Origin of the sequence: Erythrobacter sp. (genome assembly GCF_011765465.1) — a bacterium.
Lineage (GTDB): Bacteria > Pseudomonadota > Alphaproteobacteria > Sphingomonadales > Sphingomonadaceae > Erythrobacter.
The window spans coordinates 2360162-2415521 of sequence record NZ_CP050265.1; the positions used below are offsets into that span (position 1 = coordinate 2360162).

Sequence of the window (55360 nt, forward strand, 5' to 3'; positions counted from 1 at the left end):
ACGGGATAGTCCGAGCTCACCTGCGCGGGATCGATCACGCCGCAGAAATAGCGCCCGCGCCCGCCATAGAGCGAGCCGTTGTCGAACAGGCAGTTGTTCTGGTTCGCGTCCTGGTGGAAGATCGCGGGCTGGCCGTCGTCGGTGCGGTTGTAATAGCCGCGCAGCGCCGCGGTGAACGGCCCGCCATTGTCCCACGCGAGCACGCCGGAGGCCGACCAGGAGGACTGCTGGCCGATCTTCGTTCCGTCGAACTGGTTGGTGAACTCGCCGCCGAAATCGTAGAAGCGCCCGTTGACGCCGAAGGACAGGCCTTCGCTGATCGGCCCGCGAATGCCCGCGGTCAGTTCGTAGCGGTCGTGTTCGGCGATGTCGGCGGTGACTCGGCCTTCCCAGGTGTCGCCGGGCATCTTCGAGATGATGTTGATCGCGCCCGAATAGGTGTTGCGTCCATAGAGCGCGCTCTGCGGCCCCTTGACCACCTCGATCCGCTCGATCGTGTCGACGTCGTAGTCGGCGAGGGAGCCGGTGTAATAGATGCCGTCGATGAAGAAGGCGACGCCGCTTTCGCCGAGGATGTTGGCCTGGCCGCGGATCACCGGGCGGTTGCCGTTGCGCCCGAAGCTTTCATCGAAGATGAGGCCCGGCGTCGTGTTGGCGATGTCGGTGAGGTTGTTGAGGTTGAGGCGCTGGATCGTCTCGGAGGTGGCGACCGCGACGCTGGTCGGAACCGTCTGGAGCGATTCCTCGCGCTTGCGCGCCGTGACGATGATGGTCTGGCCGGCGCCTGCCAGTTCCTGCATTTCCTCTTCGCTCTCGTCGATCTCCTGCGCTGCGAGCGCGCTCGGCGTGAGCATGGTCGCGGCCAGCAGAGCCGAGGTGACAAGCTTCTTCATGGTTACCCTCCCGTAACGGCGCCGGACCCCTCCGGCGCGAAAATCAACCGTCCCTGCCGTCAATCCTGCCGAGCGGCGAAAATTTGTCCAGACAAATTTGCCCAGCGCGGCGGAATGAGGCCGGGGTGAGGAATCACGGCAACGGTTTGACGTTGCCGAGAAAGGCCGTGACGAGCAGCAGGAGATAGACCGTCCAGACCCAGATCCGGGTGCGATCCATCGTCCGGCGCAGCGGGATTTCGGTCGCATCGCTCGACCCTTCCTGCAGCACCGCGGCAAGCTGCGCGCCGACCGGCTTGAACGTCACGTCGATCATGATCGCGGCAACGAAGATGAGCCCGAACATCAGCGCCTTCCACGCCAGCCAGTCGGGGCCGAGCGGCGCGTCCAGCCACAGGCTCTGCCCGCCGAGCCAGAGGTAGAAGCCGCCGATCAGCCAGCGCAGCCAGCCTTCGATCCGGCGATTGCGCGCCGCGCGCGGGGTCTGGTCGTGGAAATGCGAATCCCACACCAGCGCGAGCCAGAAAAGGCCGACCAGCCACGCGCCGACCAGCAGCCATGTCGGCACGTCCCACCAGCCGCCCGTGTCCACCACGGAAAGCGACAGCGGGACCATCAGCGCCCAGGCGCTGCGCGGGACCATGTCGATCTCGACCAGCAGGGTGAGCAGCGCGATCCTCTGGTCGAGCGACCACTTCTCGCGCTTCCTGAAATGCTGGCCGAGCACGAACACCCCGACATCCGCACCGAGCCACAGCACGAACAGCAGCAGGTGGACATAGACCAGCACCGGATAGGCGTATTCGGACATTCGGACCCCCTCGAAACCCGTGGCAAAGCAAAACTGTTGCCCAAACGGCACGGACGTTGACAGATTCGGACAATTTGTCCGGACAATTTGCACTTCCGCGCTTGACAAGCAAGAGTTTGTCCGGACAACTTTCGCCCGCAGGATGGGAACGACAGACCGGCGGGAGGCCGGCATCACCCTTTGCAGACGGAGGACCAACTCCCATGACTTCGCTTTACGCCAAAAGACTGGCGCTGCTCGGCATGACCTCGGGTCTTGCCCTGGCCGCGTTCCCGACCATCGCCCACGCCCAGGACGCCGAACAGGATGTCGCCGAGGAGGAAACCCAGCGCGGCGTGTCCTCGATCATCGTCACAGCCCAGCGCCGCGAGGAAAGCGTGCAGGACGTGCCGATCGCGATCTCGGCCTTCGACCAGCAGGAACTGCAGACCCGCGGCGCCTTCACCGCGCTCGACGTGGCGCAGTTCGTTCCGAACCTCGTCGGCCTCAACAACACCGGGCTGGGCACCGCGAACTCCTATTATCTGCGCGGCATCGGCAACTCGGAAAGCATCGCGACCTTCGACCCGCCGATCGGCACCTATGTCGACGACATCTATCTCTCGCGCCAGAATGCCAACAACCTGTCGCTGTTCGACGTCGAGCGGATCGAGGTCCTGCGCGGGCCGCAGGGCACGCTGTTCGGGCGCAACACGACCGGCGGCGCGATCAACGTCTTCCTGTCCGAACCGGGCGACGAGATCGCGGGCTATGCCGAGATCGGCTACGGCTCCTACGACATGAAGATGGGGCGGGCCTCGATCGACCTGCCGCTCGCCGACACCTTCGCGGTCAAGGTGTCGGGCTACTGGCAGGACGACGACGGCTGGGCGATCAACAACCTCACAGGCGAGCGCACCAATGAAAGCGACAGCTGGGGCGTGCGCCTCGGTATGCGCGGCGAACTTTCGGACAGCGTGCGCTGGACGGGTTCGTACATCCACACCGAGTCCGAGGCGGTGAACCTGCTCAATTTCGACTGCGATCCGACCAATCCGACCAATTGCGACGGGCGCTTCACCGCGACCGGGCTGACCCGGGACGGCAATTTCATCAGCCCCGCCTTCGGCCCGCTCGTGGCCGGGGACAAGGTCAACCAGGGCCTCGGCAACAAGGCGGTGATGGATTTCATCTCGTCCAATCTCGAAGTCGAACTCTCGCCCGACTGGACAGTCAATTTCATCACCGGCTTCGTCGACCTCTCGCAGCAGTTCGCGCTCGACTTCGCCGATGGTCGCGCCTTGCCGACCGCAGCCAATCCCGTCCCGCCGGTGGTGGGCTGGACCTATGGCGGCTTCAGCATCGTCAATGACGGCTCGCACACCCAGTTCACGCAGGAAGTGAAATTCACCGGCTCGATCGCCGACGGCCTGCTCGATGTCGTGGGCGGCGTGTTCTACTTCCACGAGGAAAACACGACCGATTTCGCCGACATCTTCACGCTGCCTTTCGCCCCGCCGCCGGACGGGTTCCCGTTCCTGCTGGCGGACCGCACGCTGGACAACACGGCCGAGGCATGGGCGGGCTACCTGCAGGCCGACCTCAACATCACCGACCAGCTCACGCTGACGGCGGGGGTCCGCTACACCGACGAGACCAAGACCTTCTCGATCCGCGACAACCGTCCGCGGGTGGGGGGCACGAACCTGTGCCTTGCGGCGAACCAGTTCGGCCCGACGCCCTGCATCGAGGACGCAAACCTCGTCGCGGCCAACGGCACGCCGATCCCGACCGAGCAGTCGGTCGACCTGTGGACCCCGCGCTTTGCGATCAATTACGCGCCGAGCGACGAGATCCTCCTCTTCGCCAGCGCCACGCGCGGCTTCAAGTCGGGCGGCTGGAACGCGCGCGGGACCAATCCGAACCTACTTTTCCCGTTCGGCCCGGAAACCGCGTGGAGCTATGAAGCGGGCGCGAAGACCGAATTGTTCGACCGCCTGATCCGGTTCAACGTGACCGGCTTCTGGCTCGACGTGTCGGACCTGCAGACCCCGTCGGCCTTCGTCGCGCCGGACGGTTCGCTGACCTTCATCACCCGCAACTTCGCCGATTACGAAAACAAGGGCGTCGAGGTCGAGATCACCACGGTCCCGGTCGAAGGGCTCAACCTGTTCGCCGCGATCGGGTACCAGGACGATGAATACAACATCGATCCCAACGCCCCCGCGCTCGACGAATTCGGGATCCAGTCGGTCGCCGCGCAGCAGCAGGACTGCCTTGCCCAGCTCGCGGCCGGGCTCCTGCCCAATGTCGGCGGCGGAGCGGACGAAGCGCCCGCCTGCGGGGTCGGCATCGTCGCGCCCGACGGCTCGATCGCGACGCCCGTGCGAACCCCCGACTGGACGGTGTCGATCGGCGGCAGCTACGAGATCGGCCTCGGCACCGATTTCACGCTGACCCCGGCGATCAACGCCAACTGGCGCAGCGACAGCGAAGTGGGCACCAGCGAAGTGACCCTGTTCGAACAGGACGTCACCGGGCTTTCCGGCACGGTCTACCCGACCAACACCCTGCGGCTCGGCGATCCGATCGACCCGGCGACGGGTTCGTTCAGCCCGGCGCGCTGGATCGTCAACGGCACGCTGACGCTGCGCAGCGTGGACGGATGGTCGCTGGTGGCGGAATGCCGCAACTGCTTCGATGAGGAAGCGGTCGAAAGCTCGCTTGCCAACTTCGCCTATCTCAACCCGCCGCGCACCTGGATGGTCAGGGCCAGGTACGATTTCTGATGCTTGATCGATTGGCGGCGGCGGCGGTTCTGGCCGTCGCCGCCGCATTTCCTCTTGCCGCCCAAAGCGCCGCCGATGACGGCGTCGAACCGTGGACCGAGGCCGTCGTCAGCGTCACCGACCTCGAAGAGAGCGCGGGCTGGCTGGTCGATCACGGCGGCTGGCGCGAAGTCGCGAGCGGCGCGCTCGACCCTTCCGAAATCGCCTACTGGAACCTGCCGGAGAGCGTCACCGGCGCCTTCCTGAAAATCTGCGCGCCAGAGGTCGACGCAGGCTGCGTCCGCTATGTCCGTTTCGACGGGGCGGAGCAGCGAGTAATCCGCCTCGCCGCGCGGCCATGGGACACGGGCGGGATCTTCTCTATCATGCTGCGCACCGAAGACGCGCGCGCCGCCTTCGACGCGGCGATCGCGCGCGGGTGGTGGGCGGAAAGCCAGCCCTACGCCTTCACTTTCGGCGGCTCCGACCTCGTCAACGTCGTCATCCGCGGCCCCCACGGCGTCAATTACGCACTCTACGAGCGCAAGGCCCCGCCCTTCGACGCCTTCCCGGTCGGAGCGCTCAGCCGCGCGTTCAACGCGATGCGAATGGTGAAGGACCAGCCGAAAGCGCTCGCCTTCTACCGCGACACACTGGGCTTCGGCGTATTGTTCGACGCGCCGTTTACCGATCCCGAGCCGCGCTCGAACAATTTCTCGGTTCCCGCCAATCTCGCCACCAGCCTCGTGCGCCGCGCGGCGGTGGCGCAGCCGGTCCTTCCGGGCGAGACGGGCCGGGTCGAGGTTATGGAATTCGAGGGCTTCGAGGGCCGCGATTTTTCCGAACACGCCTCGCCGCCCAATCTCGGCATAATCTCGCTGCGCTACCCGGTGCGCGATTTGGGCGCCTATCTCGAAAGCCTCGCCGCGCGCGGGCTGGAGCCGACCTACGAAAGCGACGCGGTGACGATACCCGGCATCGGCACGGTCGCCATCGCCGCTGTCCGCGATCCCGACGGCAACCTCACCGAGTTCTACGATGCGCCCTAGCCTTGCCCTCCTGTCGCTGGCGATCATCGCCGCCCCGCTCGCCGCGCAGGACGACCCGCTGTTCGAGCGGCGCTGGGAAAGCCTGCTGGCGGGCGGCTATGAGCCGCTCACCATTCCGGTCGACTGGTACGATCCCGTCGCTGAGGTCGAAGGCGCACCCACGCCGGTCGTCGCCACCACGCCCGCCGTAGCCGGCATCGCCCCGACCGCGCTCGAAGCAGCGGCAAGCTGGGCCGAGGCGCAGAATTCGACCGCGCTGCTGGTCGCCCGCGACGGGAAACTGGTGTTCGAGCGCTACTGGCAGGGCACGGGCCGCGACACGCGCTTCAATCCGCAGTCCATGTCGAAGACCGTGCTCGCGCTGCTCATGGGGATCGCGATCGAGCGCGGCGAGGTGGGCTCGGTTGGCGATCCGGTTTCGGATTACGTGAGCGAATGGAAGGGCGAGCCGCGCGGCGCGATCACGCTGCGCCAGATGCTGCACATGGCCTCGGGGCTCGAACAGGGCGATGCTGGCTACGGCTACAAGGTCACGCCCGACAACCCGGTGGTGCGCCACAGCCTCGGCAGCGACTACACGAAGCTGCCGCTTTCGCTCGAGCCGGTCGGCGCGCCGGGCGAGAGCTTCGACTACAACAACAACGTCAACCAGCTGCTCGGCATCGTGCTCGAACGCGCGAGCGGGCGGGACTACGAGGCGCTGCTTTCGGAGCGGTTGTGGCAGCCGCTTGGCCTTGCCGATGCCGCCATGCCGCTGGACCGCGAAGGCGGGATGGTCATCACCAGCTGCTGCATCCTGTCGCGCCCGGTGGACTGGCTGCGCATCGGCCAGCTGTTCGTCGACGGCGGACGCTACGAAGGCGCGCAGGTCGTGCCGGAAGACTGGATCGAGGCAATGCTCGAACCCTCCCCGGCCTATCGCGGCTACGGCTACCAGGTGTGGGTGGGCAACCAGCAGGTCGGCGGCGAACGCCCGCCGCGCGTCCCGCTCGTCCCGTGGCAGAGCGAGGCGTTCGCGCCCCCGCGCGTCGTCCTCCTCCACGGCCACGGAGGGCAGCGCGTCTATGCCATGCCGGACAAGGGGCTGGTCATTGTGCGAGCAGCGCGCGATTGGCCGCAAGGCTGGGACGACGCCCTGCTGCCGAACGTGATATGGCGGGGAACCGCCGAGGAGAAACCCGAGTGAATTCCAGCCCCCTGCCCGATACGCGCGAAAGCGGCGAATTCTCGAAAGGCTGGACGGTCCTTCTCGCCGGCGTGATCGGGGTGATGTGCGGCGCTTCGCCCATTCCCTACAACGTGATCGGCTTCACCGCCGAGCCGCTGCAGGCCGAATTTGGATGGAGCCAGACCGAGGTTCTCGTCCCCATCACCCTGTTCGGCGTGATCGCGAGCTTCCTTGCGCCCGTCTTCGGCTGGATGGCCGACCGTTTCGGCGTGCGCCCCGTGGCGCTGTGGTCGCTCGCCGCTTTCGGGCTCGCCTTTGCCGCGATCTCGCTTACGCCCACCGCGAACGAGCCGGAAACGCTCTACATCTATTATGGCTTCTGGGTCGTCGTCGGCCTCGTCGGGATCGGTTCGACCCCGGTGACGTGGAGCCGCGCGATCAACCTGTGGTTCTTCAAACATCGCGGCCTCGCGCTCGGCATCCTGCTCATGGGAACCAGCATCGCGGCGATGATCGTGCCGAAATTCGCGGTCTTCGTGATCGAGAACTACGGCTGGCGCGCGATGTTCGCTGCCGTCGCTCTGTTTCCCGCCGCCGCGCTCGTCATCGCCTTCTTCCTGTTCCGCGAGCCGCGCCCCGAGGAACGCCCGCGCGCGATCGAGAGCGCGACCGGCAGGCTCACCGGCGTGACGCTGGGCTCGGCGCTGACCGATTACCGCTTCTGGGTGATCTGGGTGTCGATCGGGCTGATCGCGGCGGCCTTCGGCGGGGCCTTCATCAATATGCCGACCATGCTGCGCCTGCGCGGGGTCGAGGCGCAGACCGCCGCCACGGTCATGGGCATTCTCGGCATCGGAATCCTCGTCGGCAGGCTTGCGACCGGCGCTTTGCTCGACCGGTTCTGGCAGGGCTTCGTCGCCTTCCCGCTTTTGTGCCTGCCCGCGATTTCGGCCTGGCTGCTGCTCGGCGACAGCCTCGCCTTCCCCGCTGCGGCGATGGCGGGCTTCCTGCTCGGCTTTGCGGCCGGGGCGGAAAGCGACCTCATCGCCTATCTCACGGGCCGCTATTTCGGCATGGCGAATTACGGCAAGATCTACGGGATGCTCTATATGCCCTTCGGCCTGTTCAGCGCAGCCTCGCCGGTGATCTACGCGCAGGTCTATGACCGCACGGGCAGCTACGACCCGATCCTCGAGATCTCGATCGGGATGTTCATCGCGGGCGGCGCGCTCCTCCTGCTGCTCGGGCGCTATCCGCAGGACTTTCCCGAAGCCGACGAACCCGTAGAAGCCGCAATGGAGCCCGCCTGATGGCCACCCTCGCCCCGAAATCACTTGGCGACAACCCGCTCGCGCCCGTCCGCAAGGCGGTCGGCGATGCGCCGCTGCTGACCGACGCGGACAGCCTCGCGCTCTACAGCCATGACGTGCTCTCGAAGGGCGCCGAGCCGCTTGCCGTGTTCCGCCCCGACAGCGTCGAACAGCTCGCTGCCGGGATCGGCGCGGCGACGGCGGCGGGCATCGCGATCGTCCCGCGCGGGGGCGGCATGAGCTACACGGGCGGCTATCTCTATACCGGGGGTCCGTTCCTGCTGGTCGATACCGCCGCGCTCGACCGGGTGATCGAGATCAACGAGACCGACATGACCGTGACGGTCGAGGCCGGGATCAGCTGGGACAAGCTCCACCGCACGCTCGCGCCGAAGGGCCTCAGGGTCATGGCGTGGGGCACGCTGTCGGGCATCCGCGCGAGCGTCGGCGGGGGGATGAGCCAGAACGGCGTCTTCTGGGGCGCGGCGCGGGGCACGGCGGTGGACAGCGCGGTAAGCTTCGACGTGGTGCTGGCCGACGGGACGGTGCTTTCGACCGGCTCCGATTTCTTCCGCCCCTACGGCCCCGATTTGACCAGCCTCTTCGCCGCCGATTGCGGGGCCTTCGGGGTGAAGGCTCGGGTGACGCTGAAACTGGTGCGCGAGGCGCGCGCGTTCGCCTACGGCTCGTTCAGTTTCGCCGCGCATGACGGCCTGCTCGGCGCGATGAGCGACATCGCGCGCGCCGAACTCGCATCCGAAAGCTTCGCCTTCGACCCCTTCCTGCAGGCCCAGCGGATGAAGCGCGACACGCTCACCAAGGACGCCAAGCAGCTCGGCAACATGATGAGGTCGCAGGCGAAATCGGGCGGGGTCTTCAAGGCGCTGAAGGAAGGCGCGAAGGTCGCGCTCGCGGGGCGCTCCTTCCTCGACGGCGTCCCCTTCAGCCTCCACTGCATCGCCGAAGGCCGCCATCAGGCGGGCGTCGATGCCGACATGAAGCGCATCGGCGAAATCGTGCGCGAACACGGCGGCGAGGCGGTCGAGAACTCGATCCCCAAGATCCTGCGCGCCAATCCCTTCCCGCCGCCCAATTCGATGCTCGGACCCGAGGGCGAGCGCTGGGTCCCGGTGCACGGCTTCCTGCCGCACTCGAAACTGGTCGAGGCATGGGAGCGCCTGCAGGCCCTCTGGGCCGAAAACGCGGGCGAGATGGAGCGCTTGAAGGTCGAAACCGGCGCGCTGATCGCGGCGACCGGGCGCGGATCGTGCCTGATCGAACCGGTGTTCTTCTGGCCGGGGGAGCACAACCCGCTCCACCACCACGCGATCGAGCCGGACCACATGGCGAAGCTCTCGCCCGCCCCGGATAACCCGGAGGCGAACGCGCTGGTGGACAAGCTCAAGGCCGACGTCATCGCGATCTTCCGCGATCTGGGCGCAATCCACCTGCAGGTCGCGCGCACCTATCCGCTGAAGGCAAGTCATTCGCCCGAAGGCTGGGCGATCCTCGAGGCGCTCAAGGCCAAGGTGGACCCGAAGGGCCTGATGAATCCGGGCTCGCTCGGGCTATAGATGGCATTCGACCTCGACCGCAGGCGGGCCCTTGCCGCAGGGCTTTGCGCAGGGGTCGCGGCAAGCCTGCCGTTCGGAGCAGCAGAAGGACAGGACGTGACAGAAACCGGCACCTACTCCGCCGTCGCGATGCAATTGACCGCGCGTTCGCTGGAACGATTGGGCGCGGAAGAAGCGCGCGCGGCGATCCTCGATCACATCGCCGAGATCGAAGGCCAGATCAGGACGAGCGCGATCTTCATCGCGGGCTATGCGGGCAAGCCGGTGAAGCTGGTCGTGCTCCCTGAATACCTCTTCACCTCCTATCCGGGACGCATTTCGATCCCCGATTTCGCCGCCAAGGTCGGTTTCGCGGCAGGCGGCCCGGAATACGAGGCGCTTGGCGGCGTGGCCGAGCGGCTGGGCGTCTTCCTTGCGGGCAACACCTACGAGACCGACGAGGCTTTCCCGGACTTCTATTTCCAGACCTGCTTCATCGTCGCGCCCAGTGGCGAAGTGGTGCTGCGCTATCGCCGCCTGCTCTCGATGTTCGCGCCTTCCCCGCACGACGTGTGGGAGGCCTATCTCGACAAGTATGGATTGGAGGGTGTCTTCCCGGTCGCGCGAACCGAGATCGGCAACCTTGCCGCGATCGCCAGCGAGGAAATCCTCTATCCCGAAATCGCCCGCGCGCTCGCCCTGCGCGGGGCGGAGGTGTTCTGCCATTCCTCCTCCGAGATCGGCTCCCCGCTCGCGACCAACAAGGACATCGCCAAGCAGGCGCGCGCTTTCGAGAACCTCGCCTTCGTCGTCAGCGCCAACACGGCGGGAATCTCCGGCACGGCGATGCCGCTGTCGAGCGCGGAGGGGAACAGCCAGGTGGTCGACTGGAAGGGCCGCGTGGTGGCGCAATCGGGCGACGGGGAGACTTTCACCGCCTTCGCCCCCATCGACCTCGGTGCTTTACGCGAAGCGCGCCGCACGCCCGCGATGACCAACACCCTCGCCCGCCAGCGCCCCGCGCTCTTCGCCGCCGCCTATGAAGCCGCGGCAGGGCCTTTCCAGGGGCCGGACGGGATGATGGAAGGCGGCAAGGCGGCGATTCCGGAGCGCGACTATTTCGCCCGCGCGCAGGAAGAGGTGATCGAGCGGCTGATGAAGGCAGGAGTGATCTGATGAAGCACAGGAACGTTCGCGGGAAGATCAGCTACACCTCGACCAAGCCCGAATGGCAGGGCCGTGAGCGCGGGCGCGAGTGGTTCAACTTCTCGCACCATTCCGACGGCTCGATCATCATGAGCGCGCAGTGCGAGATCGAGGAACCGGACCCGACGGTGCTGCGCAACATCACCTATCATATCGGGCCCAACATGGTGCCGCAGAACCTGCTCGTGCATCTCACGCTGGGCGATGAATTTCTCGGCTCGGGCTGGATGCGGCACGATGCCGAGGCGGGCACGATCTCCTGCGAGAGCTACGGGCCCTCGATCGGGCGCAACTCGGAATTGCGCGAGGACGTGGGCACCTTCGACGGCTTCGGCACGCACCCGGTGGTGGGCGATGGGTTCCTGACGAAGATCATGGATGTCGCCAAGGGCCCGCACAAGCGCAAGCTTCGCGTCTTCCTCCCCTCGCCCGACCATCGCGGCGCGACTCCGCCGCAGATTTCCGAGGTTTTCATCACCCTCGAATATGTCGGTGAGGAGGAAAAGACCGTCGCGGCGGGGACCTTCGCCTGCCGCCATTTCCGCTTCATCGACGACGCGCCCGAAGGCATGGGGGGCAAGACCCATCCCGACTACGATATGTGGGTGACCGCGGACGAGGACAACGTGCTCGTCTACGGCTCGATCGACGGCTACATGATGAACCGCTACGAACTGGTCGAGCTGGAGCGTTAATCCGCGACCCGGACCATGACCTTGCCCATGTGCGCCCCGGCTTCGAGGTGGCGGTAAGCGTCCGGAGCGTCCTCGAATCCGAACTCGGCATCGACCAGCGTTTCGACGCCGTGCGCGGCCATGGCGGCGAGCGCCTCTTCGAACATCCCGCGATGGCCGCTGGTGATGCCCTTGATCGTGATGTTCTTGCCCAGCACCGGCCCTTGCGCGAAATCGGCTGTATCCTGCGGCGAGCCCGAGAGCGCGCCGAGCGTCCCGATGCGGCCCTCGACACCGGTCGCCTCCAATGTCTGCGCGAATTCGCCGAAGCCGAGCGTGTCGACCACGATGTCGGCCCCGCGCCCGCCGGTCGCTTCCATCAGCGCCGTGCCCCAGTCGGGCCGCTCGCGGTAGTTCACCGTAAAGTCCGCGCCCAGATCGCGCGCTCGGGCGAGCTTGTCGTCGCTCGAGGAGGTGATCGCGAATTCGGCCCCCAGCGCCTTCGCCAATTGCAGCGCATAGACCGCGACCCCGCCAGTGCCCTGCGCCAGCACGAGCTTGCCCGACAGGTCGGCGCTGCCTGCGTTTCCGAAGGCGATCATCGCGTGCCACACCGTCCCCGCGACCACGGCGAGCGTGGCGGCCGTGCGGTCGGAAACGGCATCGGGCAGCTTCACCATCGCCTTGGCCGGGAGGACGATCCTTTCCGCCAGCCAGCCGTCCATGGTCACGCCGACATCGCGCCCGAAAATGTGGAAGCCGAAGGGGCCTTGCGGATCCCAGTCGACGAAATTCGCCGCGACCACCCGGTCGCCCGCCGCGAACCCGCTCACCCCTTCGCCGAGCGCCTCGACCACGCCCACCCCGTCGGTCAGCGGAATGCGCGTTTCGGGCAGGTCGTTGCCGTAGTGCCCGCGCAGGATCATCAGGTCGCGGTAGTTGAGCCCGGCAGCGGTCACGCGAACCAGCACTTCGCCCGGCCTCGGCTGCGGCGCGTCGCGCTCCACCATGCGCAGGCTCTCGACGCCGCCGCCCCCACCGTTTCTGGGTCCGATTTCCCAGGCTTTCATCGTCACGCTCCCCGGATCGGTGCGAAGACACGGTCGATGAATTCCTTCGCCTTCGCGTCCCTGTCGACCGTCTCGCCCGTTTTCGCCTCTTCGAGCGCGAGCAGGCGTTCCTCCTGCACCCAGACCTCCTGCGCGAGGTTCATCACCACCGCGACGAAGCGGTCCATCGCCGGATCGGCGAAGAAGCGCGGGTTGCCGTGCTCGTCATAGAGGCTGGGCGGCGCGTCCTCGGGGCGGAGCTGTTCGGTCATTTCTTGCCCCTCACTTCTTCCATGCTCCGAAGCCGTACCACATCACCCCTTCGGCAAGGCGCCCGGTGGTCTGCTGGCCGACGCCCTCCGCCCGGTCGCCCTTCGCCGCGTCGGTCACGGCCTGTTCGCCGTAAATGCCGACGGACGGCACGACGAATTCGAAGAAATCCTCCCCGGCGAACCCTGCGCGGGAGCACAGCTCTCGCGGCACCTCGTCGCGGTAGCCCTTGTAGTAAGGCTCGTTGTTGTAATAGCTGTCCCAGTCGAGATAGAACCCCTCGAACGCGCCCATCTGCTCGTTCGGCGGCAGTTCCATGTGTACCATCAGCCCCCCGGGTTTGAGCACGCGGAAAGCTTCCTCGAAGCACTTGGCGCGGGCTTTCTTCGACAATTCGTGCAGGAACATCGACGACCACACGACGTCGAAACTTTCGTCCTCGAAAGCGAGGTCGTCGGCGCACATCTGTTTGAAGTGAACCTCCTGCCCCTGCATCTTCGCCCGCGCCGAGGCGTAGCGAAGCGGGCCGGGCGCCGCGTCGATGGCGACAACCTCGGCATCCGGGTAGGCCAGTTTCCACGGCAGCGTGTTGTGGCCCACCGTGCATCCGGTATCGAGGATGCGCGAGGGCGCGAAATCGGGAAAGCGCTGGCGGATATACTGGCTCATCGACAGGCCGATGTCGTCGAGGTTCGCCCCCATCAGCCCCATCGAGAACACGGCGAGCCCCCGGTCGTAGACCGCGCCCGCCTCGAGGCTGTCCTCGCCCCGCACGTAGCTTCCCGGCATCAGGTGGACGTCGATCGCGTGGACGTTCTTTGGAACCTCGAGCGCGGGATCGAGCGTGAGCGAGCCCGGCCCTTCGGCGCTGCGCGCTTCCTCGGCGAGCCGTTCGGCCTCGCGCTCGACGCTGTCCGCGATGCTCGCCCAGACCATCTTCTGCGCCTGCACGCGCATCGCGGAATAGATGTTGAAGGCGGGATCGCCGCGCAAAGCCTCGTGCGCCTCGCGGCTGGTTTCGGGATCGCGCCCGTGTGCCTTGCGAAAGGCCGGGGCGGCGCGCTTTTCGTAGGCCGCGCCCATGTCGGCGGCGAGGTCGTTCAGGATCAGGCTGCGGATGCCCGAAACGAAGCGCCCGCGCGCGATCTCGTCCGGGGTCGATTGCGGCTTCATGGGGTGCTGGAGTTCGACGCTCATTCGCTGTCTCCTTTCGCTTGCGGCCCGACCACGGGCTCGTCCACCTGTTCGACCTCGACGCCCGAGAAATCGGCGGTGAACCGGTTGTCGCCCACCTTTCCTACCATATCCTCGCGCAGCGGCGCCTCGGCATAAATGGTGACGGTGTAATCGCCCGCCGGAGGGTTCTGGCGGATCGGCAGGATCTCCTCGCGGTAGACGCGGCTGTTCCAGAACGCGCGCGCGTTTTCGATGCAGGGGAAACGCACGGTGAGGTTGACGTAGTCCGCCGGAACCTCCCCCTCGAACACTTCGAGCGGGCGCGGGACGGTCACGTAATAGCCGCCCAGTTCCTCGTAGAGCCGGCTTTCGGCGATGGCGCGGCCATAGGCGAGCATCCGGTCGCGGTCGAAGGTCCGGCCCTCGACCACCATGTAGACGGGCGCGTCGCAGGTCGATTGCGGCGGGGGCGGCGCCGCGCCCGCCTCCACGCCTGCCGGTTGCAGGATGAGAGCGAAGGCGGCGGCGATCATGGGGCGGGAATCCTTTCCTCGTCGCACAGGGTGCGTTTCCAAGGGACACCGTCTTTGAACCACTGCCACGTCCGTGCGCGGCTCTGCCGATCGGGAGCGATGTTGATCATCTCGACATAATGGGCGCCCGGCACGTCGATCCGGTCGAGCTTGAGCATCAGCGTGTCCTCCGCCGTTTGCCAGCCGTGGCCGGAGAAACGGTCGGTCGCCCAATGCAGCCGCTCGCCCTCCAGCTTTCCGCCGAATTCGTAGGTGGCGCTGCGCCCGTTTTCCCATGTCAGCCAGTTGTGCTGGATGTAATGCCACTCGCCCGCGTCGGGGAATTCGCAATGCGTCTTCACCCGGTGCGCGTCGATCAGCGCGCCGTCGGCGTCGTAATGGCGATACCAGCCGTCCCACCACCCTTCGTGGAGCAGCATGGCGGGCATCGCCGCTTCGAGCTCGGCGCGGTTGCCCATCAGGAAGCGCCCCGCTCGGCATAGGCATCGATGGGAAGGGGATCGCCCATCTGGCGGATCAGCGCCCGCTCGCGCAGGAAGCGGAGCATTCCCGAATCGCCCATGCGCGACGGGCCGAGGCCCGAGCAGCCGCGCGACTGGTTGGTGGCATCGCCGACGAAGCTCGTCATCGCCCCGTCCTGCAAGCTGATTGCCCCCGCATCGAGCCTGACGCCAATCGCCGTCGCCTCGTCGAGCGAGCCCGCAAGCACGGCGGCAGAAAGCCCGTATTCGGTGTCGTTCGCTTGCGCGATCGCGCCCTCGATGTCGTCATAGACCGTGACCGGGATCACGGGGCCGAAGGTCTCCTCGCGCATGACCTTCATCTGCGGGGTGACGTCGGCGAGCACGGTGGGGCGCAGGTATTTCCCGCCGCCCAGCACCTCGACCTCGCCGCCGGTCAATACCCGCGCGCCGTGCGAGCGCGCATCGTCGATATGCGCCTGCACTTTCTCGGCCTGCGCGGGAAAGATGAAGGGGCCGAGATGGCCTGTGTGCGGGTCCGGATATGTCAGTTCGACCCGCTCGGCGGCGGCGACCAGTGCCTTGACGAAAGGCTCGGCGATTTCGCGCGCGACATAGACCCGCTCGATCGACTGGCACGCCTGCCCGGTGGCGACCACGCTCGAGCGCAGCGCCACCCCCGCCGCCCAGTCGGGGTCGGCATTGGCGGTGACAATCATCGGATCTTTGCCGCCGAGTTCGAGATTGGCCGGGATCAGTGCGCGCGCGGCGGCTTCGGCGACCTTGCGGCCCGTGGCGGTGGAGCCGGTGAAGCAGACATAGTCCACCTCCTCGATCAGCGCCTGCCCGACCTCGGGCCCGCCCATGACATAGGCCAGCGGCAGTTCGGGAACCTCGGCCAGCACGGCGCGCATCGGCTCGACGAAGCGCGGCGTGACTTCGGACGGCTTCACCATCGCCGCGCAGCCCGCCATCAGCGCCGGGACCGCGTCGATATGGGAGAGGATCACCGGGAAGTTCCAAGGGGCGATCGCGCCGAACAGGGGGAAGGCGGAGTAGTTGGTGACGATCTCGACGCCCGGCACGGCGGAAGGATGCGCCTCGACGTCGAGCCGGTCGAAGAGTTCCGGCCCGCGCTGCGCCCAGCGGCGGATGTTCCCCGCGCAGCCCTGCACCTCGATCATGGAGACGGTGCCGCGCCCCGTATCGACCGCGAGCGCGCCCGCGATCTCGGCGGCGTGGGCGTCGATTGCGTCGGCGAAGCGGGTGAGTACGACCGTCCGCCCGGCGGGGCCGATTGCCTCCCACTCGGCCTGCGCCTCGCGCAGCCGCGCGGCGGTCGCGGCGATTTCCTCACGCGAGCTTTCGAGGAAGTCGTAGTCCTCCTCGCCGGTGCGCGGGTTGCGGGCCTTCATTGCTGGCTCTCCCAACAGGCGACGATATCCTCGCCGCGCGCGAACCATGTCTCCTCGCGCCCCGCGAGGTCGGCGAGCAGGGCCTCGAGCGCGTGGATGCGATAGGGCAGGCCCATGATGTAGGGGGTGAGATGCACCGGCAGCATCCGCCCGCCGCCCTTTTCCTTCGCCTCGCGCGCAAGCCAGTCGAAGGCGTCGCGCAGGCTCTCGCCCCAGCTGTCGGCGCTCTTCTGCTGGACGGTGACGATCTGGCGGTCGCTGAGTTCGTGATTGAGCGGCAGGTCGACCAGGCCATTGGAGAAACGATAGGGCATCTCGTCGTTCACCCAGTCGCAGCAATAGGTCAGCCCCTCGGCCTTGAGAATATCGAGCGTCGCAAAGCTCTGCTGGCGCGCGATGGAAAGCCAGCCCTTCGGCCGCGCGCCTGTCGCTGTCTCCAGCCGCGCCATGGCGTCCCCGATCAGCGCGCGCTCGGCCTCTTCGCCGAGCGAGGCGTCGATGGTGCCGTTCATGTCGGTCGAATGGGCGATGATCTCGTGCCCGCCCGCCTGCACCGCTGCGATCAGCTCGGGGTAACGCTCGGCAATCGCGGCGTTGGTCGCGAAGCTGGCCTTGACCCCCGCTTTCTCGAAGGCTTCGAGCATCCGCCACGCGCCGACACGGTTGCCGTAGTCGCGCGCGGTGTAGTGGCGATAGTCGGGATAGGGCGTGACCATGTGGCCGGGCGCCTTGAAAGGGCCGCCCGGGACGATCGGAAACCACTCGAGGCTGACGCAGAGCCACACCGCGACCGAGCCTTTCGGCCAAGTGACCGCCGGGCGTTCATGCAGGTTCGACCATTCGTAAAGGTCGTGGTCGTAGCCCTCGCGGCGCTTGGGATATTGCGTGTAGCTGTCGGGAAGCGTGCTCATGCGACTTGTGCCCTCCACGCGTCCACGATTTCGCCTGCCGTTGCGAGCCATGCGCGACCGTCCTTGGCGATATGCTCCAGCGCCTCCTCGAACGGGCCGATCCGGTGGGGCTGGCCGATGAGATAGGCGTGCAGGGGAATGCACATCACCGTGCCCGATTTCTCGCCCTCGCTCGCAAGTCGTTCGTACTGCTTTACCAGCGTCTCGGCATATTCGCGCCCGCTCATGTTGTAGACGAAGAAGCCGTAATGGTCGTTCACCTCGAGGCTGTAGGGGATCGAGGCGAGCTTGCCTGAGGCAACCTTCACCTCCTGCACCTGGTCGTCGTGATAGAGGTCGCAGGTGTAGTCGAAGCCGTATTCGGCAAGCAGGTCCAGGGTGCGCGGCGTGTGCGTCAGCGCGGGCGCGAGCCAGCCGCGGATGCGCTGGCCGGTCGCCTTCTGGACCGTGTCGATGGAGTCCTCGATGATCGCGCGCTCCTGCGCCTCGGTCATGTCGTAGGAATAGCGCGTGTTGTAGATGCCGTGGCTGAAGAACTCCCAGCCACGCGCCGCCGCGTCCGCGACGACCTCGGGATGGTGCTGGCACAGCGCGACCGAGAGGCTGACCGATCCGGGAAAGCCGTGGCGGGTCATCACCTCGGCCATGCGCCAGTGGCTCACGCGGTTGGAATGATCGCGGTGGGAATAGCCCACGACGCTGGGCGCGGGGTGCGGCCACGGGGTGCGCTTGGGATGGATCGGCGGGTCGATCTCGTAATATTCGAGATTGGGCGCGACCCACACGGCGCAGGTCTTTCCGCCCGGCCACTCGATCTTCGCCCGCCCCTCGTAAGGGTGGTAATCGTAAAGCCCCGGATCCGGCGCGCCTTCCTGCATCAGCGCGCCTCCAGCCAGTCGATCACCGCCTGCACCGGCTCGACATCGGCGTATTTGAGCTGGAGGTCGGTGAGATTGGCGAAGTGATAGCTCTCGTGCTTGTCCGCGCAGGTCTCTACGGGAACGATGGTGCGATAGCCGTGGGAAAGCGCGTCCACCGCCGTCGCCCGCACGCAGCCGCTGGTCGAGCCGCCCGTCACCACGACCGTGTCGACCTTGTGCCAGACGAGATAGCTCGCAAGCGGCGTCTCGAAGAAGGCGCTCGGCATACGCTTCGTATACTGGAGGTCGTCCGCGTCGATGTCGCAGCGCGGGTCGAACTGGTGGCGCTCGGATTCATACTTGATGTTCTGCAAGCTGTCCTCGGTGTCGGTGCGCGTGCCCCACACGCCCGCATCGCCCGCGTCCGCCTTGTAGGCGACCCGGCTCCAGATCACCGGCATCCCCTTTTCCCGCGCGAGGGCCGAGATGCGGTTGATGTATTCGATCTGCCGGGGGTCGGTTTCGTAAGCGGTCTTGAACAGGTCGGTGCGGGTATAGGCTTGCTGCACGTCGACGTTCACGATGGCCAGTTTCTCGCCGAAGCCGAACTTCTTGCGCGCCGGATTGGCCATCACTTCCTCGAAGATCGCCCGCGCGGTGCGGCCGTCCTCGACCATCTTCGTGCCCACGAGATCCGTCATGCTGCTCCCCTTTTGCGGCCAGTGCTTCGGCGGCGCGATAGGCGCGTGTCCGACACGCGAACGAGCCACGCCTTATGCCTGTCCGACAGGCGGTTTTTACGCTTTGACAGCGCACAATAAAGCCGCGTAAGGCCATGTCGAGTGAAATTTGTCCGGACAACTTGAGCGCGCGAGAAGCGAGAGGGATTCCTTGCCCAGTCAGATCACCCGCCAGATCACCCGCCACGTCCTCACCATTCCCGCGCAGGGCGGGAAACCGGCGCGCAAGGTGCATTACCGCCGCTGCGGGCAAGGCCCGGCGCTGCTGATGGTGCACCAGAGCCCGCGCTCCTCGTCCGAATACACCGAGCTGATGCGGGATTGGGCCGCGCATTTCACCTGCATCGCCCCCGACACGCCGGGCTTCGGGCAGTCCGACCCGCTGCCGGGCGAGCCTGAAATAAACGACTTCGCCGACGCGATCCTCGAATTCGCCGACGCGCTCGGCATCGCGCCATGCGCCGCCTACGGCTTTCATTCGGGCGGCATCATCCTTGTGACCGCGATCAAACGCAGGCCGCAGGCTTTCCGCTGTCTTGCGGTCGGCGGCTATGCGATCTGGACGCCGGAGGAGATGCGCATCTTCGGCGAGAGCTACCTGCCCGAATTCGTGCCGCAGCCCTATGGCGAGCACCTCGCGTGGATCTGGAGCCGCATCCTCGAACAGAGCTGGGTCTTCCCGTGGTTCGACACGCGCGAGGAAGCGCGGATGTCCATCGCCCACGCCGATGTGGAGCACGTCGCCCGGACGGTCTCCGAAATGCTCGACGCGGGCGAGCATTACCGCGCGGGCTACGGCGCGGTGCTGCGCGCCCCGCGCGACATCCCGGCCCCGGACGCCGTCGTGCCGCCCTGCCTCATCAGCGCCTATGACGGCGACCCGCTGCAGGCGCATATCGACCGGCTCGGCGCGATGCCCGCAAGCTGGAGCGCGCAGAAGGTCGCGACCCCGAAGGAGCACCAGGACCTGAGCCTAGCCTTCCTCAAGGAGCACGCGGACACCGCGCCCTGCGGCGCTTTGCCGGAGGACGGGCACGAAGGCTGGCTTGAACTCGAAGGCGGGCTGATCCATTGGAAGGGCGCGAAGGGCGGGCGACTGCGCCTGCACCGCCCGGCGGAGGAACTGGCCGACCCCTCCAAGGGCGAGATCGCCATCGACGTCCCCGGCCACGGCCAGTCCGACGATTTCGACGACATGAAACGCGCGGTCGAAGCCTCTGCCGAGGCGCTCGGGGTGAGCGACATCGACTGGCCCGCCCCACCTGCGGGCGATGCCGACCGGCTCTACCCCGACATGGCCCCCGACCGCTTCGGCCTCTACCTCCAGCGCGCATGGCAGGTCGCGCGCGCCGAGGCATTCTTCGCCCCGTGGTACGAGGCGAACGCCGCCCACGCGGTCCCGCTCACGCCGGAAGCCATCGCCACCCCGGCGGTCCACGCCCGCGCCCTCGCCCGCATCCGGGCAGGCGCCGCCGCGCGCCGCTGGCACGACACCCTCGCCCAGATCCAAGGAGAGACAGCATGATCGACATGGCCAAGGAAATGCCGCTTCTCGCCCGCCACGAAGGCGTGTGGGACGGCACCTACACCTATTTCAACGCCGACAACGAGAAGGTCGACGAGCACGCCAGCCGCCTGCTCTGCCGGATGACCGGCGACGACGAGATCCCCTATCACCAGACGAATTACTACACATGGCCCGACGGCAGGACCGAGGTGCGCGATTTCCCCGCGACCTATCGCGACGGGCGCATCTGGTGGGACAATGAACTGATCCAGGGCTGGGCCGCCGAAGTGCCGCTCGACGACAAGAACCGCACGATCATGCTCTACTGGCAGCGCACGGGCGATCCCTCGCTCTACCTTTACGAGCAGATCCAGATTTCCGACGACGGCAAGAACCGCTGCCGCACGTGGCACTGGATCCGCGACGGCAAGCTGGAGACGCGCACCGCGATCCAGGAGCATTTCGTGACGAAGGACTGGAAGGCCATCGACGCGGAAATGAAGGCGAAACACGGCGCGTAAGACACGAGATGGGACGCACGCTGTTCGGCAAGATCTGGGACGCGCATTTCGTCGCCGAGACGGCGGGCGGCGCGGCGCTGGTCGCGATCGACCGGGTGTTCCTTCACGAACGCACCGGCGCCGCCGCGCTCGCCCGCATGGCCGAGATGGGGCGGGAAGTGCGCGATCCCGCGCGGGTCTTCGCCGTGATGGACCATATCGTCGACACGCGGCCCGGGCGCGGGGACGGGACATTGATGCCGGGCGGCGAGGGCTTCATCACCGAGACCCGCGCCGCCTGCGCCGAGGCGGGCATCACCCTGTTCGACGTCAACGACCCGGCGCAGGGCATCGTCCACGTGATCTCGCCCGAACAGGGCATCGTCCTGCCCGGCCTCACCCTCGTCGCGCCCGACAGCCACACCTGCACGCAAGGAGCCTTCGGCGCGCTCGCCTGGGGGATCGGCTCGTCCGAGGCCGAACACGCAATGGTGACGGGGACGCTGCGGCTCGAAAAGCCGAAGACGATGCGCGTGACCTTCGAGGGCGCGCTCCCAGCGGGCGTGACCGCGAAGGACATGATCCTCACCCTCATCGCCGCGCACGGCGCGGGCGGGGGCGCGGGGCACGTGGTGGAGTTCGCCGGGGAGGCGGTGCGCGCGCTCGACATGGAAGCGCGCATGACCCTCGCCAACATGGCGACCGAATTCAGCGCCATGACCGGGCTGATCGCGCCGGACGAGACGACCTTCGCCTACCTCGCGGGCAGGCCCTATGCGCCGGACAGCTTCGAGGATCCCTATTGGCGCACGCTCCGGACCGACGAGGACGCGACATTCGACCGCGAGATCGTCATCGACGCCTCACAGATCGTCCCGATGGTGAGCTGGGGGACGAGTCCCGAACACACCATCCCCGTCACCGGAACCGTCCCGCAAGGCCCGGCGCGGGCGCACGACTATATCGGGCTCGAAGCGGGGGCGGCTCTCGCCGGGACACCAGTGGACGCCGCCTTCATCGGCAGCTGCACCAATGCGCGCCTGTCCGACCTGCGCCGCGCCGCCGCGATCCTGAAGGGTCGCCGCATCGCCCCCGGCATCAGGAAGGCGCTGGTCGTGCCCGGCTCGCTTTCGGTCAAGCGCGCCGCCGAGGCCGAGGGGCTCGACAAAGTGTTCGAAGCGGCGGGCTTCGAATGGCGCATGAGCGGCTGTTCGCTGTGCTTCTACGCGGGCGGCGAGGGCTTTCCCCAAGGCTCGCGCGTCATCTCCAGCACCAATCGCAATTTCGAGGGGCGCCAGGGCCCCGGCATCCGCACCCACATCGCGTCGCCCGAAACCGTCGCGGCGAGCGCCATCGCAGGGGTGATCGCGGACCCGCGCGAATATATGCGCGTGGAGGAGCCGGCATGACCGCCTTCCCCCAGCCGCTCGCCGGGATCGCCGCGCCGCTCCATGTCGAAAGGCTCGCGGACAACGTGGACACCGACGCGGTCATTCCGAGCCGGGAAATGCGCTCGACCGGTCGCACGGGGCTTGCCGAGGGCCTGTTCGCCCCGTGGCGCTACAGCGATGCGGACGCCCGGACGCCGAATCCGGATTTCGTGCTCAACCGCCCGGAATACTGCAACGCGCAGATCCTCGTCGCGGGGTCCAATTTCGGCTGCGGGTCGAGCCGCGAACACGCGGTCTGGGCCCTTGCCGAATACGGTTTTCGCGCTGTGATCGCGGAAAGCTTCGCGCCGATCTTCCGCGGCAACTGCATCCGCAATTTCATCCTCCCCGTCACCCTGCCGCGCGAGGTGCTGGAGGAGATCGCGGGAGAGGTGGTCGAGATCGACCTCGAAGCGCAGGAGGTCCGCTGCCGGGGTGAGGCGCACGGCTTCGACATCGACCCCGAGGCCAAGCGGATGCTGGCCGAAGGGCTCGACGCGATCGACCTGACGCTGACGCAGCGCGATGCGATAGAAGGCTGGACCGAGGTCGACCGCGAAAAGCGCCCCTGGGTATACTTGGAGAACACCGAATGACCGAAATCCTCGTATCCGAAGTCGGCCCGCGCGACGGGCTGCAGTCGATCGACCGGGTGATGCCGCTGGAAGCGAAGAAGCGCTGGATCGCAGCCGAAGCGGCGGCGGGCGTGAAGGAAATCGAGGTCGGCAGCTTCGTGCCGCCGAAACTCCTGCCGCAGATGGCCGACACCGCCGAACTGGTCGCCTTCGCGCGGGAAATCGAGGGGCTGACCGTCGTCGCGCTCGTCCCCAATGCCAAGGGCGCGAGCCGCGCGGCCGAAGCCGGGGTCCACGCCATGAGCATCCCCTTCTCGATGAGCGAGACGCACTCGATCAAGAACGTGCGCAAGGACCATCCCGCCATGCTCGAAGAGATCGCAGCGGCCTCCGCCATTGCGCGCGAACACTCGATCCATTTCGCGGTCGGCCTCTCCACCGCCTTCGGCTGCACGATGGAAGGCGCGGTCAGCGAGGACCAGGTCGTGCGCCTTGCGGAAAAGGCGGTCGAGGCGGGCGCCGAGGAGCTCTCGCTGTCCGACACGACCGGCTATGCCGACCCGGCGCAGGTCCGCAGGCTCACCCGCAAGGTCAAGGCGGCGGTCGGCGCGGACAGGCTCACCACGCTCCACCTCCACAACACGCGCGGGCTTGGCCTCGCCAATGTCGTCGCGGGGCTGGAGGAAGGGATCACCACCTTCGACGCCTCCCTGGGCGGCCTCGGCGGCTGTCCCTTCGCGCCGGGTGCGAGCGGGAACCTCGTGACCGAGGACCTCGTCCTCATGCTCAATTCCATGGGGCTGAAGACCGGGATCGACCTCGAGAAACTGCTCGAAGTGCGCAAAATCGTCGCCGAGGCGCTTCCCGGCGAGCCGCTCTACGGCTTCACGCCGGATGCGGGGCCGATGCTCGATTACAAGGAAAGGGCCGCGGCATGAGCGCGCCGACGCCGCTTCAGGGCATCAAGGTCGTCGAATTCACCCACATGGTGATGGGCCCGACCGTGGGGCATATCCTCGCAGGGCTCGGGGCGGAGATCGTGCGGATCGAGCCGATCGGCGGCGACCGCACGCGGCGGCTGAAGGGCTCGGGGGCGGGCTATTTCCCGATGTACAATCGCGGCAAGTCCTCGATCTGCCTCGACCTCAAGAGCGCCGACGGCATCGCGGTGGCGAAGGACCTCGTGGCGGGAGCGGACGTGCTGGTGGAGAATTTCCGCCCCGGCGCGCTCGATAGGCTGGGGCTCGATTACGAAAGCTGCGCCGAGGCCAATGAGCGCCTGATCTACTGCTCGGAAAAGGGCTTCCTGCCCGGCCCCTACGAACAGCGCACCGCCTTGGACGAGGTCGCGCAGATGATGGGCGGGCTCGCCTACATGACCGGCCCTCCGGGCAAGCCGCTGAGGGCAGGCGCGAGCGTGATCGACGTGACCGGCGGGATGTTCGGCGTCATCGGCATCCTTGCAGCGCTCGAGGAACGCCACCGCACCGGGCGCGGGCAGAAGGTCACCGCCAGCCTGTTCGAGACCACCATCTACCTCGTCGGGCAGCATATGGCGCAATACGCCGTCACCGGCACGCCCGCCGCCCCCATGCCCGCGCGCGTGTCCGCCTGGGCGATCTACGACGTGTTCCAAACCAAGGACGAACCCGTCTTCATCGGGGTGGTGACGGACGCGCTGTGGGAGAAGTTCTGCAAGCTCTTCGGCCTCGACGAGTTGTGGGCGGACGAAAGCTTGCGCGAGAACAACGCCCGCGTCGAAGCGCGCGATCGCATCCTTCCCGTTATCCGCGAACTCGTCGCCACCATGACGCGCGAAGAGGTGATCGCCAAGCTCGACGGATCGGGCCTGCCCTTCGCGCCGATCGGCAAGCCGGAGGATATGTTCGACGATCCGCACCTCGCCGAGGGCGGATTGGAGGACGTGACGCTCGATAACGGGACGCAGGTGCGCCTGCCGACCATCCCGCTCGAAATGGGCGGGCAGCGGATCGGGGCGCCGCAGGAACTGCCCAAGCCCGGGCGCGACGCGCGCAGCGTTCTGGCCGGGCTCGGCTATGACGAGGACAGGATCGCCGCGCTTATCGGCGGCGGTGCGGTGGGAGAGAGCGCATGAGATGGATGACACCGGCTGCGGCCGCGGCCCTGCTGGCGGGATGCGCGATCAATATCGGCAACGAAGCCCCTCCCGCCGCAAGCGCGCCGCGCGCGGCGGGCGTGGACGCGCCCGCCGAGCGCCTGCCGACCGACGTGCGCCGCGCGACGATCATCGTGCGCGACATGGAAAAATCGCTCCGGCTCTACCGCGACGTGATCGGGCTTGAAGTCAATTACGACACCACCGTCACCACCAGCGGCGTCGCGCTTCCGGCGGGCGAGCCGGGGGCGACCGCGCGGCTCGTCCTCCTCAACGCGAACGATCCGTGGGTCGGCTGGATCGGGCTGATGGAGTGGACCAGCCCGCCGATTCCCGCCGACGATTACCCGAAACGCATGGGGCCGGGCGATGTCGTGCTGGTGCTCAACACCGACGATGTCGAAGGACGCTGCGCGGCGGCGAAGAAAGTTCCCGGCGTCACCTTCACCGCCGAGCCGCGCCTGCAGGTCTATCCCGGCCGCGACGGGGGCGCGGAGATCCGGGTGATGGGGTGCAATTTCTTCGACCCCGATGGCATCCTGATCGAACTCAACCAGATCCTCGACTGAGCGTCAGATCACGAAATCGATCGGTTCGGGCAGGCGCGAGCGGTGCGTCACCATGCTTTCGTGGAGGCGGACGACCTGCCGGCTGCCCGTGCGCACGAACAGGAACGGCACGAAGGCGTGGAGGATGCACGCCAGCCCCGCCGCGATCATGGCAAGGCCGAAGCGCAGCGCGCTCGCGCAGTGTTCGCCATAGCTTTCCCCGACCGAGGCGGGATGCTGAGTGAAGGCCCGGTGCAGGCGGGCGGGAAGCGAGGGCCGCGCGCTCATGCCGAGATGTCCGGCCCGTCGATCAGCAGCACCTGCACGTCGGCCAGCCCCTCGCGCAGCTTCTTCGCCTCGGCATATTCGGGGCTATTCCAGAAGCGCTTGGCCGCCTCGCGGTCGGGCCATTTGGAAATGACCATGCTCGCGCCCTCCCCGAAATCGCCTTCGAGGCATTCGGCTCCGGGCCCGCGGAGCAGGTATTCGCCGCCGAACCGGCCGATCAGCTCCGCCGCGCGCGCGCCGTAGTCCGAAACGAACGCCTCGCGGTCGCGGATCGAGGCGGTGACGATCATGTAGGCGGGCATTGCGTGTCTCCTTTCAGAAGGGCTTCACGGCGCCGAGGAAGCACACCGAGGCGATGGTGATCCAGTAGACATAGGCCGACCACCGCGCGAGGCCGATCTCCCTCGCGAGCGCCGCCTCCTGCGCGGCGTCCGGCCCAGCGGCGAGCACCCGGAACCGCTCGGTCCAGCGGCGCATGACGAGTCGCAGGAACAGGCCGATGACGAGCGCGAAGGCGTAGAGCGCCATCTTCGCGGGATACCAGTTGTTGCCCTCACCGGAATGGATCGGCCCGGTCCCGGCGAAGGCCATGAAGGCCAGCACGAACAGCGCGGCGATCAGCGGATAGCGCAGCAGTTCCTCGGCCCGCGTGACGGCGATGCCGAGATCGGTCTCGCGCTTGATGAAGGCGGTCCAGGTCATCGCCAGCCACACGGCGAAGAACAGCCACATGAGCCACACCCCCGCCCCGTCAAGCAGCGGCACGAAGCCGTAGATCTTGCCCATGTGCAGCCCCAGCGGGAGCAGCAGGACTATCCCTGTGCGCGCGAGGATGTCGATGCGGTAGGCGGTTTCCATGTGCCGCCGCCGCTCCTCCAGCGAGAGCGCGGGATTGGTGACGTGGTAGCTCGTCTGGAAGACGCCCCATTCCCCGCCCAGCCAGTAGACCATGGCGAGGATGTGGATCCATCTGAGGATGGACAGCTCGTTGAGATACAGGAATTCCATGTCCCCCTCCCCAGGTGAACGATGAAAAAGCGGCCGGGCCGCGGAGGACTATTCGCGCGAGAGCTTCTCCACGATGTCCATGATCGGCGGGTCGGAGGCTTCCATCGCCTCGACCTCCTGCTGGAAGCCGCGCATGATCCGCGCGACATAGGCCCGCGTCGCGAGCCCGCGCTCGTCGGCAGCGGCGCGGTCGGGCTCGTAGGTCTCGATGTCCTCGCGGCTGATCGTGCCCTTGGCATCGAGCAGGCGCTCCACCGTGTCCTGCCGTTCGCGCAGGGCGGAGACTTCGGCGGCAAGCGCGAAGACGGTCGAATAAAGCCGGTCGAGCGCGGGATCGTCGAAATATTCGGGCCGCCTGCCCTTGGCCTTGCGCCCCGACGCCTCGACCCAGTCGAAGCCTTCGCCCTCGCCGCTCACGCGGCCTGCTCCTGCGCTTGCGGCTTCCACGCGCCATAGGCGTTCCAGATCGCGGCGCGGCCGAAATCTTCCTCGCCGTCGTCGGGCGAGGGCGGGAAGATCTCCGGATCGACCACCGCGCGAACCCCGGCGGTGAACTGCGAATCGCGCGGGAAGCCGGCCTTCGCCATCACGTCCTTCAGGTCCTGCCCGTGCATCGCCGACCAGAACGGCTCGTTGTTGTTGAAGGCGTCCCAGTCGCGCATGAACTGTTCGAACAGCGGCATTTCGTCCGAATATTGCGGCTGCTCGATATGCAGGATGAGCCCGCCGGGCGCGAGCACGCGGTTCGCTTCGGCAAGGATGCGCGGCATGGCCTTGGCCGAAAGCTCGTGCAGGAACATGGTCGTCTGGACCCAGTCGAAAGACCCGTCGGCCCAGCGCGAGAGGTCCTCCCCCGATGCTTGGACGAAGCGGATGTTCTTCACCCCCATCGCCGCCGCGCGCGCCGCGCCGTAGCGCAGGGAAGCGGCCGCGGTGTCGATCGCGATGACCTCGGCGTCCGGGAATGCCTGCGCGATCGGCACGGCGTTGTGGCCGATGGTGCAGCCGATATCGAGGATGCGGCGCGGCTTCCAGTCGGGGCGTTCGGACTTGACCCATTCGACCACGGCCTGCCCGCCGCCGTCGTTGAGCCCGCCCAGCGCGCCGCCGGTCGTCGCGAACAGGCCGACATCGTAATTCGCGCCGACGGTGACGTCGCCCTCGCGCTCGCCCCCGTGATAGCCGCCGGGCTGGCAGTGGATGTCGACCGCGGTCTGGTATTCGGGCTGCTCGACGGCAGGATTGAGTTCGAGCATCCCCGAATGCTCGTTATACTGGCGCGCCATGGCATCGAGCTCGTCCAATTGGCGGAGCACCACTTGCCGCCCGGTGTGCTGGCGCATCTCCATCGAATTGCGCTTCAGCGCCGACCACATCCGGTGCCAGGGGTCCTTGTTCATCGCGTCGCGGATTTCATAGCGGTGCTCGGGATCGCGCCCGTGCTCGGCGCGGAAGGCGGGCAACACGCGCTTTTCGTAGGCGAGCCGGTTCCCCGCCCCGATCGTGCCTGAGAGGTAGCGATTGAAATGGGTGAGGAAATTGAACCGCGCCGCCTCGTCGTGGGTGGTGCGCGGCATCATCTCGTGCCGGGTGAGCGCGGTATAGGGAGGGGGAAGATCGCTGGCCATTTCATCACCTCGAGAATTTGTCCGGACAAATTCGCCCGACAGGTCCGCTTTGTCAATCCTGCCTTTTGGACGGGCAGCACCTGAACGAAGCGCACGCATCGCCCGTTCCGGCGCGGGAAACCTTGATCGCGCTCAAACGCTTCCCATCCACAAAGCTTGCTAGTGCCCCGGCCCCTATGCGATTTTAGGCACGTTTCGCCGAATCCACGGCTCAAGACAGGAAAGCACCACGAATTGACCACGCCCGACATCCCGCAGCCCGCGACCCACAGGCTCGACCGCGGCGACCTGCAGCGCGCCTATCGCTTCGAGGAAGAGGCTTGCATCGCCGAAAGGCTCGAACAGGCAGCGCCCGCGCGCAAGGTCGCACCCGAGGCGGCGGCGCTCGCCACGCGCCTGATCGAAGGCGCGCGCGCCCAGACCGCGAGCGGGATCGACGCCTTCCTCCAGCAATACGGGCTCGACACCGAGGAAGGCATCGCGCTGATGTGCCTGGCCGAAGCGCTGCTGCGCGTGCCCGATGCGCGCACCGCCGACGCGCTCATCCGCGACAAGATCGCCGAGATCGAATGGGGCGAGCACCTGGGCGAAAGCTCGTCGACCTTCGTCAATGCGGCGACGTTCTCGCTGATGCTGACGGGCGAGGTGCTGGAGCGGCCCGAGGAACACCAGAAGGGCATGGGCCGCACGCTCAAGAACGCGATGAACCGGCTGGGCGAACCCGTCATCCGCCGCGCGACCTTGCAGGCGATGCGGATTCTCGGCGGGCAGTTCGTCTTCGGCCGCACCATCGAGGAGGCATTGAAGCGCGCCGCGCCCGACCGTGCGAAGGGCATCACCCACAGTTTCGATATGCTCGGCGAAGCGGCGATGACCTATGCCGACGCGGAACGTTACCGCGTGGCCTATGAAAAGGCGATCGAGCGCCTGACGCGCGAGGCCTCGGGCCGGATCGGAACCTCGCCCGGCATTTCGGTGAAGCTGTCGGCGCTCCACCCCAAGTACACCCATTTCCACAAGGAACAGGCCCGCGCCGAGATCACGCCCATCGTCAAGCAGCTGGCGATCAAGGCGCGCGATGCGAACATCCACTTCACCATCGACGCGGAGGAAGCCGAAAGGCTCGAAGTCTCGCTCGACATCATCGAGGCGCTCGTCAGCGACGATGAAATCTTCGCCCGCGCCGACGGCAGCCGCTGGGAAGGCTTCGGCCTCGCCATCCAGGCATACCAGAAGCGGGGCGTGCCGCTGTGCGACTGGATCGCCAAGCTCGCCCGGCGGCATGGGCGCAAGCTGTTCGTGCGGCTGGTCAAGGGCGCCTATTGGGACAGCGAGATCAAGATCAGCCAGGTCGGCGGCTATGACGACTATCCGGTCTTCACCCGCAAGATCGCGACCGACGTGTCCTACCTCGCCTGCGCCGCGCGCCTGTTCGAGCACGACGATGTGATCTTCCCCGCCTTCGCCACGCACAACGCCTACACCGTGGCGGTGGTGAAGGAGTTGAGTGCCGGACGTTCCTTCGAGTTCCAACGCCTGCACGGCATGGGCGAGGAAGTGTTCGAGGCGCTCCACGAAATCGAGGGCAATGACCGCACCCCCGTGCGCATCTACGCACCCGTGGGCGGGCACAAGGAACTGCTCGCCTATCTCGTGCGCCGCCTGCTCGAAAACGGCGCGAACACCAGCTTCGTCAACCGCATGGGCGATGCCGAGATCCCGGCGGAGGAACTGGTGGGCGACCCCGTCGCCGAACTCGCCGCGATGAAACCGCGCCGCAACCCGGCGATCCCGCTGCCCAGGGACATTTTCGGCGCGGCGGAAGGCGGCCGGCTCAATTCCGCAGGCGTCGATTTGTCGGACCCGCTGGTGCTCGGGCCGCTGCAGGCCGAAATCGACAGGCTGGCGGACGAGGAATGGTATGCCGGCCCGACCTTCCCCGGCCCCGAAGCGGGCGAGATCGCGCCGATCACCATGCCGCACGATCTCAGCAAGGTCGTCGGCAAGCGCCGCGATGCGACCCCGCAGGAGGTCGAGGACGCCTTCGCCCGCGCGAGCGCGATCCAGCCGGGCTGGGATTCGCTCGGCGGCGAAAAGCGCGCGCTCCTGCTCGAGGAAGCCGCCGACCTGTTCGAGGCGCACACCGCCGAATTCCTCAGCCTCGCCACGCGCGAGGCGGGCAAGACCCTGCTCGACGGCGTGCTCGAGGTGCGCGAGGCGGTCGATTTCCTGCGCTATTACGCGGCCGAGGCGCGACGCCAGTTCGCCGAACCCGTCATCCTGCCCGGGCCGACCGGCGAGGAGAATCGCCTTTCGCTCCACGGGCGCGGCGTGTTCGCGACGATTTCCCCCTGGAACTTCCCGCTCGCGATCTTCACCGGCATGGCGTCGGCCGCGCTCGCCGCGGGCAATGCCGTGATCGCGAAGCCCGCAGAACAGACCCCGCTCATCGCCGCGCTCGCGGTGAAGCTGTGCCACGAGGCGGGCATCCCGCCCGAAGCCTTCCAGCTGCTTCCCGGCGCGGGCGAGGTCGGCCAGCTCATCACCGCCGACCCGCGGCTGGCGGGTGTCGCCTTCACCGGCTCGACCGAGACGGCGCGCGCGATCAACCGCACGCTCGCCGGGCGCGAAGGCCCGATCGCGACTTTCATCGCCGAGACCGGCGGGCAGAACGCGATGATCGTCGATTCCTCGGCGCTGCCCGAACAGGTGGTGCGCGACGTGGTGGCGAGCGCTTTCCAGAGCGCGGGCCAGCGCTGCTCGGCGCTGCGCGTCCTCTACCTGCAGGAAGACGTCGCCGACGAGATGCTTGAGATGATCCGCGGCGGGTTCGAGGCGCTCAACGTCGGCGATCCTGCCCGGCTTTCGACCGATGTCGGACCCGTCATCGATCCCGACGCGCAGGCCGCGCTCGAACGCCACGTCGCCCGCAGCGAGGCGAGCGGGCGGCACGTCATGCGCTGCGCCATGCCGAACGAGACGGGCAAGGGCTGTTTCGTCGCGCCGACCATCATCGAGGTCGATTCGATCCACGAGTTGACGCGCGAGAATTTCGGCCCCGTGCTGCACGTCGCGCGGTTCAGGGCGGAGGATCTCGGACAGGTCATCGCCGACATCAACGCGACCGGATATGGCCTCACGCTCGGCCTTCACAGCCGCATCGCCGCCACCCGCCGCTTCGTCGAGGCGCGCGCGCGGGTCGGCAATTTCTACGTCAACCGCAACCAGATCGGCGCGGTCGTCGAAAGCCAGCCGTTCGGCGGCGAGGGCCTGTCGGGGACCGGGCCGAAAGCGGGCGGGCCGCATTACCTCGCCCGCTTCGCGGTCGAGCGCGCGGTCTGCATCGACACGACCGCGGCGGGCGGGAATGCCAGCCTGCTGCAGGCATAGGACCAGCCTGCTGCAGGCATAACACGTGCTTGCCACGGGCATCGGGGGGGCGGTATGCCGCTCCCCATGCCTGCCAAGCTCCTGCGCCTGCCCCGCCTCGCGGTCCATCTTCTCGCGCTGTTCCTGTTCGCGTGGAGCAGCGCGGCGATGGCCGAGGTGCGCATCCACTTCCACAGCTTCGACGGGTCGGTGCTGTGGGGGCGCTATCCGCACACCTTCATCGTGCTCGAAGGCACGCTCGAGGCGACCGGCGAGGCGGTGAACGAGAATTACGGCTTTTCCGCGCGCAAGGTGACGCCCGCGATCCTCACCGGCCCGGTCGAACACATGGTGCTGGCTGAAACGGAAAAGAACATCCGCAACACCAACCGCCATTTCACCCTGACCATCACCGACCGGCAATATCGCCGCATCATCGCCGAGGTGAACGCATGGCAGAACGCGCCGGGCAAGTATTACGACCTTGAAAAGCGCAACTGCATCCACTTCGTCGGGCGCATGGCGGAGATCCTCGGGCTGAAGGTCGATTACCCCGACGATATGCTGCGCCGGCCGAAGAAATGGCTCAACCACGTGACGCGGATGAACCCCGAGCTCGACGCCGAGGTGATCGACTGAAGCGCGGCGGCGGGCGCGCGAAAGCCGTGACATGAGCCTCCTTACCGCCTATCGCCGCAGGCCCATGCCCGGAACATCGCGCCAGGCCCCGATGAATCAGCTCGTGACCTTCGCGGTCATGGCGCTGGTGCTGCTGGCCGGCGCGCTGGTTCCGCGCGGCTATATGGTCGCGCCTTCCGCGGCGCACGGGTTCGAGATCACCGCCTGCCCCGATGCCCACCCGCTCGCGCGGATGGTCGCGCAGATCGAGGACGAGGAACGGCGCGCGGCCCATGCGGCCATGGGCCACCACGACGAGCCGTCGGGCGGCCCCTCCTCGTCGAGCCAGTCGGGCGGCGACTGCGCCTTTGCCGGGTTTTCCGCCCCGGGGCTCGCCAATGACGTGCGGGGCTGGGAAGGGCCGGTCGCGATTGTCGCGGCGCCCCGGCTCATCGCCTATCGCGAGCGGGTCGAGGCCCGCCTGCCGAGACTGCGTCCGCCCCTGCGAGGGCCGCCGCTGAACGTCTGACACCCGACGCTTTCAGAACCGTGCACTGGCCGCAAACGCCGGTGCGCGGCGGCTCACGCATATCACGGACATATCCATCATGGCATTCACCTCCATGAGCAGGGCGATCCTGCTCGCTTCGCTTTCCTGCCTTGCCTTCGCGCCCTTCGAGGCGGCTATCGCGCAGGACACTTCCGACCCCGACGAAACCGACACGCAGCAGGCAGACCCGATCCTGACCGACCGCATCGTGGTCAGCGCCGTGCGGCCCGACCGCGCAAGGCGCGTCGGCCAGGACAGCCTCGCCATGCCCGAGCAGATCGCGCTTCCCGCCGATGCCACCGCGATCGCGGCGCGCGTGCCGGGCGGCGCGTTCTTCGGCAACGGCGCGCTGTCGGGCCAGCTGTCCTATCGCGGCCTCGCCGGGCAGCGCGTGCTCGGCCGCGTCAACGGCCAGCGCTTCGCGACCGGCGGCCCCAACGCGATGGACCCGCCCTTCCACTACGCGCCCTCGGTCCTCGTCGAGCGGATCGACGTCGCGCGCGGCGTCGCGCCGGTCTCGCAGGGGCCCTCGCTCGCCGGTGCGGTCAACGCGCAATTGTTCGAGACGGATTTCACCGACAGCGCCGACTGGTCACCCGACCTGCGCTTCACCAGCCAGTATCGCAGCGTCGACGACAGCTACGCCATCGGCGGCATGGCGGGCCTGTCAAACGAGGACTGGCGCTTCGGCGTGATCGCCAGCCGCGAGGAGGGGGGCGACTATGAATTCCCCGGCGGCACCGCGGTCGGCACCTCGTTCGAGCGGAACCTTTACGGCGCGCACGCCGGTTTCCGCACCGGGGCGGGCGAGCTGTTCCTCGAATATCGCAGGAGCGAGACCGACCCGACCGGCAACCCGCCCTTCTTCCTCGACATCGTGTTCTTCGACACCGACTTCGTGCAGGGCGGGTTTCGCGGGGAAATCGCCGAGGACGTGCACCTCACGCTGAGGCTGGGCCATGTCGCGATCCGTCACCTGATGGACAACCAGACCACCCGCGATCCGGTCGCGCCCCCGCCCCGCGCGCGCGCGACCTTCGCGGATGCCGACACCACGACCGCCGAATTCGCCCTGCGTTTCGGCAAGGCCAACAACCACGTCGAGATCGGTGCCGACACCGAACTGACCGACAAGTTCGTGACCATCACCAACCCCTTCAACCCGGCCTTCTTCCTCGAATCGCAGCCCAATGTGCAGGCCGAGCGCGTCGGCGCCTTCGCCCAGTGGCGCGGCGGGGTCGGGCGCGCGGAATTCGAGCTGGGCGCGCGGGTCGACAGCACCGCCCAGAGCGCCGCCATCCCCCGCGTCGGCGACGCCGTCCCGATGGGCCCGCGGATGCTCGCAGGCGCGTTCGGCGCGGCGGATCGCGACACGCGCCAGACGACGTTCGACGCCGTGCTGCGCGCATGGATGCCGCTCGGCGACGTCACGCCGCGCGTGACGCTTGCCCGCAAGGAGCGCGTCGCGAGCCTGCTCGAGCGGTTCGGCTGGCTCCCGACCGAGGCGAGCTTCGGCCTTGCCGACGGCAATATCTATGTCGGCAATCTCGATCTCGCGCCCGAGACCGCGTGGATCGCGGAAGTGGGCTTCGACCTTGAAACCGGAGTGCTGTCGCTGCGCCCCACCGCCTTTTATCGCCGGGTCGACGATTTCATCCAGGGCGTGCCCTTCGACGACACGATCGGCGTGATCGACAGCCCGGTGGAAATGATCGCGGCGATGAACGGCGATCCCACCCCCTTGCGCTTCGGCAATGTCGATGCCGAGCTTTACGGGGTCGATCTCGACTTCGCGCTGCGCCCGGTGAAACGCATCGAGGTGAGCGGCACGGCGAGCTTCGTCAGGGGCAAGCGCCGCGATGCCGCCGACAACCTCTACCGCATCCCGCCCGCCAACCTGCGCGTCGCGGCGGCCTATCGGGGCGACGGGTTCTCCTTCGGGGCCGAGCTGTTCGCCGCCGCCGAGCAGGACAAGGTGTCGGCCTTCAACGGCGAGGAGCCGAGCCGGTCCTTCGCCGTCGTCGGCCTGTTCGCACGCTACGGCCTTGCCGAAGGACTCGCCATCGAAGCGGGCGTGGAGAACCTGTTCGACGAATTCTACCAGCCGCACCTTGCCGGACGCAGCCGGTTCGGAGCCTCCGACGTGCCGCTGTTCGAGCGCCTGCCGGGGCCGGGGCGCGGCGTCTGGGCGCGGCTGACGGGGCGTTTCTGACGGCGCGTTTTCGCGGCGAGGCCGGGAGGGCCGGACGGGAGGCGTTTAAGCGCTTCCCGGCCCTCCCGGCCGCCCCGAAAGCGCAACAAAATTGCCGCCGCGAATGCGAAAGATTCAGGCGTTGATTCACATGATTCAATCACCAAATTTTTCTTCACAGATTCATTTTGCCCCTTGCGCAATCCGCGACTCAAGCTTGGTCCACGCGTCGCACGGGGTTTCGGCGGGCGATCGGACGCCGGGCAGGCCGGTTAAGGGTTAATCGGGCGTTGACGCGGATTCGCACCTGATTCAGTATCTAGTGGTTCGCTTCGCAGGGGACCCCCAAGCCATGGTGACAGCCCGCCGCTCCGCAGGGGCGGAGAGGGGCAAGGAGTCGCCGCGGCGAAGAGCTTTCCGAGAGGCGATGCAAGACGTTCCGGTGGACAGACCTGTGGACCCGCAAGGGGGCATCCTGTGGGCAGGCTGTCGATGGGGCCGAAGGGAACAGACTCGGAACATTTCCCTCTTGCGGGGATGCTCCGAACAGGGGACAAGCGGGTGTGATTATGGATTTCAAGACGAGCGACAGCGTGCCGGGCGAGAACATGAGCGATACGATCGAGGACACCGCCGCCGCAGGCAGCGCGCAGGCAGACGAGAAGGCGGTAAGCATGAAGAAAGAAGACGTCGGCAGCGAAGAGCTGATCGCCGAAAAGGCGGGCGAGGCGATGGCGGGCGCCATGGCCGAGGCGATGAAGACCGCCGCCAAACCCGACAGCAAGAGCGTCAACCCGCGCCGCTTCGACATCAAGGTCGATCCGGCGCGCGATGCCAACCTCACCGCTTTCGGCAAGGAAACCCTGACCGACCGCTATCTCCTGCCCGGCGAAAGCTACCAGGACCTGTTCGCGCGCGTCGCCGATGCCTATGCCGATGATCAGGATCACGCGCAGCGGCTCTACGACTACATCTCGAACCTGTGGTTCATGCCGGCAACGCCGGTGCTGTCGAACGGCGGCACGAACCGGGGCCTTCCGATTTCGTGCTACCTCAATTCGGTCGAGGACAGCCTCGACGGGATCGTCGGCACGTGGAACGAAAACGTCTGGCTCGCCTCCAAGGGCGGCGGCATCGGCACCTATTGGGGCAATGTCCGCGGCATCGGCGAGCCGGTCGGTTTGAACGGCAAGACCAGCGGCATCATCCCCTTCGTGCGAGTGATGGACAGCCTCACGCTCGCGATCAGCCAGGGCTCGCTGCGGCGCGGGTCGGCGGCGTGCTATCTCGACATCTCGCACCCGGAAATCGAGGAATTTCTCGAGATCCGTAAACCTTCGGGCGACTTCAACCGCAAGGCGCTGAACCTCCACCACGGCGTGCTCGTCACCGACGAGTTCATGGAGGCGGTGCGCGCGGGCGATCGCTTCGAACTCAAGAGCCCCAAGGACGGCAGCGTGAGGGGCGAAGTCGATGCGCGCTCGCTGTTCCAGAAACTGGTCGAAACGCGCCTTGCGACGGGCGAGCCCTACATCGTCTTTTCCGACACCGTGAACCGCATGATGCCCAAGCATCATCGCGAATTGGGCCTCAAGGTTTCGACCTCGAACCTGTGCTCGGAAATCACCCTGCCGACCGGCATCGACCACCTCGGCAAGGACCGCACGGCGGTGTGCTGCCTGTCCTCACTGAACCTTGAAAAGTGGGACGAGTGGAACTCGGACAAGATGTTCATCGAGGACGTCATGCGCTTCCTCGACAACGTCCTGCAGGACTATATCGACCGCGCGCCCGACGAGATGGAGCGCGCGCGCTATTCGGCGAGCCGCGAGCGCTCGGTCGGGCTCGGCGTGATGGGCTTCCACTCCTTCCTCCAGTCGAAGGGGCTCGGCTTCGAAAGCGCCATGGCCAAGGCGCACAACCTCAAGATGTTCCAGCACATTCAGGCCAAGGCGTCCGAAGCCTCGATGCTGCTCGCGCAGGAACGCGGGCCCTGCCCCGACGCCGCCGAAATGGGCGCGATGGAGCGGTTTTCCTGCAAGATGGCGATCGCGCCGACCGCGTCGATCTCGATCATCTGCGGCGGGACGAGCGCCTGCATCGAGCCGATCCCGGCGAACATCTACACCCACAAGACGCTGTCGGGCTCCTTCATCGTGAAGAACCCGTACCTCGAAAAGCTGCTCGACAAGAAGGCGAAGAATTCGACCAATGTCTGGAACTCGATCCTCGAACGCGGCGGGTCGGTCCAGCATCTCGATTTCCTCACCGCGGAGGAAAAGGCCGCGTTCAAGACGAGCTTCGAGATCGACCAGCGCTGGCTGCTCGAATTCGCCGCCGACCGCGCGCCCTATATCGACCAGGCGCAGTCGCTGAACCTGTTCATCCCGGCCGATGTCGACAAGTGGGATCTCATGATGCTGCACTTCCAGGCGTGGGAGAAGGGCATCAAGTCGCTCTACTACCTCCGCTCGAAATCGGTGCAGCGCGCAGGCTTCGCCGGCGGGGTCGAGGCCGACAATACGCCCGAGGCGACCAAGTTCGAACTCAACGCCGCCGGCGGCGCGGAGCAGACCGACTACGAGGAATGCCTGAGCTGCCAATAAGGCGCCGTGCATGGCACGGTATGGCGGGGACTACAGCGAGCCGATCAATCCGTGGCTCGCAGTGGTCCTCGTTTCCTATGCGATCGCCTATTTCCTGCAGAGCGTCTCGGTCGAATGGCCGGACACTTGCGATATTCCCAGCGTCCGGGGAGTGTCATTCACGGGCCTGATCGCCCAGTATGCGTGCACCGATCTGCTCCAGGGCGGGCTCGCCGAGAAACTGCTGTTTGTCCTGCTGTGGAGCGCCCCGGCGTGGATCGTCGGGCTCTCCATCCGTTACCGGATCCAAAAGGCGCGAGGCGGGCCGGGAGAGGCCGGAAGGGAATGATCGCGCCATGCATGGCCTAATGGCCCATCGGGTCTTTGTTTACCTTTCCCTGATACCATCCTGCGTCATGCACGCCCGCCGTTCCCAGCGAGTCCCCACCAGCGCCACCGGCTCCTGCCGCTCGGCGCGCGGGATGCAGTGGGACATCCGGCTGGAGGACCTTTCCAGCGGCGGCTGCCGGGTGGAGGATTCGCGCGGCGCGATGGCGCTCGGCGAATATGTCCGCCTCTTCATCGCCGGGACGGGCCCGCACATGGCCGAGGTCGCGTGGCGGCAGGGCAGCCGCGTCGGGCTCGAATTCCAGACCCCCCTGCCCGATCGCATCTTCGCCCTGCTCGCCGAGGAACGCTGGGAGGAGGCGAGCCGCGCTTTCGCCGATCCCCGCCACCGCGGCTATGCGCGCCGCTCCTGCCTGTGAACCGCGCGCGCCCTGCAAGACCGCACGCACCGCGCGCACTCGCCAAGCCCTTTTCGCTGTGACATAAACCCTTTGCCGCAACGACTTCGCGGCGCTGGAAAGGGGAAGAATGCCATGGGTCTGCCGTTCTGGGCGGGTGTTTTCGGTGCTGTCGTCTCGATCGTTTTCCTCGTGCGCGCGTGGCTCGAGCTGCGCAAGAACCGCGAGGGCCACCTGCGCAATGCGGCGATGATCCATGTCGGCATGGCGGGGATGTTCCTGCCGGCCTGCCTGTTCATCATGCTCGCCTACCTGTGACCATGACGCGGGAGAGCACGCCGCGTACGCCCCGCCTGCTTGCCGCGGTCGCGCTCGCGCTGCTCGTCTCGGCTTGCGCGAACCAGGTCGATGCGGGCGTGAGCAAGGCGGCGGGTACGCCCGGCTTCTGGTGGGGGCTGTGGCACGGCTTCATCTTCCCCTGGGCATGGATCGGCTCGCTCTTTTCGGACGACATCGCCGTCTACGCCGTGCCCAACACAGGCGGATGGTACGATTTCGGCTTCTTCCTCGGCATCACCGTGCTCGGCGGGGGGAGCTTCTTCGGTTCGCGCCGAGGAAAGGACTGAACCGATCCTGCGGGGGGCATTTCACGGACTTGCAGCGGCGCTCGCGCTCGCGCTTGCCTGCGCGGTTCCGGCCGGGGCGGGGGCTGCGGCCGCGGACGAGCGGGAGCGCAGCCACGCGGAACAGGCCGAGCGCGCGCTTCTCCTCGGCATCGACATGGCCGCGCGCGAGGCGCTGCTCGCCATCGCGAACGAACCCGACCCCTTCGAACGCGAGCGCGCGCTCGGCGGCATAACGACCCGGCTCTTCACGCTCGAACGCGAAGGCGAGCTGGCCCGCGCCGCCGCCTTTGCGCGTTACGCCTACGAAACCCTCGCCCCGCTCGCGGTGGGCGGGGAGCGCGCCTTCCTTCCCGTCGCCAATGCGCAGGCGAAATACTGCTCGCTGACGGGCGATCTCGCCTGCCTCGACGTCGCCTCGCGCAAGGCGATCGAGCTTATCGGAGGCATCCCAGCGCAAAGCCCCGGCGGCGAGGAGGCCGCCGCGCTCGAATGGCGCGCGGTCGCGCTGGTGCTCGCCGGCGATGTCGCGGCGGCCAAGCCCTACCTCGTCCCGCTCAGCTATGCCGTGGAGCCGGACGCCGACCACGAAATCGCCGACCAGATCGCCTCGATCGTCACCGTGCGCGGAGACTTTTCGGGCGATTTCGCGATCCGCCTGCGCCGCGCCGCGCTTGGCCTGCTGGACGAGGAAGACCGGCGCGAGCGGCCTTTCATCGTCGCCAATATCGCGACCGCGCTGGGCGCGGATTGCCTCGGCGCGGGGAGGCTGGGCGAGGCCGAGGCGGCGTGGCGCACGGCCTATGAAATCGCGCTCGAAAACTATCCGCCCGATGCCATCGCCACCACGATGAGCGCGCGCAACCTCGCCACCGTGCTGGTCCTGCGCGGGCGACGCGACCTCGCCCTGCCGCTGTTCCGGCGCAACTGGGAAATCGCCCGCGAGGCGCAGGCGTGGGAGGCGGACTACGGCTCCGAAGTGCGGGACTGGATCACCGCGCTGATCGAGGCCGGGCGCACCAGCGAAGCGCTCGAAACGAGCGCCATGGTGTGGGAAGAGGCGCGCGCGGCGCAAGCCATCGAGGACGCGGTGCTGGCGCAATATGGCATCGCGCGCGGGGAGGCGCTGGAGGCGGCGGGCGACTTTGCCGAGGCCGTGGACGTCCTGCGCGAAGCGGCGCGGCTCGCGGACGGGGCGCAGCGGCTCGGCGCGCCCGAAATCGCCCGCCTGCTGGCGCTCTCGATCGAAGGGCAGGACCGCTGGGCCGAGGCCGAAGCCTTCCGGCGCGAGGCCTACTCCTATGCCGCGGGCGACCTGCTCGAAGGCGCGTTCAGCGCGAACCGCGTGTGGGCGGGGCTCGCGCTGGCGCGCAACCTCTCGATGCAGGGGCGCAGCGCCGAGGCCGAGCGCCTGTTCACCGAAATGCTCGAACTGGCCAAGGCGCGCTCCGACCCGGCGCGGATCGCCGAAGGCGACGCCGCGCTCGGGCTGGCGCGCCATTTCATAGGGCAGGACGACCCGGCCAGGGCGCTCGGCTTTGCCCGCACCGCGCTCGACATCCGCGCGAGCCAACTCGCCCGCCTCGCCCCCGGCGCGGGCGAAAGCGCCTTCCTCGCCGCCGCGCGGGGGCAGCGCCGCGCCGCGCGGCTCGCGGTGCAGGCCCTGCTCGCGAGCGGGGCGGAGGACGCGGATGCGCTCGCCGAGATGTTCGCCGCCGCCCAGCGCGCCGATACGAGCGCGGCCTCGATCGCGCTCTCGACCCGCGCGGCGAGCGCGCTGGCCCGCGCGGCGGGAGCGGGGGAAGCGGTCGATGACTGGCGCGCGGCGCAGGGCAGGCTCGACGCGATCGACGCGCGGCTGCTGGCGCTCGAGAACGCAGGCGCGGAATCGAGCGCCGGGGACCGCAGCGCGCTTTACGAGGAGCGACAGGCCGCGCTCGCCGATTTCGCCCGCATCGAAGGCGAATTGCGCGAGGGCTTTCCCGCCTTCTTCGACCTCGCCCGGCCCGCCCCGGCCGAACTCGATGCGATCCGCGCCGTGCTCGGCGAAGGCGAGGCGCTGGTCCTGCTGGTGCCGGGCGATAGCGAGTCGCAGGACGCAGGCTTCGGCGGAGCGGTGATCGCGCTGACCCGCGACGAGGCCGCCGCCGCGCGAATCGCGCTCGCGCCGGGCGAGCTCGCCGACCTGACGCGCAAGCTCCACCGGGGTCTTGCCGAACCGGGCAGCGGCTACACCGACCAGCCCGGCTTCCTTCCGCCCGAAGTGCGCTATTCGCGCGCAGATGCGCACCGACTCTACCAAGCGCTGTTCGCCGACCCGCGCATCGCCGCCGTGCTCGAACCCGCGAGGCGCTGGACCATCGTGCCGCAGGGCGAGCTTGTCTCGGTCTCGTTCGAGGCGCTCGTCACCGCCCCGCCGCCGGGGGGCGAGGACAGCGACGCCGACCCCGCCGCCCTGCGCGCGACGCGCTGGCTCGGCATGGAGCGCGCGCTTGCCATCGCGCCGTCGGTCGCCTCGATCGCGCTCGCGCGGATGGAGACACCGCGCGGCTGGGGGCGCGCGCCGGCCCCGTTCCTCGGCATCGGCGACCCGGCCTTCGATGGCGAGCCCGATCCGCCGGTGACCCTGCCCGACGACCTGCGCGAGCGCGGCCTGCTCGCCGCGGTGCGCGCGCCGGGGGCGAGCAAGGGCTATTTCCGCGGGCCGGTCGCCGATCTCGAAGCGCTCGCGGGCCTTGAGCGCCTGCCGGGGACCGCGCTCGAAATCCGCACGCTCGCCGCCGTGCTGGGGGCGGGCGAGGACAGCGTGCTGACCCAGCTTGCCGCGACCGAGGCCAATGTCACCGCGCTGAGCGAAGAGGGCAGGCTCGGCGGGGCGGAACTGGTGGTGTTCGCGACCCATGGCCTGATCGCGGGCGATGCGGGCGATGGTCTTGCCGAGCCCGCGCTCGCGCTGACCCCGCCGCCGGGCGCGTCGCAGGACGCACTCGAGCCGGGCAATGACGGCCTGCTGACCGCGAGCGAGGCGGCGGCGCTGAAGATCGCGGCGGACTGGCTGATCCTGTCGGCCTGCAACACCGCCGCCGGGTCCGGGAGCGGCGCGCAGGGCCTGTCGGGGCTGGCGCGCGGGTTCCTCTATGCGGGCGCGCGCTCGCTGCTGGTGTCGCATTTCCCGGTGAGCGACCGGGCGACGCCCCGGCTCACCTCGACCGCGGTGACGCTGCGGCGCGAGGAGGGGCTGGGCCGGGCCGAGGCAATGCGCGAGGCGCGCCGCCGGATGCTCGCCGACACGTCCGACGATGCCGGGGGCGCGAGCCTCGCCCACCCCAAGGCGTGGGCTGCGCTGACTCTCATCGCGCCGGGCGCCTGAGGCTGGACGCAAAAGCGCCGCAGCCGGGCAAGGCCCGCTGCGGCGCTCAATCTGATAGGCAATGGCCCTTTATTCGCCCGAAAGCGGGCGCCGTTTATTGGCCCGATAACGGGCGCCGTTTATTCGCCCGAAAGCGGGCGGGCGGCATCGGTGCGCACGCGGGTAGCGGGATCGTCCTCGCTCTCGCCCAGCGCGACCGGATCGATCGCGCCGCCGACAGAGCCAAAGCCCATTTCGGCGGCGGGCCTGTCGCCCGCCTCGTCGCGGTTGGGCCGCGCATCCTGCTTGTATTCGCTGTGCGCGAGATCGCCCATCACGCTGTCGGGCGCGCCTTCCTCGCGCAAGCCGGGTTCGCGCGGGCCGGTGCGCTCGGGCTCCATCGGGTGGGTCGAGGGCGTGAGCGTGATGTTGCGGCTGTCGCCGTCGGGAAAGGGGCCGGTGATGGGTTCAGACTTCGCCATGGGGTCTCTCCTGTCGATTTGACTGTTACCCGACCAACCCGCCGCGAAGCCGCCCCGTTCCGAGAAAGTCCCTTGCGAAGAGGGACATGGGCTGTGAAACTCGCGCAAGCGAAGGGGGAAGCGGCGTGGCCGAGTGGACCTATGGCGAACTTGCGAGCGCGATGCTGTTCGGCGCTATTGTCGGCGCGGGCGTGCGGCTCGCGTGGCACGCCTGGCGCGACCGGCGCGCGCTGGCGGAACGGTTCGCGCCGGGCCGCTTCGACCCGCCCGAATTCGAGATCGCCCCCGTCACCGCAGACGAGCGCGCGCGGCTGTGGGAGACGACGGCGTGGTTCGCGCTCCTCGGTATGGTCGGCGGAGCTTTCGTCACGATAGACGACCCGCGCCTTTTCTCTGTCATCTGGGCGCTCGGCCCGATCGTTTTGATCGTCTACATCCACCTCGGCCGCCCGCTACCCGGGGATGCTGAGGCAATCCGCGAATTCGTCGAAGCGCACGGGACCGAGCCGACCACCCGCCACCTCACCCAGCCGCACTGGCAGGCGCTCGCGATCCTCGCCGCGCTCGTCGCGGCATGGGCGGGCGGCCTGTTCGAGGGGCTGTTCGCATGGTTCCCCGGCTGGCTCTTCGCCATGCTCGCCTTCGCCCTCATCGGCTATTTCACCACCAGCGTCCTGCGCGCCGAGCGCGACCTCTTCCGCCGCGAAGGCTGACCGGCGCGCCCCGCTTGCAACAGGTGCAATGCGCGGTGATGCGTGCCGTGCATCGGACGGGTCGCAGCCCTTTCCCCCGACTCGATTCGACTCAGGAAATGCACGGCTTATCCCCACCGAATCATACGCGCTTGCCTTCGATTCCTTTGTTTGTTTCCCTACATAGGAAGACGCACTCAAACCGAAGGGACCACAAGATGTCGTTGCTCGAAGCCCGCACGACTGACTAGCTGTCCACCACATATTGATGCGCTGAATTTCCAACCACGGAGACCACCAATGTCGTTGCTCGAAGCCCGCAAGACCTACAAGCCGTTCGAATATCCGTGGGCCTACGACTTCTGGAAACGCCAGCAGCAGATCCACTGGATGCCCGAGGAAGTGCCTCTGGGCGAGGATTGCCGCGACTGGGCGCAGAAGATCACCGAGCACGAGCGCAACCTGCTGACGCAAATCTTCCGCTTCTTCACCCAGGCCGACGTCGAGGTGCAGGACTGCTACCACGACAATTACGGCCGCGTGTTCAAGCCGACCGAGGTCAAGATGATGCTCACCGCCTTCTCCAACATGGAGACGGTGCACATCGCCGCCTATTCGCACCTGCTCGACACGATCGGGATGCCCGAAAGCGAATACGCCGCCTTCCTCGAATACGAGGAGATGAAGGACAAGCACGACTACCTTCACCAGTTCGGCGTCGACACGGACGAGGACATCGCCCGCACGCTCGCCATGTTCGGCGGCTTCACCGAGGGGCTGCAGCTGTTCGCGTCCTTCGCCATGCTGATGAACTTCCCGCGCCACAACAAGATGAAGGGCATGGGCCAGATCGTCAGCTGGTCGGTGCGCGACGAATCGCTCCACTGCGAGGGCATCATCAAGCTCTTCCACGCCTTCTGCGAGGAGCGCGGCTGCCTCACCAAGGCGGTGAAGGAGGACATCATCGACATCTGCCAGAAGACCGTGCGGCTGGAGGATGCCTTCATCGACCTCGCCTTCGAGATGGGCCCGGTCGACGGGATGAGCCCGAAGGAGATCAAGAAGTATATCCGCTACATCGCGGACTGGCGCCTGAACCAGCTCGGCCTGCCGCCGATCTACATGGTCGAGGACCACCCCCTGCCGTGGCTCGCGCCGCTCTTGAACGGGGTCGAGCACGCCAACTTCTTCGAAACCCGCGCGACCGAATATTCCAAGGGCGCGACGCGCGGCAACTGGAACGACGTGTGGTCGAGCTTCGACAAGCGCCAGAAGGCGAAGGCGGTCAACGAGGACGGCGCGGGCGAGGAAGAAGCCGGGCTGTTCGGGGTTGAGGCTGCGGAGTAGGGGGTGAAGCGCGATTCATTGGAGGGGCCGATACTTGAGGCATTGAGCCAGAATGGCGGTAAGGCGCGCATTGCTGATGTCTGTAAGTATGTCTGGGATAATTACGAAGCTGATATCCGAAAATCCGGGAAGTACTTCTATACTTGGCAGTATGAACTAAGATGGGCGAGTGACGAACTTGTGCGGAAGAGCAAAATTAAAAAGGGACCGCCTCGGGGGTTTGGTGCTTAATATAATCATTTCATTAGATTGCGAGGAACCATTTTAGGTGTACGATGCAGGGCTGGGAATTAGAAGATGTTAGGGACACCCTCCAAAACAACGGGTTAGTCATCACATCAGAAGCCCGTATGGGAAATGACAAAGGAACACAATTTCGCTGCTCGGGCGGCGAAGTTATCAATCTCTATGATTCAGGGAAAGTTGTTGTCCAAGGCAAGAGGCAGTCAGAGATAAAGGGGCTCTTTGGCATTGAACATTCGGCTGCTCCTAAAATTCCAAAAGCAACGCCACACAATCCGCGGAAGGTGTTTGTAGTCTATGGGCACGACACTGATGCCCGCGATCAATTGGAGGCGATGCTACGCCGCTGGGGGCTCGACCCTCTCATACTCGACCAACTCACAAGCGGCGGCCAAACGATCATTGAAAAACTCGAAAGTGTCCAAAAGGAAGCAAATTTTGCTGTAGTTCTTGCTACCCCTGATGACCAAGGCCACAGGTCTGAGCATCCAGAGGAGTTGGCCTATCGCGCCAGACAAAACGTAGTCTTGGAGCTCGGCATGATGTTATCCGTCCTTGGACGCGAAAGAGTTGCGATATTGCTTAAGGGGCAAGAAGCAATGGAGAAGCCCTCCGACATCCAAGGCCTTCTCTACATTCCCTTTAAAGAGAATGTTGATGAAGCAAAACTCCTGCTCGCAAAAGAGATTGATGCGAAAGGCATACCGATTGACTTGAAGCGAGTGTAGCACGTTCTCAATTGTGTGACCGACCGCTTGTTATCCGAAAGCCATGGGTGTCATCACCGCGAACGCGGGGACCCAGTGTGGCGCCGCGTTCCCGAGCCGCTGGGTTCCCGCTGGCGTGGGAATGACGCGGAAGCGGGGGAGCGGGCCGCCTTGCCCTTCGCGTCTCCCCGGGCTTGCCTGCCCGGAGCGCAGGTCGGGGACCCGGGGCCCCGCTTCCTTCCTTTCCGCCGGTCAGAAAGAAGCGGGATCCCCGCTTTCGCGGGGATGACGAAATGGGGCGAAACGGCGAGGGGGCGTCTGGATCCCCCCCTCAACACCAAGCCACCCGCGCCCCGCCCCAGCGTTCGGCCAGCCCTTCGCGCACCAGAAGCTGCCCGAGGCTCTCGCCGCCGCGGGTCACGATGCGCAGGGCCCGGCCATAGCGGTCGCGGCTTGCGGCTCCGGGGGCGGCCTCGAGCGAGAACGCGCCTGCGTTGAGCAGTTCCTGCAGCCGCCGCGTCGCGCGCTCGCCCGCCGCGCGTTCGCGTCCGCAGGCGGGGCTGAACACCTCGGGCGTGTCGATGTCGGCCACGCGGATTTTCTCACCCCGGTACCAGATCGTGTCCCCGTCGACGACGCAGGTGACGCGCTTGCGTCCCGAACAGATCGGGAAGAACGCGCGCTCGCGGTCGGAGGGGGAAGGGGCCGGGCCCGCCCGTGCTGCGGATGCCTCGACCGCGATGCCGTCGCCGGACGTGGGCGCGAGGAACACCGCCGTGAACGCCGCCGCCGGAAGCAGGACGAGCAGCACCGGAAACCAGCCCACGCGCCGCTTGGCAGGCACGGCGTAAGCGTCCACCTTCGCCCAGCGGGACGAGCGGGCCTTGCGCCTTCGGCCAGTATCGAAACGCACGACCTTTCCCATGCGCCGCACGATGCCGCGCCATGTCTCAAGATCGCGCTAACGCTCCGCTGCGCCGGGCCGGCGTTGCAGCCCCTCCGCGCCGCGAAATCCAACACCGCTGCCGGTAGGAACCGCCGCGCGCCGATCCAACATCTGCCCTCGAAAAACGCCGCGCGCGAACCCCCGCCCTCCGGCAAAGCGTATGACCGACGCGCACCAACGCCCAACACGATCGGGCCTCGACGCCGCCTCAGCACCACTCCCGCCGGGGGCCGCCCCAGCGCATGGCGAGGCCCTCGCGCACCAGCCGCTGGCCGAGGCTCTCGCCGCCGCGCAGGACCACGCGCAGGGCACGGCCGTAGCGGTCGGTCTCGCGCCCGCTCGGCGGCAGGGCGAGGGTGAAGGCGCCTTCGTTGAGGAGTTCCTGCAGCCGCCGCGTCGCGCGCTCGCCGATCATGCGCTCACGCTCGCACGAGGGGCGGAAGGTCTCGGGCGTGTCGATGTCGGCGATGCGGATCTTGGTGCCGCGATACCAGATCGTGTCGCCGTCGACGACGCAGGTGACGCGGTTCGAGCCGGAGCAGATGGGGAAGACCGCGCGCTCGGCCCCGCCGCGCGCCGCCTCGGGCAGGCTGGCGGCGACCTGCGCCCCGGCCGCACCCGTGCCGCCCGGACCCGGCGCGAGGAACACCGCCGCGAAGGCCGCGCCGCCAAGCGCCAGGGTCAAAGCCCCGAACCAGCGCACGCGCCGCGAAGTCCTGCCCGAAGATCCCATGACCGGCATTGCTAGAGTCTCGCGGCGGAAGGCTCAAGATTGAGTGAACGCAAATCCCGCGAAGAGTCGCAGGGCGGACAGTCACCGGGCGGCGTCCCTTTGACTCAGGTCAAGGACGCGGGTGCGCCCCCCGCATAGCCTGCTTCTCACCACCAATGGGGAGAAGCTGATGTCCGCCCACACGCCGCACGAACTCGTCGACGAATTTCCGCACGATGTGGAAACGCTCCACCGGCTGAAACTGGCCGATGCGCATTTCAACAGCCTCGCTGCGCGCTATCACGCGGTGAACCGGGCGATCCACCGGATCGAGAGCGAGATCGAACCGGCCAGCGACGATTACGCCGAGGAGCTGAAGCGCCGCCGGCTCGCGCTGCTCGACGAGATCGCGCTGATGGTCGAGCGGGCCGAGGGGAAGATGGCCCATGCCTAGGATGATGCCCGGGCTCTTGCCGGGTCCGCGCGGCCTCGCCCGCCGCATCCGCAGGCACCGCCGCCGCCGCCATGCCGCGATGGCGCTGGTCGGCACGGCGCTGCTGGCGCGAAGGGCGATCAAGCGCGCCCGCGCCTGATCGCCGACGCCTAATCCGATCCCCCGTCGCCACGAGAAGCGGGGGTGCCGCTTGCCGACCGATCCCACGGCAGCGGAACCTGAGGGCGGCGCACGAGGCGATGCGCCGCCCCATTTATCTGACGCCGACCCGCGGCGACCCGGCGGTTTTCCTTTTGCCCTCGCCGGCAGCCCTGCGTTATCTTCGGTGTGACGAGAAAGGAGAACCCGCATGACCACACCCAATCGCCGCGCGCTTGTCAGCGTCGCTTTCGCCCCCGCCCTTGTTCTCGCGGCCTGCGGGGGGCCGGAGGAGGAGCCCGCTTACGAGGTCGATGCCGAGGATCTTTCGGGCGGGGAATTGCAGGTCCGCACGCCCAAGGAAGGCGAAGTCCCGGTCGAGCTGCCCAAGACCGAAATGACCAATGTCCCGCCCGAAGAGGTCGGCGAAGATGGCGGGGCGATAGAGCCGGAAGACAGCGCCGAATAGGCGCGCGGGCTGCATAACCGGCAAGGGCGCGATCGGAACGGGCTGGGGCGGGGCGCGTAAGGTCATCGAAGGAGATGACGATGCACCACGCCGCCACCCACCCCATCCGCCCGCAAACCGTGTCGCTGGCGCTCGCCGCGCTGCTCGCGCTGGCCGGATGCGGCGCCGAGCCCGCGGATACCGAACCGCTCGACGAAAACGCCGAGGGCGAGATCGTCGGCGCGGAGCCGGTCGAGGACCACGAACCGGGCCAGTCGCCCGATGCGATCAACGATCCCGTGCAGGAAGGCCCGCCGCTCATCAACCGGACCGGCCCCGACGACGAAGCCGACATCGACATCGGCTCCGAGGCCGACGAATACTAGGCGCGCGTCGATCACCCGCTTGTCGCGCGACCGTGCCGGGCGCATAGGTCGGAACAGGGCGCGGCAATCGAGGGGAAGGACATGGAAGAGACCACCGCGGCATTGCCGGGCCGGGCGCGCAGCATCGAGGAATTCCCTGCGATCATGCAGGCCGCGATGCAGGGCGAGCGGCCCCGTCACCGCCCCTATGCGCCTGCCAAGGACGGCCCGCGAGACGTCTTCATCACCAGCTGGGCGAAGAGCGGCACGACACTGATGCAGCAGATGTTCCACCAGCTGCGCATGGCGGCGCAAGGCGGGGACATGGATTTCGACGACATCAGCCGCGTCGTGCCGTGGGACGATGTCGCGCTGCTGCTCGATTTCGACATGACGGCGCCCCAGCGCGCGCTCCCGCGCGGGTTCAAGTCGCACCGCGAATACGAGCGCCTGCCCGCAGGCCAGCGCTATGTCGTCACTCTGCGCGATCCGAAGGAGACCTTCGTCTCCTTCTACCGCTTCCTCAACGGCTGGCACCTCGAGCGGGACGCGGTGGCGATGGAGGACTTCATGCCGCTCTGGCTGGGCGGCGGGCCGCAGGGGTGCGACTATTTCACCCACCTCCTGAGCTGGCACGCGCGGCTCGGCGAGCCCGATACGCTGGTGATGACCTATCGCTCCGTCGTGCAGGACAGGGCGGCGGCGGTCCGGCGGCTGGCGGCGTTCTGCGAGATCGTGCTGTCGGGTGAGGAAGAGGCGCTGGTGCTGGAGCGGACGAGCCGCGCGTTCATGGCCGCGCACCGCGACCGCTTCGACGACGGGATGATCTGCCGCGTGCTGGAGGAGAAGGCGGGCGTTCCCGCCGCGAGCGATTCGGCAAAGGTGCAGGACAAGGGCAGCACCACGGATGCGCTTCCGCATTCAATCGCCGAGGCGATCGACGCGATGTGGGCCGAGCGCGTCCTCTCGGTCACGGGACACGCCGATTTCGATACCCTCGCGCGCGAGGTCGAACGGACCTAGGCACACTTCATTCGCACCAGTCGGCTTTCGGCGCGTCGCGCCCGCCGCGCGCGGCAAGGCCCCGCGCGATCATCGCCTCGGCCAGCATTTCCGGCTCCTCGCCCTCTCCGCTCGCCCGCCGCGCCCGGCGCAGCTCTCGGCCATAGCGGTCGCGCGGGGGCGCAGCGCCGCCGTTCCATTCGAACGGACCCTCGCCCAGCCATTCATGCAGCGCCTCGCGCGCCTTGCGGGCGAGCGCCCTTTCCGTCTCGCAAGCCCCGTCGAGCTCGGGCGCGTCGAAGCCCATGAGGCGGATGCGGCGCGGCTCGCCCACGCTTTCGAACACCACCACCGTGTCCCCGTCGACGACGCAGCCGCCCGCTCCCGCGCTGCCCTCGCCGCACAGGGCGAAGCGCGTTTCCACCGCGACCCAGCCGCGTTCCTGGAGCACCGGCCGAACGCCGAACCACCATGCCGCCATGACGATCCCGAGCAGGGCGGGTACGCGCCACAGCAGCCACCACGTCAGCATCCGGGGCGACGGTCCGGACCTGCGGCGCAGCGGTGAACCAAAACGAGGCGGCATCGCGGGACGGGCTAGCAAAGCGCGCCGCGCCCCGCCACTCGCCTGCGCCGATCCGCGCTTTGCATCCGTCCCGCGAGCGGCTAAGCGGCGCGCTCGCAAGGCAAGCGGAAAGGCGGCATGATGAGCGCGAACGGGGAAAACGCGGGCGACCTCGCCCGGGGCCTGTCCAAGGCCGAGGTGCTGATCGAGGCCCTGCCCTATTTCCAGCGCTATGCCGGGCGCACCTTCGTCGTGAAATACGGCGGGCACGCGATGGGCGAGCCGGAGGCCGCGCGCGACTTCGCCGAGGACATCGTGCTGTTGAAGGCGGTCGGCATCAACCCGGTCGTGGTCCACGGCGGCGGCCCGCAGATCGGCGAGATGCTGCGGCGGCTGGGGGTGGAAAGCACCTTCATCGACGGGCTGCGCGTCACCGACGAGGCGACCGCGAAGATCGCCGAAATGGTCCTGTCGGGGGCTATCAACAAGGAACTGGTCGGCTGGCTCGCCGGGGCGGGCGGCAAAGCGATCGGCCTGTCGGGCAAGGACGGCGGGCTCGTCACCGCAAGGAAAGTCGAGCGCACCACCAAGGATCCCGAAAGCCTGATCGAGAGCGTGGTCGACCTCGGCTTCGTGGGCGAGCCGGAAAGCGTAGATACCAGCGTGATCGACACCGCGGTCGCCGCAGGGATGATCCCGGTGATCGCCCCCATCGCGCCGGGAGCGGACGGGGCGACCTACAACATCAACGCGGACACGATGGCGGGCGCTATCGCGGCGGCGCTGGGGGCGGCGCGGCTGTTCCTGCTGACCGACGTTGCGGGCGTGCTCGATGCGGAAGGCAAGCTCCTGTCCGACCTTACCCCGGCCGACATCGCGCGGCTCAGCGAGGAAGGGGTCATAAAGGGCGGCATGGTACCCAAGCTCGAAACCTGCGTCGCGGCGGTCGAATCGGGCTGCGAGGCGGCGGTGGTGCTCGACGGGCGGGTGCCGCACGCGATGCTTCTCGAATTCTTCACCGCGCGCGGTGCGGGAACGCTGGTGCGCGCCGGGAGCAATCCCTAGGTAGGGGGTCTGGCGCAGGCTGTATTGCTCGTGTAATACGCCGCGAAGGGACGACCATCTGCGCGAAACGCGCACTTCAAACCGATAACAGGCAGGTCCATGCAAGCATTGTTCACACTCTACCAGATCGTCGACGTCCTCGTTGGCGTACTGGTCATGCTCATCATCATCCAGTTCGTGATCGGGCTGCTCTTCGCCTTCAACGTGGTGAGCCCGTCCAACCAGTTCCTGATGGCGTTCTACACTTCGATCAACAGCCTGCTCGATCCGATATTGCGCCCCATCCGGCGGATCATGCCGGACACGGGGACGATCGACTTCTCGCCCCTGGTGCTGATCCTCGGCTTGCAGATTTTCCTCATCATCCTCGATGGCCTCATCCGAAGCGCCTACTGATTCGATGACGCAAGCGACCCGCATCGACGGCAAGGCTTTCGCCGCGCGCCTGCGCGAGACGGTGGGCGAGCACGCGCTGGCCTTCGCACAGAAGACCGGGCGCAAGCCGGGGCTTGCCGTGGTGCTGGTGGGCGAGGACCCGGCGAGCCAGGTCTATGTCGGCTCGAAGCACAAGGCGTGCATCGCCGCGAACATGGAAAGCTTCGAACACCGCCTGCCCGCCGACACTTCCGAGGCGGACCTGCTCGCGCTGGTCGAGCAGCTGAACGCCGACCCGGCGGTGGACGGCGTGCTCGTCCAGCTCCCCCTGCCGCCGCAGATCGACGAGCAGAAGGTGATCGCCACCATAGACCCGGACAAGGATGTCGACGGCTTCCACGTCATCAGCGCAGGCCGGCTTTCGGTCGGGCAGGAAGGCTTCGTGCCCTGCACGCCCTTGGGCTGCATCATGCTGCTCAAGGACCTCCACGGCGACCTGTCGGGGATGGACGCGGTCGTGATCGGGCGCTCGAACATCGTGGGCAAGCCGATGGCGCAGCTCCTCGTCGATGCAAACGCCACCGTCACCATCGCGCACAGCCGGACGAAGAACCTCGCCGAGGTCGTGCGGCGGGCGGACATCGTGGTTGCCGCGGTGGGCCGGGCGGAGATGGTCCGCGGCGACTGGATCAAGCCGGGCGCGAGCGTGATCGATGTCGGCATCAACCGCCTGCCGCCCGAACCGGGCAAGGAGAAGGGCCGGCTCGTCGGCGATGTCGCCTATGACGAAGCCGCCGCAGTCGCGGGCGCGATCACCCCGGTCCCGGGCGGGGTCGGGCCGATGACGATTGCGGTCCTGCTCAGGAACACGCTGGTCGCCGCGCATCGCAATGCCTCTCTCGACCCGCCGGAGGGGCTGTGAGAAGCCGCGCCGCCGCCGCGTTCGCCCTCGGCATCGCCGCGCTCGCGCTGGCGGGCTGTTCGGGGGGGCAGCGGCGCGGGCCTCCGCCCGAGGTGATCAACCGCGTGCTCACCGGCGCTCCGGGCGAGGCCCAGCCGAGCAGCATCGTCGCCACCGAGGTCGCCTATGCCCGCGCCGCGCGCGAGCGCGGGCAATTCACCGCGATGGGCGAATACGCCGCGCCTGCCGCGCTTCTGCACGGGCGCAACGGCCCCGTCCCCTTCAACGCGCTCGCGGGCGAATTGACCGACCCTGAGGAGCCCGTGCAATGGGCGCCGCGCACCGTGGTGATAAGCTGCGACGGCGCTCTTGCGGTGAGCGCGGGCCGCTTCCTCGAGCCCGAGGGCTTCGTCGGAAGCTATGTCACCACCTGGGCCCGGCAACCCGACGGCAGCTATAAATGGACCTACGACGTCGCCGGGCGCGACGACCCGCAGCCACCTCCGCGGCCCAAGGCGGAGGAAGGCGATATCGTCGTCACCGCGATGGATTCGATCCTCGGCCTCGTCGCCTCCTGCCCGCCGCGCGGGCTCGAGGTGCCGCCCCCGCCCGCCGTCCCGATCGGCGAAGGGGACGGCAATGCCCGCCTGTCGTCGGACGGCACGCTGCGCTGGCGCTGGGAACACGGCGCGGACGGGACGAAGCAGGTCGCGGTCGACTATTTCTACCAAGGCGAATGGGTCACCGCGATCGAGGAAAGCCTTGCATCTTCGCCGCAGGAATGATGAGGGGCCGCGCGTCCGCCCTTCCCGCATCTGAGGCCCGCCCGTGATCCTGTCCGAACTCTTCGTCTCGGCTTTCGTCACCCTGTTCGTGGTGATCGACCCGCCCGGCTGCGCGCCGATCTATGCAGGGCTCACCAAGCAGGCGACCGCGGCACAGGCGCGCGCCATGGCCCTGCGCGCGACCTTCATCGCGGCGATCATCCTGCTCATCTTCGCCTTCTTCGGCGAGCCGCTGCTCTCCGCGCTCCACATCGAGCTCGACAGCTTCCGCATCGCAGGCGGGCTGATGCTGTTCTGGATCGCCTTCGACATGGTCTTCGAAAAGCGCACTCAGCGCCGCGAGGAACGCGCCGAGAAGATCGCCGCGACCCCGGAGATCGAGGATGTTTCGGTGTTTCCCATGGCGATGCCGATGCTGGCGGGGCCGGGCGCGATCGCGGCGATCATGCTGCTGATGAACGAGGCGGAAAGCGCGTCCGAGCGGATCGAGGTCTTCGCCGCGATGGGCGCGGTGCTCGCGATCACGGCGGCGGCGCTGGTCGCGGCCGGACCGATGATCCGCGTGCTCGGCGACAAGGTCGAGGCGGTCATCACGCGCCTCCTAGGCGTGCTGCTCGCGGCGCTGGCGGCGCAATACGTGATCGACGGGGTGAAGGGCAGCTTCGGGGGGTGAGGGTGCGGACTGTCCGCTGACGACCCCATAGCTGCCATTGCTTTTCGATGTTAGATAGCTGCTATGGAACCGCGATATAGATGCTGCGAGTTACTTTCCGCCGATGCAAAACTTCGACTAGCGATCTACGACCGAGCAGATTTCCACTACATGATCGTCGAGGAGCGCGTTCGCAGTTATGAAGCTGGTGACGAATGTAATCCGGACTACGTGTCCTTCCCATGTAACGCACGTTGGGAACCACACTGGCAGATTTGGGCGCAGCCCCGTTCTGGGATATTCGGGACCGTCGAAGATGCCTTGAGGGAAGGAAAGCGTATTCTCGCTAGAGGCCGCTAACCACCCACTTGCGGACATACCGGCCCGCAGCGCAATTCGCCGAAAGCAGACCCCCCGGCGCCCTCCCCTATTGCAGCGTCATGATCTCCTCGCCCCCGTCGCGGCGGCCGTAGAACTGCATCAGCTGCACCAGCAATTCGCACCGGGCCGACAGGTTCTCCGCCTCCAGCAGCGCCTGTTTCGACGCGGGATCGAACGGCGCGATCTGGGAGACGCCGTTGATCAGCGACTGGTCATCCAGACGCTCGACCGAATCCCAGTCGACCGAATAGCCCTGGCTGTCGGCGAAGTGCCGCGCCTCGCGCTCGAACCCGCCGCGCTGGGCGTGGGTGAGCGTTTCGTCCTCGTCGTCCTCGATCAGCTCGGCCTCGACCTGGCGGAAGGCGGTCGTCACGTCGAGTTCGCGGATCAGGCGAAAGCGCGATTCGCCTTCGAGCACGAGGTTGTAGCGCCCGTCGTCCATAGCCTCGATCTCGCCGATCCGCCCGACGCAGCCGACGGTATAGAGCGGCGCGCCCTCGATCGGGCGCTGCGGCTGGATCATCGCGATCCGCCGGTCGCGCACCAGCGCATCGCCCACCAGCGCGCGGTAGCGCGGCTCGAAGATGTGGAGCGGCAATTGCAGCCCCGGAAAGAGCACCGC

Annotated in this window: 58 protein-coding genes (2 of these 58 cut by a window edge); 37 read left to right on the forward strand and 21 right to left on the reverse strand. The window is 67.4% G+C overall.

The annotated features are described in order from the left end of the window. Nucleotides 1–893, reverse strand: partial view of a TonB-dependent receptor gene (locus tag G9473_RS11295; protein ID WP_291133422.1) — the start only. Its footprint begins 1621 nt before the window's first position; only the first 893 of its 2514 coding nucleotides appear in the window; it begins with the start codon at nucleotides 891–893; its stop codon lies off the left edge, out of view. A gap of 133 nt (nucleotides 894–1026) precedes the next feature. Then, a complete protein-coding gene (locus G9473_RS11300) occupies nucleotides 1027–1704 on the reverse strand; it encodes a hypothetical protein (protein WP_291133423.1) in 678 nt (225 codons plus the stop codon). A gap of 203 nt (nucleotides 1705–1907) precedes the next feature. On the opposite strand from G9473_RS11300, the gene G9473_RS11305 reads away from it, so the two are divergent. The 7 genes from G9473_RS11305 to G9473_RS11335 all read left to right on the forward strand — a co-directional run bounded on the left by G9473_RS11305 (nucleotide 1908) and on the right by G9473_RS11335 (nucleotide 11432). Then, on the forward strand, nucleotides 1908–4472 hold the full coding sequence (locus G9473_RS11305) for a TonB-dependent receptor (protein ID WP_291133425.1): 2565 nt from the start codon (nucleotides 1908–1910) through the stop codon (nucleotides 4470–4472). Continuing rightward, a complete protein-coding gene (locus G9473_RS11310; protein ID WP_291133426.1) occupies nucleotides 4472–5500 on the forward strand; it encodes a VOC family protein in 1029 nt (342 codons plus the stop codon). Before G9473_RS11305 ends, G9473_RS11310 begins: the two co-directional genes overlap by 1 nt. Beyond that, on the forward strand, nucleotides 5490–6686 hold the full coding sequence (locus tag G9473_RS11315; RefSeq protein WP_291133429.1) for a serine hydrolase: 1197 nt from the start codon (nucleotides 5490–5492) through the stop codon (nucleotides 6684–6686). Before G9473_RS11310 ends, G9473_RS11315 begins: the two co-directional genes overlap by 11 nt. Then, on the forward strand, nucleotides 6683–7978 hold the full coding sequence (locus tag G9473_RS11320) for an MFS transporter (RefSeq protein WP_291133431.1): 1296 nt from the start codon (nucleotides 6683–6685) through the stop codon (nucleotides 7976–7978). The genes G9473_RS11315 and G9473_RS11320 overlap by 4 nt, the downstream gene beginning before the upstream one ends. After that, entirely contained in the window at nucleotides 7978–9552 is a 1575-nt protein-coding gene (locus G9473_RS11325) for an FAD-binding oxidoreductase (RefSeq protein WP_291133432.1), read from the forward strand. Before G9473_RS11320 ends, G9473_RS11325 begins: the two co-directional genes overlap by 1 nt. 96 nt (nucleotides 9553–9648) lie before the next feature. After that, entirely contained in the window at nucleotides 9649–10707 is a 1059-nt protein-coding gene (locus G9473_RS11330; protein WP_291133433.1) for a nitrilase-related carbon-nitrogen hydrolase, read from the forward strand. Beyond that, on the forward strand, nucleotides 10707–11432 hold the full coding sequence (locus tag G9473_RS11335) for a hypothetical protein (protein ID WP_291133435.1): 726 nt from the start codon (nucleotides 10707–10709) through the stop codon (nucleotides 11430–11432). The genes G9473_RS11330 and G9473_RS11335 overlap by 1 nt, the downstream gene beginning before the upstream one ends. Here G9473_RS11335 and G9473_RS11340 read toward each other — a convergent pair. From G9473_RS11340 to G9473_RS11380, 9 genes are read right to left on the reverse strand one after another with little or no spacing between them, the layout of a single operon-like run. Then, nucleotides 11429–12481: an NAD(P)-dependent alcohol dehydrogenase gene (locus G9473_RS11340; protein WP_291133437.1), complete on the reverse strand. Its 1053-nt coding sequence runs from the start codon at nucleotides 12479–12481 to the stop codon at nucleotides 11429–11431. The genes G9473_RS11335 and G9473_RS11340 overlap by 4 nt on opposite strands. A 2-nt stretch (nucleotides 12482–12483) precedes the next feature. After that, nucleotides 12484–12732, reverse strand: a complete 249-nt coding sequence (locus tag G9473_RS11345) for a hypothetical protein (RefSeq protein WP_291133442.1) — start codon at nucleotides 12730–12732, stop codon at nucleotides 12484–12486. 10 nt (nucleotides 12733–12742) lie between these two features. Then, entirely contained in the window at nucleotides 12743–13927 is a 1185-nt protein-coding gene (locus G9473_RS11350; RefSeq protein WP_291133443.1) for a class I SAM-dependent methyltransferase, read from the reverse strand. Further along, nucleotides 13924–14439, reverse strand: a complete 516-nt coding sequence (locus G9473_RS11355; RefSeq protein WP_291133444.1) for a DUF1330 domain-containing protein — start codon at nucleotides 14437–14439, stop codon at nucleotides 13924–13926. The genes G9473_RS11350 and G9473_RS11355 overlap by 4 nt, the downstream gene beginning before the upstream one ends. Then, entirely contained in the window at nucleotides 14436–14897 is a 462-nt protein-coding gene (locus tag G9473_RS11360) for a hypothetical protein (protein WP_291133445.1), read from the reverse strand. The genes G9473_RS11355 and G9473_RS11360 overlap by 4 nt, the downstream gene beginning before the upstream one ends. Beyond that, nucleotides 14897–16315: an aldehyde dehydrogenase family protein gene (locus G9473_RS11365; protein ID WP_291133446.1), complete on the reverse strand. Its 1419-nt coding sequence runs from the start codon at nucleotides 16313–16315 to the stop codon at nucleotides 14897–14899. The genes G9473_RS11360 and G9473_RS11365 overlap by 1 nt, the downstream gene beginning before the upstream one ends. Further along, nucleotides 16312–17226 (reverse strand): polysaccharide deacetylase family protein, encoded by a 915-nt coding sequence (locus tag G9473_RS11370; RefSeq protein ID WP_291133447.1) that lies wholly within the window; start codon nucleotides 17224–17226, stop codon nucleotides 16312–16314. Before G9473_RS11370 ends, G9473_RS11365 begins: the two co-directional genes overlap by 4 nt. After that, nucleotides 17223–18104: a polysaccharide deacetylase family protein gene (locus G9473_RS11375; RefSeq protein ID WP_291133448.1), complete on the reverse strand. Its 882-nt coding sequence runs from the start codon at nucleotides 18102–18104 to the stop codon at nucleotides 17223–17225. The genes G9473_RS11370 and G9473_RS11375 overlap by 4 nt, the downstream gene beginning before the upstream one ends. After that, a complete protein-coding gene (locus G9473_RS11380) occupies nucleotides 18104–18787 on the reverse strand; it encodes an isochorismatase family protein (protein WP_291133449.1) in 684 nt (227 codons plus the stop codon). The genes G9473_RS11375 and G9473_RS11380 overlap by 1 nt, the downstream gene beginning before the upstream one ends. Before the next feature lie 190 nt (nucleotides 18788–18977). Between G9473_RS11380 and G9473_RS11385 the strand changes: the two genes are divergently transcribed. Genes G9473_RS11385 through G9473_RS11415 form a run of 7 tightly spaced genes read left to right on the forward strand, consistent with a single transcriptional unit; the run spans nucleotide 18978 to nucleotide 25544 of the window. Continuing rightward, nucleotides 18978–20351: an alpha/beta fold hydrolase gene (locus tag G9473_RS11385; protein WP_291133450.1), complete on the forward strand. Its 1374-nt coding sequence runs from the start codon at nucleotides 18978–18980 to the stop codon at nucleotides 20349–20351. Further along, entirely contained in the window at nucleotides 20348–20854 is a 507-nt protein-coding gene (locus G9473_RS11390; RefSeq protein ID WP_291133451.1) for a DUF3598 domain-containing protein, read from the forward strand. The genes G9473_RS11385 and G9473_RS11390 overlap by 4 nt, the downstream gene beginning before the upstream one ends. 8 nt (nucleotides 20855–20862) lie before the next feature. Further along, the gene (locus G9473_RS11395; RefSeq protein ID WP_291133452.1) at nucleotides 20863–22242 is read left to right on the forward strand and encodes a 3-isopropylmalate dehydratase large subunit; all 1380 of its coding nucleotides are present in this window, start codon (nucleotides 20863–20865) and stop codon (nucleotides 22240–22242) included. Continuing rightward, nucleotides 22239–22859, forward strand: a complete 621-nt coding sequence (gene leuD, locus G9473_RS11400) for a 3-isopropylmalate dehydratase small subunit (RefSeq protein ID WP_291133453.1) — start codon at nucleotides 22239–22241, stop codon at nucleotides 22857–22859. The genes G9473_RS11395 and leuD overlap by 4 nt, the downstream gene beginning before the upstream one ends. Next, the gene (locus G9473_RS11405) at nucleotides 22856–23776 is read left to right on the forward strand and encodes a hydroxymethylglutaryl-CoA lyase (RefSeq protein WP_291133454.1); all 921 of its coding nucleotides are present in this window, start codon (nucleotides 22856–22858) and stop codon (nucleotides 23774–23776) included. Before leuD ends, G9473_RS11405 begins: the two co-directional genes overlap by 4 nt. Beyond that, the gene (locus G9473_RS11410) at nucleotides 23773–24954 is read left to right on the forward strand and encodes a CaiB/BaiF CoA-transferase family protein (protein ID WP_291133455.1); all 1182 of its coding nucleotides are present in this window, start codon (nucleotides 23773–23775) and stop codon (nucleotides 24952–24954) included. The genes G9473_RS11405 and G9473_RS11410 overlap by 4 nt, the downstream gene beginning before the upstream one ends. Further along, nucleotides 24951–25544, forward strand: coding sequence for a VOC family protein (locus G9473_RS11415; RefSeq protein ID WP_291133456.1), 594 nt, complete (start codon nucleotides 24951–24953; stop codon nucleotides 25542–25544). Before G9473_RS11410 ends, G9473_RS11415 begins: the two co-directional genes overlap by 4 nt. 3 nt (nucleotides 25545–25547) lie before the next feature. Here the strand turns inward: G9473_RS11415 and G9473_RS11420 are convergent, their stop codons facing one another. The 5 genes from G9473_RS11420 to G9473_RS11440 are packed head-to-tail and all read right to left on the reverse strand — an operon-like array spanning nucleotide 25548 to nucleotide 28447. After that, a complete protein-coding gene (locus G9473_RS11420; protein WP_291133457.1) occupies nucleotides 25548–25811 on the reverse strand; it encodes a DUF6356 family protein in 264 nt (87 codons plus the stop codon). Beyond that, complete coding sequence (locus tag G9473_RS11425) at nucleotides 25808–26113, reverse strand: DUF1330 domain-containing protein (protein ID WP_291133458.1); 306 nt, start codon at nucleotides 26111–26113, stop codon at nucleotides 25808–25810. The genes G9473_RS11420 and G9473_RS11425 overlap by 4 nt, the downstream gene beginning before the upstream one ends. 13 nt (nucleotides 26114–26126) lie before the next feature. After that, on the reverse strand, nucleotides 26127–26819 hold the full coding sequence (locus G9473_RS11430) for a hypothetical protein (RefSeq protein WP_291133459.1): 693 nt from the start codon (nucleotides 26817–26819) through the stop codon (nucleotides 26127–26129). A 48-nt stretch (nucleotides 26820–26867) separates the two neighbouring features. Continuing rightward, nucleotides 26868–27236 carry a hypothetical protein gene (locus G9473_RS11435; RefSeq protein ID WP_291133460.1) on the reverse strand — a complete coding sequence of 123 codons (369 nt, stop codon included), beginning with the start codon at nucleotides 27234–27236 and terminating at the stop codon, nucleotides 26868–26870. Beyond that, the gene (locus G9473_RS11440; protein WP_291133461.1) at nucleotides 27233–28447 is read right to left on the reverse strand and encodes a class I SAM-dependent methyltransferase; all 1215 of its coding nucleotides are present in this window, start codon (nucleotides 28445–28447) and stop codon (nucleotides 27233–27235) included. The genes G9473_RS11435 and G9473_RS11440 overlap by 4 nt, the downstream gene beginning before the upstream one ends. A 234-nt stretch (nucleotides 28448–28681) precedes the next feature. Here G9473_RS11440 and putA point away from each other — a divergent pair, with 234 nt between their 5' ends. The 10 genes from putA (at nucleotide 28682) to G9473_RS11490 (ending at nucleotide 42499) form a co-directional block, all read left to right on the forward strand. Then, nucleotides 28682–31837 carry a bifunctional proline dehydrogenase/L-glutamate gamma-semialdehyde dehydrogenase PutA gene (gene putA / locus G9473_RS11445; RefSeq protein ID WP_291133462.1) on the forward strand — a complete coding sequence of 1052 codons (3156 nt, stop codon included), beginning with the start codon at nucleotides 28682–28684 and terminating at the stop codon, nucleotides 31835–31837. A gap of 66 nt (nucleotides 31838–31903) precedes the next feature. Further along, nucleotides 31904–32455: a hypothetical protein gene (locus G9473_RS11450; RefSeq protein ID WP_291133463.1), complete on the forward strand. Its 552-nt coding sequence runs from the start codon at nucleotides 31904–31906 to the stop codon at nucleotides 32453–32455. Nucleotides 32456–32486: 31 nt separating this feature from the next. Further along, a complete protein-coding gene (locus G9473_RS11455; RefSeq protein ID WP_291133464.1) occupies nucleotides 32487–32963 on the forward strand; it encodes a hypothetical protein in 477 nt (158 codons plus the stop codon). Between the two features lie 79 nt (nucleotides 32964–33042). Further along, nucleotides 33043–35196: a TonB-dependent receptor gene (locus tag G9473_RS11460; protein ID WP_291133465.1), complete on the forward strand. Its 2154-nt coding sequence runs from the start codon at nucleotides 33043–33045 to the stop codon at nucleotides 35194–35196. Between the two features lie 548 nt (nucleotides 35197–35744). Then, nucleotides 35745–37781 (forward strand): ribonucleoside-diphosphate reductase subunit alpha, encoded by a 2037-nt coding sequence (locus G9473_RS11465; RefSeq protein ID WP_291133466.1) that lies wholly within the window; start codon nucleotides 35745–35747, stop codon nucleotides 37779–37781. Between the two features lie 10 nt (nucleotides 37782–37791). After that, nucleotides 37792–38109 (forward strand): hypothetical protein, encoded by a 318-nt coding sequence (locus G9473_RS11470; protein ID WP_291133467.1) that lies wholly within the window; start codon nucleotides 37792–37794, stop codon nucleotides 38107–38109. 67 nt (nucleotides 38110–38176) lie between these two features. Continuing rightward, nucleotides 38177–38527, forward strand: coding sequence for a PilZ domain-containing protein (locus G9473_RS11475; RefSeq protein WP_291133468.1), 351 nt, complete (start codon nucleotides 38177–38179; stop codon nucleotides 38525–38527). Between the two features lie 114 nt (nucleotides 38528–38641). Next, nucleotides 38642–38824, forward strand: a complete 183-nt coding sequence (locus G9473_RS11480; protein WP_291133469.1) for a hypothetical protein — start codon at nucleotides 38642–38644, stop codon at nucleotides 38822–38824. Nucleotides 38825–38826: 2 nt separating this feature from the next. Beyond that, the gene (locus G9473_RS11485; protein WP_291133470.1) at nucleotides 38827–39132 is read left to right on the forward strand and encodes a hypothetical protein; all 306 of its coding nucleotides are present in this window, start codon (nucleotides 38827–38829) and stop codon (nucleotides 39130–39132) included. Nucleotides 39133–39286: 154 nt separating this feature from the next. Continuing rightward, nucleotides 39287–42499 carry a CHAT domain-containing protein gene (locus G9473_RS11490; protein WP_291133471.1) on the forward strand — a complete coding sequence of 1071 codons (3213 nt, stop codon included), beginning with the start codon at nucleotides 39287–39289 and terminating at the stop codon, nucleotides 42497–42499. Nucleotides 42500–42618: 119 nt separating this feature from the next. On the opposite strand, the gene G9473_RS11495 is transcribed toward G9473_RS11490, so the two are convergent. Then, entirely contained in the window at nucleotides 42619–42960 is a 342-nt protein-coding gene (locus G9473_RS11495; RefSeq protein WP_291133472.1) for a hypothetical protein, read from the reverse strand. Nucleotides 42961–43046: 86 nt separating this feature from the next. Here G9473_RS11495 and G9473_RS11500 point away from each other — a divergent pair, with 86 nt between their 5' ends. The 3 genes from G9473_RS11500 (at nucleotide 43047) to G9473_RS11510 (ending at nucleotide 45970) form a co-directional block, all read left to right on the forward strand. Then, nucleotides 43047–43673: a hypothetical protein gene (locus tag G9473_RS11500; protein WP_291133473.1), complete on the forward strand. Its 627-nt coding sequence runs from the start codon at nucleotides 43047–43049 to the stop codon at nucleotides 43671–43673. A 279-nt stretch (nucleotides 43674–43952) separates the two neighbouring features. Then, a complete protein-coding gene (locus tag G9473_RS11505) occupies nucleotides 43953–44999 on the forward strand; it encodes a ribonucleotide-diphosphate reductase subunit beta (protein ID WP_291133474.1) in 1047 nt (348 codons plus the stop codon). A 275-nt stretch (nucleotides 45000–45274) separates the two neighbouring features. Continuing rightward, nucleotides 45275–45970, forward strand: coding sequence for a TIR domain-containing protein (locus G9473_RS11510; protein WP_291133475.1), 696 nt, complete (start codon nucleotides 45275–45277; stop codon nucleotides 45968–45970). A 310-nt stretch (nucleotides 45971–46280) separates the two neighbouring features. Here G9473_RS11510 and G9473_RS11515 read toward each other — a convergent pair whose 3' ends face one another. Both G9473_RS11515 and G9473_RS11520 read right to left on the reverse strand, forming a co-directional pair. Then, the gene (locus tag G9473_RS11515) at nucleotides 46281–46874 is read right to left on the reverse strand and encodes a thermonuclease family protein (protein ID WP_291133476.1); all 594 of its coding nucleotides are present in this window, start codon (nucleotides 46872–46874) and stop codon (nucleotides 46281–46283) included. Between the two features lie 229 nt (nucleotides 46875–47103). Further along, nucleotides 47104–47628 (reverse strand): thermonuclease family protein, encoded by a 525-nt coding sequence (locus tag G9473_RS11520; RefSeq protein ID WP_291133477.1) that lies wholly within the window; start codon nucleotides 47626–47628, stop codon nucleotides 47104–47106. Nucleotides 47629–47797: 169 nt separating this feature from the next. Between G9473_RS11520 and G9473_RS11525 the strand changes: the two genes are divergently transcribed. The 5 genes from G9473_RS11525 (at nucleotide 47798) to G9473_RS11545 (ending at nucleotide 50035) form a co-directional block, all read left to right on the forward strand. Further along, on the forward strand, nucleotides 47798–48061 hold the full coding sequence (locus tag G9473_RS11525; protein ID WP_291133478.1) for a DUF465 domain-containing protein: 264 nt from the start codon (nucleotides 47798–47800) through the stop codon (nucleotides 48059–48061). Continuing rightward, on the forward strand, nucleotides 48054–48200 hold the full coding sequence (locus tag G9473_RS11530; RefSeq protein WP_291133479.1) for a hypothetical protein: 147 nt from the start codon (nucleotides 48054–48056) through the stop codon (nucleotides 48198–48200). The genes G9473_RS11525 and G9473_RS11530 overlap by 8 nt, the downstream gene beginning before the upstream one ends. 210 nt (nucleotides 48201–48410) lie before the next feature. Further along, entirely contained in the window at nucleotides 48411–48668 is a 258-nt protein-coding gene (locus G9473_RS11535; protein WP_291133480.1) for a hypothetical protein, read from the forward strand. An 80-nt stretch (nucleotides 48669–48748) separates the two neighbouring features. Next, entirely contained in the window at nucleotides 48749–49033 is a 285-nt protein-coding gene (locus tag G9473_RS11540) for a hypothetical protein (protein ID WP_291133481.1), read from the forward strand. Between the two features lie 81 nt (nucleotides 49034–49114). Then, nucleotides 49115–50035: a sulfotransferase domain-containing protein gene (locus G9473_RS11545; RefSeq protein WP_291133482.1), complete on the forward strand. Its 921-nt coding sequence runs from the start codon at nucleotides 49115–49117 to the stop codon at nucleotides 50033–50035. 7 nt (nucleotides 50036–50042) lie between these two features. On the opposite strand, the gene G9473_RS11550 is transcribed toward G9473_RS11545, so the two are convergent. Next, on the reverse strand, nucleotides 50043–50546 hold the full coding sequence (locus G9473_RS11550; RefSeq protein WP_291133483.1) for a thermonuclease family protein: 504 nt from the start codon (nucleotides 50544–50546) through the stop codon (nucleotides 50043–50045). Nucleotides 50547–50717: 171 nt separating this feature from the next. Between G9473_RS11550 and argB the strand changes: the two genes are divergently transcribed. The 5 genes from argB (at nucleotide 50718) to G9473_RS11575 (ending at nucleotide 54378) form a co-directional block, all read left to right on the forward strand. Beyond that, on the forward strand, nucleotides 50718–51644 hold the full coding sequence (argB, locus tag G9473_RS11555; RefSeq protein WP_291133484.1) for an acetylglutamate kinase: 927 nt from the start codon (nucleotides 50718–50720) through the stop codon (nucleotides 51642–51644). A 99-nt stretch (nucleotides 51645–51743) separates the two neighbouring features. Further along, a complete protein-coding gene (locus G9473_RS11560) occupies nucleotides 51744–52040 on the forward strand; it encodes a YggT family protein (RefSeq protein ID WP_291133485.1) in 297 nt (98 codons plus the stop codon). A gap of 4 nt (nucleotides 52041–52044) precedes the next feature. Next, entirely contained in the window at nucleotides 52045–52941 is an 897-nt protein-coding gene (folD, locus tag G9473_RS11565) for a bifunctional methylenetetrahydrofolate dehydrogenase/methenyltetrahydrofolate cyclohydrolase FolD (RefSeq protein ID WP_291133486.1), read from the forward strand. After that, complete coding sequence (locus tag G9473_RS11570) at nucleotides 52938–53705, forward strand: hypothetical protein (RefSeq protein ID WP_291133487.1); 768 nt, start codon at nucleotides 52938–52940, stop codon at nucleotides 53703–53705. The genes folD and G9473_RS11570 overlap by 4 nt, the downstream gene beginning before the upstream one ends. A gap of 49 nt (nucleotides 53706–53754) precedes the next feature. Then, nucleotides 53755–54378, forward strand: a complete 624-nt coding sequence (locus G9473_RS11575) for a MarC family protein (RefSeq protein WP_291138416.1) — start codon at nucleotides 53755–53757, stop codon at nucleotides 54376–54378. A gap of 406 nt (nucleotides 54379–54784) precedes the next feature. Here G9473_RS11575 and G9473_RS11580 read toward each other — a convergent pair whose 3' ends face one another. After that, nucleotides 54785–55360: the 3' portion of an LON peptidase substrate-binding domain-containing protein gene (locus G9473_RS11580; RefSeq protein WP_291133488.1), read on the reverse strand. The gene runs 36 nt beyond the window's last position; 576 of the gene's 612 nt are visible here — the last part of the coding sequence; its start codon lies off the right edge, out of view; its stop codon occupies nucleotides 54785–54787.

Excerpts from the sequence above, each read along its gene's own strand:
- G9473_RS11480 (WP_291133469.1), top strand. The coding sequence starts at position 38,642 with ATGGGTCTGCCGTTCTGGGCGGGTGTTTTCGGTGCTGTCGTCTCGATC.
- G9473_RS11530 (WP_291133479.1), top strand. The coding sequence starts at position 48,054 with ATGCCTAGGATGATGCCCGGGCTCTTGCCGGGTCCGCGCGGCCTCGCC.
- G9473_RS11535 (WP_291133480.1), top strand. The coding sequence starts at position 48,411 with ATGACCACACCCAATCGCCGCGCGCTTGTCAGCGTCGCTTTCGCCCCC.
- G9473_RS11500 (WP_291133473.1), top strand. The coding sequence starts at position 43,047 with ATGGGCTGTGAAACTCGCGCAAGCGAAGGGGGAAGCGGCGTGGCCGAG.
- G9473_RS11490 (WP_291133471.1), top strand. The coding sequence starts at position 39,287 with ATGGCCGCGCGCGAGGCGCTGCTCGCCATCGCGAACGAACCCGACCCC.
- G9473_RS11510 (WP_291133475.1), top strand. The coding sequence starts at position 45,275 with ATGCAGGGCTGGGAATTAGAAGATGTTAGGGACACCCTCCAAAACAAC.
- G9473_RS11335 (WP_291133435.1), top strand. The coding sequence starts at position 10,707 with ATGAAGCACAGGAACGTTCGCGGGAAGATCAGCTACACCTCGACCAAG.
- G9473_RS11470 (WP_291133467.1), top strand. The coding sequence starts at position 37,792 with ATGGCACGGTATGGCGGGGACTACAGCGAGCCGATCAATCCGTGGCTC.
- G9473_RS11300 (WP_291133423.1), bottom strand. The coding sequence starts at position 1,704 with ATGTCCGAATACGCCTATCCGGTGCTGGTCTATGTCCACCTGCTGCTG.
- G9473_RS11405 (WP_291133454.1), top strand. The coding sequence starts at position 22,856 with ATGACCGAAATCCTCGTATCCGAAGTCGGCCCGCGCGACGGGCTGCAG.
- G9473_RS11450 (WP_291133463.1), top strand. The coding sequence starts at position 31,904 with ATGCCTGCCAAGCTCCTGCGCCTGCCCCGCCTCGCGGTCCATCTTCTC.
- G9473_RS11355 (WP_291133444.1), bottom strand. The coding sequence starts at position 14,439 with ATGATCGCCGCCGCCTTCGCTCTCATCCTGCAACCGGCAGGCGTGGAG.
- G9473_RS11380 (WP_291133449.1), bottom strand. The coding sequence starts at position 18,787 with ATGACGGATCTCGTGGGCACGAAGATGGTCGAGGACGGCCGCACCGCG.
- G9473_RS11395 (WP_291133452.1), top strand. The coding sequence starts at position 20,863 with ATGGGACGCACGCTGTTCGGCAAGATCTGGGACGCGCATTTCGTCGCC.
- G9473_RS11460 (WP_291133465.1), top strand. The coding sequence starts at position 33,043 with ATGGCATTCACCTCCATGAGCAGGGCGATCCTGCTCGCTTCGCTTTCC.
- argB (WP_291133484.1), top strand. The coding sequence starts at position 50,718 with ATGATGAGCGCGAACGGGGAAAACGCGGGCGACCTCGCCCGGGGCCTG.
- G9473_RS11305 (WP_291133425.1), top strand. The coding sequence starts at position 1,908 with ATGACTTCGCTTTACGCCAAAAGACTGGCGCTGCTCGGCATGACCTCG.
- G9473_RS11410 (WP_291133455.1), top strand. The coding sequence starts at position 23,773 with ATGAGCGCGCCGACGCCGCTTCAGGGCATCAAGGTCGTCGAATTCACC.
- G9473_RS11545 (WP_291133482.1), top strand. The coding sequence starts at position 49,115 with ATGGAAGAGACCACCGCGGCATTGCCGGGCCGGGCGCGCAGCATCGAG.
- G9473_RS11485 (WP_291133470.1), top strand. The coding sequence starts at position 38,827 with ATGACGCGGGAGAGCACGCCGCGTACGCCCCGCCTGCTTGCCGCGGTC.
- G9473_RS11430 (WP_291133459.1), bottom strand. The coding sequence starts at position 26,819 with ATGGAATTCCTGTATCTCAACGAGCTGTCCATCCTCAGATGGATCCAC.
- G9473_RS11465 (WP_291133466.1), top strand. The coding sequence starts at position 35,745 with ATGGATTTCAAGACGAGCGACAGCGTGCCGGGCGAGAACATGAGCGAT.
- G9473_RS11540 (WP_291133481.1), top strand. The coding sequence starts at position 48,749 with ATGCACCACGCCGCCACCCACCCCATCCGCCCGCAAACCGTGTCGCTG.
- G9473_RS11440 (WP_291133461.1), bottom strand. The coding sequence starts at position 28,447 with ATGGCCAGCGATCTTCCCCCTCCCTATACCGCGCTCACCCGGCACGAG.
- G9473_RS11315 (WP_291133429.1), top strand. The coding sequence starts at position 5,490 with ATGCGCCCTAGCCTTGCCCTCCTGTCGCTGGCGATCATCGCCGCCCCG.
- G9473_RS11550 (WP_291133483.1), bottom strand. The coding sequence starts at position 50,546 with ATGCTGACGTGGTGGCTGCTGTGGCGCGTACCCGCCCTGCTCGGGATC.
- G9473_RS11350 (WP_291133443.1), bottom strand. The coding sequence starts at position 13,927 with ATGAGCGTCGAACTCCAGCACCCCATGAAGCCGCAATCGACCCCGGAC.
- G9473_RS11505 (WP_291133474.1), top strand. The coding sequence starts at position 43,953 with ATGTCGTTGCTCGAAGCCCGCAAGACCTACAAGCCGTTCGAATATCCG.
- G9473_RS11420 (WP_291133457.1), bottom strand. The coding sequence starts at position 25,811 with ATGAGCGCGCGGCCCTCGCTTCCCGCCCGCCTGCACCGGGCCTTCACT.
- G9473_RS11375 (WP_291133448.1), bottom strand. The coding sequence starts at position 18,104 with ATGCAGGAAGGCGCGCCGGATCCGGGGCTTTACGATTACCACCCTTAC.
- G9473_RS11390 (WP_291133451.1), top strand. The coding sequence starts at position 20,348 with ATGATCGACATGGCCAAGGAAATGCCGCTTCTCGCCCGCCACGAAGGC.
- G9473_RS11520 (WP_291133477.1), bottom strand. The coding sequence starts at position 47,628 with ATGGGATCTTCGGGCAGGACTTCGCGGCGCGTGCGCTGGTTCGGGGCT.
- G9473_RS11425 (WP_291133458.1), bottom strand. The coding sequence starts at position 26,113 with ATGCCCGCCTACATGATCGTCACCGCCTCGATCCGCGACCGCGAGGCG.
- G9473_RS11495 (WP_291133472.1), bottom strand. The coding sequence starts at position 42,960 with ATGGCGAAGTCTGAACCCATCACCGGCCCCTTTCCCGACGGCGACAGC.
- G9473_RS11370 (WP_291133447.1), bottom strand. The coding sequence starts at position 17,226 with ATGAGCACGCTTCCCGACAGCTACACGCAATATCCCAAGCGCCGCGAG.
- leuD (WP_291133453.1), top strand. The coding sequence starts at position 22,239 with ATGACCGCCTTCCCCCAGCCGCTCGCCGGGATCGCCGCGCCGCTCCAT.
- G9473_RS11560 (WP_291133485.1), top strand. The coding sequence starts at position 51,744 with ATGCAAGCATTGTTCACACTCTACCAGATCGTCGACGTCCTCGTTGGC.
- G9473_RS11415 (WP_291133456.1), top strand. The coding sequence starts at position 24,951 with ATGAGATGGATGACACCGGCTGCGGCCGCGGCCCTGCTGGCGGGATGC.
- G9473_RS11340 (WP_291133437.1), bottom strand. The coding sequence starts at position 12,481 with ATGAAAGCCTGGGAAATCGGACCCAGAAACGGTGGGGGCGGCGGCGTC.
- G9473_RS11360 (WP_291133445.1), bottom strand. The coding sequence starts at position 14,897 with ATGGGCAACCGCGCCGAGCTCGAAGCGGCGATGCCCGCCATGCTGCTC.
- G9473_RS11515 (WP_291133476.1), bottom strand. The coding sequence starts at position 46,874 with ATGGGAAAGGTCGTGCGTTTCGATACTGGCCGAAGGCGCAAGGCCCGC.
- folD (WP_291133486.1), top strand. The coding sequence starts at position 52,045 with ATGACGCAAGCGACCCGCATCGACGGCAAGGCTTTCGCCGCGCGCCTG.
- G9473_RS11455 (WP_291133464.1), top strand. The coding sequence starts at position 32,487 with ATGAGCCTCCTTACCGCCTATCGCCGCAGGCCCATGCCCGGAACATCG.
- G9473_RS11365 (WP_291133446.1), bottom strand. The coding sequence starts at position 16,315 with ATGAAGGCCCGCAACCCGCGCACCGGCGAGGAGGACTACGACTTCCTC.
- G9473_RS11475 (WP_291133468.1), top strand. The coding sequence starts at position 38,177 with ATGCACGCCCGCCGTTCCCAGCGAGTCCCCACCAGCGCCACCGGCTCC.
- G9473_RS11525 (WP_291133478.1), top strand. The coding sequence starts at position 47,798 with ATGTCCGCCCACACGCCGCACGAACTCGTCGACGAATTTCCGCACGAT.
- G9473_RS11310 (WP_291133426.1), top strand. The coding sequence starts at position 4,472 with ATGCTTGATCGATTGGCGGCGGCGGCGGTTCTGGCCGTCGCCGCCGCA.
- G9473_RS11345 (WP_291133442.1), bottom strand. The coding sequence starts at position 12,732 with ATGACCGAACAGCTCCGCCCCGAGGACGCGCCGCCCAGCCTCTATGAC.
- G9473_RS11325 (WP_291133432.1), top strand. The coding sequence starts at position 7,978 with ATGGCCACCCTCGCCCCGAAATCACTTGGCGACAACCCGCTCGCGCCC.